At 67.9% G+C, this 53219-nt stretch carries 60 protein-coding genes and 2 pseudogenes (1 of these 62 running past the window's edge); 32 read left to right on the forward strand and 30 right to left on the reverse strand.

Going from position 1 to position 53219, the window contains the following annotated elements; translation table 11 throughout:
- The first annotated feature begins 175 nt into the window (after positions 1–175).
- Together IMW82_RS15715 and IMW82_RS15720 are read left to right on the forward strand one after the other, a co-directional pair.
- Positions 176–445: a hypothetical protein gene (locus IMW82_RS15715; RefSeq protein ID WP_244754380.1), complete on the forward strand. Its 270-nt coding sequence runs from the start codon at positions 176–178 to the stop codon at positions 443–445.
- A gap of 115 nt (positions 446–560) precedes the next feature.
- Complete coding sequence (locus tag IMW82_RS15720; protein ID WP_211005240.1) at positions 561–1658, forward strand: phospholipase A; 1098 nt, start codon at positions 561–563, stop codon at positions 1656–1658.
- A gap of 82 nt (positions 1659–1740) precedes the next feature.
- On the opposite strand, the gene IMW82_RS15725 is transcribed toward IMW82_RS15720, so the two are convergent.
- Both IMW82_RS15725 and IMW82_RS15730 read right to left on the reverse strand, forming a co-directional pair.
- On the reverse strand, positions 1741–2223 hold the full coding sequence (locus IMW82_RS15725; RefSeq protein ID WP_211005241.1) for a peptidylprolyl isomerase: 483 nt from the start codon (positions 2221–2223) through the stop codon (positions 1741–1743).
- Between the two features lie 140 nt (positions 2224–2363).
- A complete protein-coding gene (locus tag IMW82_RS15730) occupies positions 2364–2849 on the reverse strand; it encodes a glutathione peroxidase (RefSeq protein ID WP_211005242.1) in 486 nt (161 codons plus the stop codon).
- Positions 2850–2950: 101 nt separating this feature from the next.
- On the opposite strand from IMW82_RS15730, the pseudogene IMW82_RS15735 reads away from it, so the two are divergent.
- The 3 genes and pseudogenes from IMW82_RS15735 to IMW82_RS15745 all read left to right on the forward strand — a co-directional run bounded on the left by IMW82_RS15735 (position 2951) and on the right by IMW82_RS15745 (position 5655).
- Positions 2951–3959: pseudogene (locus IMW82_RS15735) on the forward strand (methionine ABC transporter ATP-binding protein).
- Positions 3956–4633 carry a methionine ABC transporter permease gene (locus tag IMW82_RS15740; protein WP_211005243.1) on the forward strand — a complete coding sequence of 226 codons (678 nt, stop codon included), beginning with the start codon at positions 3956–3958 and terminating at the stop codon, positions 4631–4633. Before IMW82_RS15735 ends, IMW82_RS15740 begins: the two are co-directional and overlap by 4 nt.
- Positions 4634–4860: 227 nt before the next feature.
- A complete protein-coding gene (locus IMW82_RS15745) occupies positions 4861–5655 on the forward strand; it encodes a MetQ/NlpA family ABC transporter substrate-binding protein (protein ID WP_211005244.1) in 795 nt (264 codons plus the stop codon).
- A 10-nt stretch (positions 5656–5665) separates the two neighbouring features.
- Here IMW82_RS15745 and pncB read toward each other — a convergent pair whose 3' ends face one another.
- The gene (gene pncB, locus IMW82_RS15750) at positions 5666–6850 is read right to left on the reverse strand and encodes a nicotinate phosphoribosyltransferase (RefSeq protein ID WP_211005245.1); all 1185 of its coding nucleotides are present in this window, start codon (positions 6848–6850) and stop codon (positions 5666–5668) included.
- A gap of 331 nt (positions 6851–7181) precedes the next feature.
- On the opposite strand from pncB, the gene IMW82_RS15755 reads away from it, so the two are divergent.
- A complete protein-coding gene (locus tag IMW82_RS15755) occupies positions 7182–7988 on the forward strand; it encodes a cytochrome c (protein ID WP_211005246.1) in 807 nt (268 codons plus the stop codon).
- Between the two features lie 11 nt (positions 7989–7999).
- On the opposite strand, the gene IMW82_RS15760 is transcribed toward IMW82_RS15755, so the two are convergent.
- From IMW82_RS15760 to IMW82_RS15775, 4 genes and pseudogenes are all read right to left on the reverse strand, one after another.
- The gene (locus tag IMW82_RS15760; RefSeq protein WP_211005247.1) at positions 8000–9094 is read right to left on the reverse strand and encodes an aminopeptidase; all 1095 of its coding nucleotides are present in this window, start codon (positions 9092–9094) and stop codon (positions 8000–8002) included.
- Positions 9095–9115: 21 nt separating this feature from the next.
- The gene (locus tag IMW82_RS15765) at positions 9116–9523 is read right to left on the reverse strand and encodes a hypothetical protein (RefSeq protein ID WP_108471159.1); all 408 of its coding nucleotides are present in this window, start codon (positions 9521–9523) and stop codon (positions 9116–9118) included.
- A gap of 269 nt (positions 9524–9792) precedes the next feature.
- Positions 9793–10215: pseudogene (locus IMW82_RS15770) on the reverse strand (histone H1-like repetitive region-containing protein); the annotation flags it as partial.
- A 152-nt stretch (positions 10216–10367) separates the two neighbouring features.
- Positions 10368–10973, reverse strand: a complete 606-nt coding sequence (locus IMW82_RS15775; protein WP_108471157.1) for a rhomboid family intramembrane serine protease — start codon at positions 10971–10973, stop codon at positions 10368–10370.
- A 182-nt stretch (positions 10974–11155) separates the two neighbouring features.
- Here IMW82_RS15775 and IMW82_RS15780 point away from each other — a divergent pair, with 182 nt between their 5' ends.
- Entirely contained in the window at positions 11156–12034 is an 879-nt protein-coding gene (locus IMW82_RS15780) for a PhzF family phenazine biosynthesis protein (protein WP_211005248.1), read from the forward strand.
- Between the two features lie 13 nt (positions 12035–12047).
- Here the strand turns inward: IMW82_RS15780 and IMW82_RS15785 are convergent, their stop codons facing one another.
- Positions 12048–12932, reverse strand: a complete 885-nt coding sequence (locus IMW82_RS15785) for an NAD(P)-dependent oxidoreductase (RefSeq protein ID WP_211005249.1) — start codon at positions 12930–12932, stop codon at positions 12048–12050.
- 72 nt (positions 12933–13004) lie between these two features.
- Positions 13005–14183: an NAD(P)/FAD-dependent oxidoreductase gene (locus IMW82_RS15790; protein WP_211005250.1), complete on the reverse strand. Its 1179-nt coding sequence runs from the start codon at positions 14181–14183 to the stop codon at positions 13005–13007.
- A gap of 89 nt (positions 14184–14272) precedes the next feature.
- Between IMW82_RS15790 and IMW82_RS15795 the strand changes: the two genes are divergently transcribed.
- Positions 14273–14755 carry a YajQ family cyclic di-GMP-binding protein gene (locus tag IMW82_RS15795; RefSeq protein WP_211005251.1) on the forward strand — a complete coding sequence of 161 codons (483 nt, stop codon included), beginning with the start codon at positions 14273–14275 and terminating at the stop codon, positions 14753–14755.
- 66 nt (positions 14756–14821) lie between these two features.
- Here IMW82_RS15795 and IMW82_RS15800 read toward each other — a convergent pair whose 3' ends face one another.
- Together IMW82_RS15800 and IMW82_RS15805 are read right to left on the reverse strand one after the other, a co-directional pair.
- On the reverse strand, positions 14822–15475 hold the full coding sequence (locus tag IMW82_RS15800; protein ID WP_211005381.1) for an NrsF family protein: 654 nt from the start codon (positions 15473–15475) through the stop codon (positions 14822–14824).
- 4 nt (positions 15476–15479) lie between these two features.
- Complete coding sequence (locus IMW82_RS15805) at positions 15480–16067, reverse strand: sigma-70 family RNA polymerase sigma factor (protein ID WP_345777141.1); 588 nt, start codon at positions 16065–16067, stop codon at positions 15480–15482.
- 205 nt (positions 16068–16272) lie between these two features.
- On the opposite strand from IMW82_RS15805, the gene IMW82_RS15810 reads away from it, so the two are divergent.
- The 3 genes from IMW82_RS15810 to IMW82_RS15820 all read left to right on the forward strand — a co-directional run bounded on the left by IMW82_RS15810 (position 16273) and on the right by IMW82_RS15820 (position 19463).
- Positions 16273–17994: a cytochrome c biogenesis protein DipZ gene (locus IMW82_RS15810; RefSeq protein WP_211005252.1), complete on the forward strand. Its 1722-nt coding sequence runs from the start codon at positions 16273–16275 to the stop codon at positions 17992–17994.
- Positions 17995–18021: 27 nt separating this feature from the next.
- Positions 18022–18621, forward strand: a complete 600-nt coding sequence (msrB, locus tag IMW82_RS15815; RefSeq protein WP_211005253.1) for a peptide-methionine (R)-S-oxide reductase MsrB — start codon at positions 18022–18024, stop codon at positions 18619–18621.
- 92 nt (positions 18622–18713) lie between these two features.
- Positions 18714–19463, forward strand: a complete 750-nt coding sequence (locus tag IMW82_RS15820) for an SH3 domain-containing protein (protein WP_211005254.1) — start codon at positions 18714–18716, stop codon at positions 19461–19463.
- 47 nt (positions 19464–19510) lie between these two features.
- Here the strand turns inward: IMW82_RS15820 and IMW82_RS15825 are convergent, their stop codons facing one another.
- On the reverse strand, positions 19511–19966 hold the full coding sequence (locus IMW82_RS15825; RefSeq protein ID WP_211005255.1) for a hypothetical protein: 456 nt from the start codon (positions 19964–19966) through the stop codon (positions 19511–19513).
- Between the two features lie 84 nt (positions 19967–20050).
- On the opposite strand from IMW82_RS15825, the gene trxC reads away from it, so the two are divergent.
- Positions 20051–20494, forward strand: coding sequence for a thioredoxin TrxC (trxC, locus tag IMW82_RS15830; RefSeq protein WP_108471148.1), 444 nt, complete (start codon positions 20051–20053; stop codon positions 20492–20494).
- On the opposite strand, the gene IMW82_RS15835 is transcribed toward trxC, so the two are convergent.
- Positions 20495–21394, reverse strand: a complete 900-nt coding sequence (locus IMW82_RS15835; RefSeq protein ID WP_211005256.1) for a LysR substrate-binding domain-containing protein — start codon at positions 21392–21394, stop codon at positions 20495–20497.
- 91 nt (positions 21395–21485) lie between these two features.
- On the opposite strand from IMW82_RS15835, the gene IMW82_RS15840 reads away from it, so the two are divergent.
- The 3 genes from IMW82_RS15840 (at position 21486) to IMW82_RS15850 (ending at position 24322) form a co-directional block, all read left to right on the forward strand.
- On the forward strand, positions 21486–22082 hold the full coding sequence (locus tag IMW82_RS15840) for a LysE family translocator (RefSeq protein WP_211005257.1): 597 nt from the start codon (positions 21486–21488) through the stop codon (positions 22080–22082).
- 25 nt (positions 22083–22107) lie between these two features.
- On the forward strand, positions 22108–22734 hold the full coding sequence (locus IMW82_RS15845) for an NADPH-dependent FMN reductase (RefSeq protein WP_211005258.1): 627 nt from the start codon (positions 22108–22110) through the stop codon (positions 22732–22734).
- An 82-nt stretch (positions 22735–22816) separates the two neighbouring features.
- Positions 22817–24322, forward strand: coding sequence for a peptidase S10 (locus tag IMW82_RS15850; protein ID WP_211005259.1), 1506 nt, complete (start codon positions 22817–22819; stop codon positions 24320–24322).
- Between the two features lie 116 nt (positions 24323–24438).
- Here the strand turns inward: IMW82_RS15850 and egtD are convergent, their stop codons facing one another.
- Together egtD and egtB are read right to left on the reverse strand one after the other, a co-directional pair.
- Positions 24439–25428, reverse strand: coding sequence for an L-histidine N(alpha)-methyltransferase (gene egtD, locus IMW82_RS15855; RefSeq protein ID WP_211005260.1), 990 nt, complete (start codon positions 25426–25428; stop codon positions 24439–24441).
- Complete coding sequence (gene egtB, locus IMW82_RS15860; protein ID WP_211005261.1) at positions 25425–26675, reverse strand: ergothioneine biosynthesis protein EgtB; 1251 nt, start codon at positions 26673–26675, stop codon at positions 25425–25427. The genes egtD and egtB overlap by 4 nt, the downstream gene beginning before the upstream one ends.
- A 232-nt stretch (positions 26676–26907) precedes the next feature.
- Between egtB and IMW82_RS15865 the strand changes: the two genes are divergently transcribed.
- Positions 26908–27360 carry a DUF6491 family protein gene (locus tag IMW82_RS15865; protein ID WP_211005262.1) on the forward strand — a complete coding sequence of 151 codons (453 nt, stop codon included), beginning with the start codon at positions 26908–26910 and terminating at the stop codon, positions 27358–27360.
- An 81-nt stretch (positions 27361–27441) separates the two neighbouring features.
- On the opposite strand, the gene IMW82_RS15870 is transcribed toward IMW82_RS15865, so the two are convergent.
- From IMW82_RS15870 to IMW82_RS15880, 3 genes are all read right to left on the reverse strand, one after another.
- Entirely contained in the window at positions 27442–27864 is a 423-nt protein-coding gene (locus IMW82_RS15870; RefSeq protein ID WP_108471138.1) for a hypothetical protein, read from the reverse strand.
- 62 nt (positions 27865–27926) lie between these two features.
- On the reverse strand, positions 27927–30113 hold the full coding sequence (rlmKL, locus tag IMW82_RS15875; protein ID WP_211005263.1) for a bifunctional 23S rRNA (guanine(2069)-N(7))-methyltransferase RlmK/23S rRNA (guanine(2445)-N(2))-methyltransferase RlmL: 2187 nt from the start codon (positions 30111–30113) through the stop codon (positions 27927–27929).
- A complete protein-coding gene (locus tag IMW82_RS15880) occupies positions 30110–30637 on the reverse strand; it encodes an alpha/beta hydrolase (RefSeq protein WP_211005264.1) in 528 nt (175 codons plus the stop codon). Before IMW82_RS15880 ends, rlmKL begins: the two co-directional genes overlap by 4 nt.
- 90 nt (positions 30638–30727) lie before the next feature.
- On the opposite strand from IMW82_RS15880, the gene IMW82_RS15885 reads away from it, so the two are divergent.
- The 6 genes from IMW82_RS15885 (at position 30728) to IMW82_RS15910 (ending at position 34517) form a co-directional block, all read left to right on the forward strand.
- Positions 30728–31282, forward strand: a complete 555-nt coding sequence (locus IMW82_RS15885) for an N-acetylmuramoyl-L-alanine amidase (RefSeq protein WP_211005265.1) — start codon at positions 30728–30730, stop codon at positions 31280–31282.
- Positions 31283–31312: 30 nt separating this feature from the next.
- Positions 31313–32149 carry an AraC family transcriptional regulator gene (locus IMW82_RS15890; protein WP_211005266.1) on the forward strand — a complete coding sequence of 279 codons (837 nt, stop codon included), beginning with the start codon at positions 31313–31315 and terminating at the stop codon, positions 32147–32149.
- A gap of 84 nt (positions 32150–32233) precedes the next feature.
- Entirely contained in the window at positions 32234–32371 is a 138-nt protein-coding gene (locus tag IMW82_RS15895) for a hypothetical protein (protein ID WP_199909816.1), read from the forward strand.
- Between the two features lie 122 nt (positions 32372–32493).
- Positions 32494–33360: an acyl-CoA thioesterase II gene (locus tag IMW82_RS15900; RefSeq protein WP_108471134.1), complete on the forward strand. Its 867-nt coding sequence runs from the start codon at positions 32494–32496 to the stop codon at positions 33358–33360.
- A gap of 13 nt (positions 33361–33373) precedes the next feature.
- Entirely contained in the window at positions 33374–33766 is a 393-nt protein-coding gene (locus IMW82_RS15905) for a DUF2007 domain-containing protein (RefSeq protein WP_211005267.1), read from the forward strand.
- A 43-nt stretch (positions 33767–33809) separates the two neighbouring features.
- Positions 33810–34517, forward strand: a complete 708-nt coding sequence (locus tag IMW82_RS15910; RefSeq protein ID WP_211005268.1) for an arginyltransferase — start codon at positions 33810–33812, stop codon at positions 34515–34517.
- Between the two features lie 48 nt (positions 34518–34565).
- On the opposite strand, the gene IMW82_RS15915 is transcribed toward IMW82_RS15910, so the two are convergent.
- Complete coding sequence (locus IMW82_RS15915; protein ID WP_211005269.1) at positions 34566–36089, reverse strand: FMN-binding glutamate synthase family protein; 1524 nt, start codon at positions 36087–36089, stop codon at positions 34566–34568.
- Between the two features lie 92 nt (positions 36090–36181).
- Positions 36182–37363 carry a formate-dependent phosphoribosylglycinamide formyltransferase gene (gene purT, locus IMW82_RS15920; RefSeq protein ID WP_108471130.1) on the reverse strand — a complete coding sequence of 394 codons (1182 nt, stop codon included), beginning with the start codon at positions 37361–37363 and terminating at the stop codon, positions 36182–36184.
- Positions 37364–37488: 125 nt separating this feature from the next.
- Between purT and IMW82_RS15925 the strand changes: the two genes are divergently transcribed.
- The 3 genes from IMW82_RS15925 (at position 37489) to IMW82_RS15935 (ending at position 39415) form a co-directional block, all read left to right on the forward strand.
- Positions 37489–38364, forward strand: coding sequence for an SPFH domain-containing protein (locus tag IMW82_RS15925; RefSeq protein ID WP_211005270.1), 876 nt, complete (start codon positions 37489–37491; stop codon positions 38362–38364).
- Positions 38365–38373: 9 nt separating this feature from the next.
- A complete protein-coding gene (locus IMW82_RS15930) occupies positions 38374–38565 on the forward strand; it encodes an Arc family DNA binding domain-containing protein (RefSeq protein ID WP_108471128.1) in 192 nt (63 codons plus the stop codon).
- A gap of 64 nt (positions 38566–38629) precedes the next feature.
- Positions 38630–39415: a CPBP family glutamic-type intramembrane protease gene (locus IMW82_RS15935; protein WP_211005271.1), complete on the forward strand. Its 786-nt coding sequence runs from the start codon at positions 38630–38632 to the stop codon at positions 39413–39415.
- A gap of 5 nt (positions 39416–39420) precedes the next feature.
- On the opposite strand, the gene IMW82_RS15940 is transcribed toward IMW82_RS15935, so the two are convergent.
- The gene (locus IMW82_RS15940) at positions 39421–39831 is read right to left on the reverse strand and encodes a hypothetical protein (protein ID WP_211005272.1); all 411 of its coding nucleotides are present in this window, start codon (positions 39829–39831) and stop codon (positions 39421–39423) included.
- A 49-nt stretch (positions 39832–39880) separates the two neighbouring features.
- Entirely contained in the window at positions 39881–40258 is a 378-nt protein-coding gene (locus IMW82_RS15945; RefSeq protein WP_211005273.1) for a DUF423 domain-containing protein, read from the reverse strand.
- 82 nt (positions 40259–40340) lie between these two features.
- On the opposite strand from IMW82_RS15945, the gene IMW82_RS15950 reads away from it, so the two are divergent.
- A complete protein-coding gene (locus tag IMW82_RS15950; RefSeq protein ID WP_211005274.1) occupies positions 40341–40958 on the forward strand; it encodes an SCO family protein in 618 nt (205 codons plus the stop codon).
- Positions 40955–41455, forward strand: a complete 501-nt coding sequence (locus IMW82_RS15955) for a copper chaperone PCu(A)C (RefSeq protein WP_211005275.1) — start codon at positions 40955–40957, stop codon at positions 41453–41455. Before IMW82_RS15950 ends, IMW82_RS15955 begins: the two co-directional genes overlap by 4 nt.
- Before the next feature lie 15 nt (positions 41456–41470).
- Here IMW82_RS15955 and IMW82_RS15960 read toward each other — a convergent pair whose 3' ends face one another.
- From IMW82_RS15960 to IMW82_RS15990, 7 genes are all read right to left on the reverse strand, one after another.
- Positions 41471–42352, reverse strand: coding sequence for a cytochrome c oxidase assembly protein (locus IMW82_RS15960; RefSeq protein ID WP_211005276.1), 882 nt, complete (start codon positions 42350–42352; stop codon positions 41471–41473).
- A gap of 101 nt (positions 42353–42453) precedes the next feature.
- Complete coding sequence (locus IMW82_RS15965; RefSeq protein ID WP_211005277.1) at positions 42454–44370, reverse strand: Gldg family protein; 1917 nt, start codon at positions 44368–44370, stop codon at positions 42454–42456.
- Positions 44371–44374: 4 nt separating this feature from the next.
- Positions 44375–45109 carry an ABC transporter permease subunit gene (locus tag IMW82_RS15970; protein ID WP_211005278.1) on the reverse strand — a complete coding sequence of 245 codons (735 nt, stop codon included), beginning with the start codon at positions 45107–45109 and terminating at the stop codon, positions 44375–44377.
- Positions 45106–46050, reverse strand: coding sequence for an ABC transporter ATP-binding protein (locus tag IMW82_RS15975; protein WP_211005279.1), 945 nt, complete (start codon positions 46048–46050; stop codon positions 45106–45108). The genes IMW82_RS15970 and IMW82_RS15975 overlap by 4 nt, the downstream gene beginning before the upstream one ends.
- 163 nt (positions 46051–46213) lie before the next feature.
- Complete coding sequence (locus IMW82_RS15980) at positions 46214–47578, reverse strand: polyketide cyclase (RefSeq protein WP_108471119.1); 1365 nt, start codon at positions 47576–47578, stop codon at positions 46214–46216.
- A 237-nt stretch (positions 47579–47815) separates the two neighbouring features.
- Positions 47816–48457 carry a response regulator transcription factor gene (locus IMW82_RS15985; protein WP_108471118.1) on the reverse strand — a complete coding sequence of 214 codons (642 nt, stop codon included), beginning with the start codon at positions 48455–48457 and terminating at the stop codon, positions 47816–47818.
- A gap of 107 nt (positions 48458–48564) precedes the next feature.
- Positions 48565–49788, reverse strand: coding sequence for a sensor histidine kinase (locus tag IMW82_RS15990; RefSeq protein WP_211005280.1), 1224 nt, complete (start codon positions 49786–49788; stop codon positions 48565–48567).
- A gap of 195 nt (positions 49789–49983) precedes the next feature.
- Here IMW82_RS15990 and IMW82_RS15995 point away from each other — a divergent pair, with 195 nt between their 5' ends.
- The 5 genes from IMW82_RS15995 (at position 49984) to IMW82_RS16015 (ending at position 53108) form a co-directional block, all read left to right on the forward strand.
- Positions 49984–50604 (forward strand): GNAT family N-acetyltransferase, encoded by a 621-nt coding sequence (locus IMW82_RS15995; RefSeq protein ID WP_211005281.1) that lies wholly within the window; start codon positions 49984–49986, stop codon positions 50602–50604.
- Positions 50601–51371 (forward strand): septum site-determining protein MinC, encoded by a 771-nt coding sequence (gene minC / locus IMW82_RS16000; protein WP_211005282.1) that lies wholly within the window; start codon positions 50601–50603, stop codon positions 51369–51371. Before IMW82_RS15995 ends, minC begins: the two co-directional genes overlap by 4 nt.
- A 37-nt stretch (positions 51372–51408) precedes the next feature.
- Positions 51409–52224, forward strand: a complete 816-nt coding sequence (gene minD, locus IMW82_RS16005; protein WP_108471114.1) for a septum site-determining protein MinD — start codon at positions 51409–51411, stop codon at positions 52222–52224.
- A 5-nt stretch (positions 52225–52229) separates the two neighbouring features.
- Positions 52230–52514 carry a cell division topological specificity factor MinE gene (gene minE / locus IMW82_RS16010; protein WP_211005283.1) on the forward strand — a complete coding sequence of 95 codons (285 nt, stop codon included), beginning with the start codon at positions 52230–52232 and terminating at the stop codon, positions 52512–52514.
- A 99-nt stretch (positions 52515–52613) separates the two neighbouring features.
- The gene (locus IMW82_RS16015; RefSeq protein ID WP_211005284.1) at positions 52614–53108 is read left to right on the forward strand and encodes a hypothetical protein; all 495 of its coding nucleotides are present in this window, start codon (positions 52614–52616) and stop codon (positions 53106–53108) included.
- Between the two features lie 13 nt (positions 53109–53121).
- On the opposite strand, the gene chaB is transcribed toward IMW82_RS16015, so the two are convergent.
- Positions 53122–53219, reverse strand: the final stretch of a protein-coding gene (gene chaB, locus IMW82_RS16020; protein ID WP_108471111.1) for a putative cation transport regulator ChaB. Its footprint extends 130 nt past the window's final position; only the last 98 of its 228 coding nucleotides appear in the window; its start codon lies off the right edge, out of view; the stop codon is at positions 53122–53124.

Genomic DNA, 53219 nt, shown 5'->3' on the forward strand with positions numbered 1-53219 from the left:
CTCCGTCGTGGCGTCGAAGAAGTACAGAAGAGAAAGTCCCGCACGCCCTGGGGGGCCGGCCCAGCCGCCCCAACGCTCCGATCAGCCGGGAAGGCAGTAGCAATGATGGACGCGCGCGTGCGAGGGGTGACGGCCACCGACGCCACCGACGCCAGCGACGCCGACTACACCGGGCATGCCGGCGACAGCATCACCCACCGGCCAGTCCGACACCGCCACCATGAACACGCCGGCCGGCGAACTGGTCGTGCATTCGAGCATGCCGCCACCTCCGCCGGCCGGCCCGGCACCCGCTTTCGAGCAGTTGTCCGGCGGCGGGAAGTACATCAGCGAAGAGCAGGCTTCGGCCTATCCACTGCTCGCCAATGACTTCCTCTACGCCGACCACAACCGTGACGGCCACATCAGCAAGAGCGAGTACGAACGCTGGGTCGCCGGCAAATAAGTCCGTGTGCCGCAGACGTCGGCCGCACACGCGGCCGGCGTTTTCATGTGCAGGTCATCGTGGTCCATCGCCACTCCGCTAGACTGCTCCGCTGATCTGCCAGGAACTTTCCTTCATGAAACGTTCGACCGCGGCTGTCCTTCTGGCCTTGTTCGCCGGCACCCTGACCGCCGCCGCGCATGCACAGAACCCTGACCCCACCGACATCCGCGCCTGTACCGCGATCGAAAGCGACGCCCAGCGGCTGGCCTGCTACGACCATGCGACCGGCCGGGTCAACCTGCCGATCGCGCAGAAACGGGTGGACCAGGCCACCGCGACGCCGGGCATCTTCAGCCGCGACCGCCAGAAGGCGTCCGGCACCGGCGCGGAAACCAACCGCGAGGTGGCCGCCCCGCTGTCCCTGCTCGACAGCCGCTGGGAGCTGTCGCCGGAAAGCAAGCTCGGCACCTTCAACATCCGCGGCTACAAGCCGGTGTTCGTGCTGCCGATATTCGCTACCAGCAACCAGAACAACCGGCCACACAGCCCGAACCCGGACAACACCGTGCCGGGCCCGGGGGAGCAACTGGACAATGCCGAGATGAAGTTCCAGCTCAGCCTGAAGTCCAAGCTGTGGCAGGGCGTATTCGGCGACGCCGGCGACCTGTGGGTGGGCTATACCCAGTCCTCGCGCTGGCAGGTGTACAACGCCAAGGCGTCACGGCCGTTCCGCGAAACCAATTACGAACCCGAGGCGATGCTGGTGTTCGACACCCACTACCAGTTGCTGGGCTGGGACGGGCGGATGCTCGGCATCGGCTTCAACCACCAGTCCAACGGCCGCAGCAATCCGCTGTCGCGCAGCTGGAACCGGGTGATCGCCAACATCGGCTTCGAGCGCGACGGCTGGACCGTGATGCTGCGCCCGTGGTGGCGCGTCCCGGAGGCGCGCCGCGACGACAACAACCCCGACATCAGCAACTACATGGGCCGCGGCGAGATGCAGATCGTGCATGAATGGCGCGGCCAGGAATTCGGCATGCTGCTGCGCCATTCCCTGCGTGGCGGCAGCGACAGCCACGGCTCGGCGCGCTTCAGCTGGAGCTTCCCGGTGGCCGGCAACCTGCGCGGCTACATGGAGGTATTCAAAGGCTACGGCGAAAGCCTGATCGACTACAACCACAACGCCACCTATCTGGGGCTGGGCGTGTCGCTGCTCGACTGGTACTAGGCGGGACCGCAAAACGACGAAGGCCCGGTGCAAGCACCGGGCCTTCGCGTATCAGCGGATCGCGGCCTGGCCGCGCCGGCGCTCAGTGGTGATGACCGCCGGCACCGTGCACGTGGCCGTGCTCCAGCTCTTCCTCGGTGGCGCCGCGCACGTCGGTCACCTCGATGGCGAAGTGCAGGGTCTTGCCGGCCAGCGGGTGGTTGGCGTCGATGAAGACCACGTCGTTCTCGATCTTGGTCACGGTGACGTTGATCTGGCCTTCCGGGCCGTGGCCCTGGAACTGCATGCCGGGCTGGATGTCGTCGACGCCCTGAAACGCCGCGCGCGGCACTTCCTGCATAAGTTCGGCGTGATGGACGCCATAGCCCTCCTCCGGTGCCACGTCGGCGGTGAACTTGTCGCCGACCACGCGGCCTTCCATCTGCTTTTCCAGGCCCGGCACGATATGGCCGCTGCCATGCAGGTAGGTCAACGGCTCGCGGCCCTCGGAGCTGTCGATGACCTGGCCCGCGTCGTCGGTCAGCGTGTAATGGAAGGCGGCAACGGAGTTCTGGGCAATCTGCATGAGGTTCTCGCGAATAGGTTCAAGTCCGCCGGCCAGGTGCCGACACGAACCGCGTAGGTTACCAGAAGCGCGCAAACCGCCGGCAGGCTGCGTCGGGATTGCCGCGCCAGGCGCTGCCAGTTGCCGGCGTGGACGGCAGCTCAGCCGCCCAGCCGCGCCTGCGTGTCCTTGCCGATCTTCTCCGGCGTGTCGGTGGAGGCATAGCGCTTCACCACCTGGCCGTCCGCATCGACCAGGAACTTGGTGAAGTTCCACTTGATCGACTCGCTGCCGAGGATGCCCTTGCCTTCGCTCTTCAGCCACTTGTACAGCGGATCGGCGTGCTCGCCGTTCACCTCGAGCTTGGCGAACATCGGAAAGGTCACGTCGTACTGGGTGCTGCAGAAGGTCCGGATCTCGGCCTCGTCGCCGGGTTCCTGGTGGCCGAACTGGTCGCACGGAAAGCCCAGCACCACCAGGCCCTTGTCGCGCTGGTCCTGCCACAGTGTTTCCAGCCCCTGGTATTGCGGCGTGAAGCCGCATTTGGAGGCGACGTTGACGATCAGCAGGGTCTTGCCGCGCCATTCGGCGAGCGAACGCGGGTTGCCGTCGATATCGCGGACGGTGAAATCGTAGACGCTGGACATGGACGGGCTCCGTCTTGATGGATCAATCCAGCAGCATACGCCATCGCCGCCCCTGCCCGTGGCATAGAATGGCCCACCCGTCCGCAGGCCACTTCCCCACCGTGATCCGCTTCGTCGATGTGCACAAGTCCTACCGCGTCGACGGCAGGGACATTCCCGCGCTGCAGCCGTTCAGCCTCGACATCGCCGACGGCGAGGTGTTCGGCATCATCGGCCTGTCCGGCGCCGGCAAATCGACGCTTATACGGCTGATCAACCTGCTCGAACGACCCAGCGGCGGACGCATCTTCGTGGGCGACACCGAGATGACCGCGCTGGCCGAACCGGCGCTGCGCGCACAGCGGCGCCGGATCGGCATGATCTTCCAGCACTTCAACCTGCTCGCCTCGCAGACGGTGGCGGACAACGTGGCGTTTCCGCTGCGGCTGGCCGGCGAACGCGACGCCGGCGTGCTGCGCGCGCGTCGACGAGCTGCTGGCGCGGGTCGGCCTGACCGCGCACGCCGACAAGTACCCGTCGCAGCTTTCCGGCGGCCAGAAGCAGCGCGTCGGCATCGCCCGCGCGCTGGCCAACCGGCCGTCCCTCCTGCTGTGCGACGAGGCCACCAGCGCGCTCGACCCGCAGACCACCGCCTCGGTGCTGGAGCTGCTGGCGGAGATCAACCGCGAGCTTAAACTCACCATCGTGCTGATCACCCACGAGATGGACGTGGTGCGCCGCGTGTGCGATCGCGTGGCCGTGCTTGATGCCGGCGTAATCGTGGAGCGCGGCGCGGTAGCCGACGTGTTCCTGCATCCGCAGCACCCCACCACCAAGCGTTTCGTCAACGAGGCCTTGCCCGAGGAAGCGGCCAGTGAACTGGCGCCATTCGCCCGGGTGCCCGGGCGCATCCTGCGCCTGAGCTTCCGCGGTGATGCGACGCTGACGCCGTCGCTGAGCCAGGTGGCGCGCGAGACCGGCGTGGAGTTCAACATCCTCGCCGGCCGCATCGACCGCATCAAGGACCTGCCCTACGGCCAGCTCACCCTGGCGATGCAGGGCGAACGGGTGGACGCCGCGCTGGCCATGTTGCGCAAGGCCGGCATCGAGATCGAGGAGCTGCACCGATGAACCCGCTGCCAAGACTCTTTCCGAACATCGACGACTGGGCCGAGATCGGCCGCGCCTGCATCGACACCCTGCTGATGCTGGGCGGCTCGCTCGCCCTCACCGTGCTGATCGGCCTGCCGCTGGGCGTGCTGCTGTACCTCACCGGCAAGGGCCAGCTGCGGCCGATGCCGAAGCTCTATGCGGTGACCTCGCTGCTGGTGAACATCCTGCGCTCGGTGCCGTTCATCATCCTGATGATCGTGCTGATGCCGGTCACCTACGCCCTGGTCGGCACCAAACTGGGCATCCGCGGCGCGATCCCGCCACTGGTGATCGGCGCCGCGCCGTTCTTCGCGCGGCTGGTGGAGACCGCGCTGCGCGAGGTGCAGCAGGGCGTGATCGAGGCCAGCCAGGCGATGGGCGCCAGCCTGTGGCAGATCGTTCGCCACGTATTGCTGCCCGAAGCCCGCGGCGGCCTGTTCGCCGGCATCACGGTCACCGCGATCGCGCTGGTCGGCTACACCGCGATGGGCGGCGCGATCGGCTCCGGCGGCCTGGGCGACCTGGCCTACCGCTACGGCTACCTCAGCTACAAGTCCGATTACATGCTGGTCACCGTGGTGCTGCTGATCGTGCTGGTGCAGCTGTTGCAGATGATCGGCGACCACATCGTGATGCGTTATAAGCAACGCTGATCTGGTCATTTGCGTCTGGCGGCATCGGCGGCCTACTTTCATTGGCCACCCACGAGAGTCGCCGCCATGAATCTGCTACTCGCCGCCGTCGCCGCGATACTGGCCCTGCTCCTGCTGGCCGGCTATGCCGCACCGAAGTCGTGACGCGCCGGAAGCCTCGCGTGCCACGCGTTTGTATTTGGCAGTATAGACGGCTTATCATGGTGCATTGCACAAGTGAATCTGCCATGAGACTGCTGCTTGCTTCGCTCACCCTGACCCTGCTGTTGCTGGCCGGCTGCTCCAGCCCCGGCAAGCAGGACGACAACGTCCTCACCGTGGCCGCCACCGCCGTGCCGCACGCGGAAATCCTCAAGCAGGCCAAGCCGCTGCTGGCGAAGCAAGGCGTGGAGCTGCAGGTCAAGGTGTTCGCCGACTACGTGCAGCCGAATACCCAGGTGGCCGAGAAGGCCATCGACCTGAACTACTTCCAGACCAAGCCTTACCTGGACACGTTCAACCGCGAGCGCGGCACCCGGCTCACCATCATCACCGGCGTGCACATCGAGCCGTTCGGTGCGTACTCGCACAAATACAAGAGCATCGACCAGCTGCCCGACGGTGCCAGCGTGACGCTGCCGAACGATCCCAGCAACAACAGCCGCGCGCTGTTGCTGCTGGCGAAACACGGCCTGATCACGCTGAAGGACCCGACCGACCAGATGGCCACGCTGAAGGACATCACCGCGAACCCGAAACACCTGAAGTTCCGCGAGCTGGAAGCAGCGATGCTGCCGCGCACGCTGGACGAGGTGGACCTGGCGCTGATCAACACCAACTACGCGCTGGCCGCCGGGCTGAACCCCACCAAAGACGCGCTGCTGATCGAGGACAAGGACTCGCCCTACGTGAACTACCTGGTCGGCCGCCCCGACAACCAGAACGACCCGCGCGTGCAGAAACTGGCCAGGGTTCTGAACAGTCCCGAGATCAAGGCGTTCATCGAGCAGAAGTACCACGGCGCCGTGCTGCCGGCGTTCTGAGGATGCACGCTTACCCCTGCGTGGCAGGGATGTCGAACACCTTCCGCAGATACGCCACGTAGGCCTCGTCCTCGCACATGTTCTTGCCCGGCGAATCGCTGAGCTTGGCCACCGGCTGGTCGTTGCAGCGGATCATCTTGATCACGATGTTGAGAGGCGCGGGCCCCACATCGTTGGTGAGGTTGGTGCCCACGCCGAACGCGAGCTGGCAGCGGCCGCGGAAGTGCGCATACAGCTGCATCACCCGCGGGATGTCCAGACCGTCGCTGAACACCAGTACCTTGCTGCGCGGATCGACGCGGTTCGCGCCGTAATGTGCCAGCACCTTCTCGCCCCAGGCGAACGGGTCGCCGGAATCGTGGCGGGTGCCGTCGAACAGCTTGCAGAAGTACATGTCGAAATCGCGCAGGAACGCCTCCAGCCCGTACACGTCCGACAGCGCGATGCCGAGGTCGCCGCGATATTCCTTCGCCCACGCCTCCAGCGCGGCCACCTGCGAGTCGCGCAGGCGCGGTCCCAGCGCCTGGTGCGCCTGCAGGTATTCGTGCGCCAGCGTACCCAGTGGGGTCAGGTCGAGCTTGCGCGCCAGCCACACGTTGCTGGTGCCGGCCAGTTGCTCGCCCAGCCCCTCGCGCAGCAGGGTCACCACCTTTTCCTGCCATACCCGCGAGTAGCGCCGGCGCGTGCCGTAGTCGGCGATCTTGCAGCCGGCGTAGTCCGGCGTGTCACGCAGCAGTTCGATCTTCGCCAGCAGCCGCCGGCGCCCCTCGGCAAGGTCGAGGCCACCGCTGGTGTTGCGGAAGTACACCTCGTTGATGATCGCCAGCAGCGGCACCTCGAACAGGATGGTGTGCAGCCACGGCCCGCAGATGCGGATCTCGATCTCGCCGTTGCCTGCCGCGGCCGGTGCGATCTCCACGTACTTCTCGTTGAGCTGGAACAGCCCCAGGAAATCCACGAAATCGCTCTTGATGAAGCGCCACGTGCGCAGGTAGTCGAGCTCGTCCGGCGCGAAGCGCAGCTGGCACAGGGCTTTCAGCTCGGTGCGGATCTCGTCGATGTACGGCACCAGGTCGATGCCGGGCGTGCGGCACTTGAAGCGGTACTCGACCTGGGCGGCCGGGTACTGATGCAGCACCACCTGCATCATCGAGAACTTGTACAGGTCGGTGTCGAGCAGCGAATCGATGATCATCGGGAGCCGGGGAATGGAGCGGTATGGCCATTATCCACGCGAACCGCGCCGCTTGTTCCGCACAAAAAAAACCCCATCAGCCAGGGGAGGACTGATGGGGTTTGTCAGGCAGCATCCAGGGGAGGAAATGCCGGCCCCTCAGTGACGCGATGCATTGCGCCACTTCCTGTCGCCATCACGGCGATACACGTGCTTAGTGTGGCCGGCAGCAGATGAGTTCAACCTGTATGACGATGTTTGTTCAGCTTTCCGACAGGCTGGCCGCCACGGACGGACGCGACGATTCACGCATCCGCCGTCTACAATTTCTTTACCTCAGCAGGGATCGACCATGAAGCTGCTCGCCGCGTACCTGCTTGCACTGTGTCTGACCCTGCCCGCGACGGCCGCCGAGCTGAAGGTGGATCTCGGTCACGGCGTCGTCACCTACCACAGCGAAACCCTGCTCAAGCGTGGCGACGCGCGAACCATCAGCGTGCCCGGCGACGTGGCGTTCCGGCGCACGATGCACTTCCGCGCGGTGCCGCTGGCCGCGCTGCTCGAAGGCATCCATCCCGGCGATCACCTGCAGTTCGTCGCCGGCGATGGCTTTGCCGCCGAGATACCCGCCGCGCTGCTGCTGAACACGCAAGGCAGCGAAGCCTGGCTGGCGATCGAGGAGGCAGCGCGGCCGTGGCCTGCCTTGCCCGGGCATGGCCGCGCCGGGCCGTTCTATGTGGTGTGGACGCGGCCGCAGGCCGCCGGCGTCGGCCCGGAACAGTGGCCGTACCAGCTGGCCAGCATCCGCAAGCTGGCCGACGTGGCCGAACGCTTCCCGGCGATCCTGCCCGCTTCCTCGCTGCCGCCGGACAGCGAAGTGCGGCGGGGTTTCGCGGTATTCCAGCGCACCTGCTTCGCCTGCCACACGCTCAACGGCCAGGGCGACGCACGGCTCGGCCCCGACCTGAACCTCCCGCACAATCCCACCGAATACCTGCGCGCCGACCTGCTGCGCGCGTTCATCCGCAACCCGCAGTCGTTGCGGCGATGGCCGCAGGCGAAGATGCAGGGGTTCGACACGCACGCGCTGTCCGACGCCGACCTCGACGCCGTGCTGGCCTACCTGCGGCACATGGCGGGGCGCAAGAGCGGCGGTTGAGGGTAGCCCGCTCACGGCCCAGCCGGCGCTTCGGCCTGCCGTGCACCGGCCAACGCCTGCAGCGCCTGCTCGCGCTGCGCCTCCGGCTCGCGCGCCAGTTCGCGCACGCTGGCATAGAACGCCGGCCAGTGGCGCCCAGCTCGCTGGAACAGCACGGCGAATGCCGGCGTCCACCGCTCGTACAGGCCGAACGGCAGCAGCCGCGCATTGTTGATCGGCTGTGCCACCCAGGCGTCGTGGCGGTGGTCGCCCGGCCAGTCGCGCTCGCGCCACTGCGCATAGCGGACGCGGAACGCCGCGATCTCGCCCTGCTTGCCCGCCTCCATCGCCGCTGCGTCGGCGCCGCTGGCATACAGGCTCGCCAGGCGCGTACGCAGGTCCAGCACCAGGCGGGTGAAGCCCTCGTCCATTGCCCGCGCACGCCCGTCCGGCGGCGGCAGGCCACGCGACTGGCGCCATTCGCGCAGGCCCTCGGTCTGCACGAAGGTCGCGAAGGATTCATTGAACGCGGTGTCGCCCTTCACGTATATCCGCTGGTGCGCCAGCTCGTGGAAGATCGTGCCGTCCAGTTCGTCGTCATCCCAGCGCAGCATGCTCGACAGGATCGGATCGGCGAACCAGCCCAGCGTGGAATACGCCGGCACGCCGCCGATCCAGACATCATCGCCACGCGCGCGCAGCCGCGCCGCATCGGCCTCCGCATCGGCTTCCCTGAACCAGCCGCGATAGGCGACGCAGCCGCTGACCGGGAAGCACTGCGGCACGGCCTGCACCGAGTAGCGCGGCGTGGCGAATACGTTCCACACCACGTAGGGCCGATCCAGCGCGACATAACCGGTGTAGCTGCGGTTGTCCGGCAGGGCCAGCTGCTGCGAGGCGAAGCGGCGTGCCCGCTGCGCCTGCTGCAGCCGCGCGGCGAGTTGCGGGTCGGTGGCCGGATCGCGCAGCAGCTGGCTTATCGCACGCCGGTGCACGACCAGCTCGCCCTGCCCGTGCACTGCCTGCGCGTAGTAGCGCAGGCTGCCGCAGGCACCCAGCAAAAGGCCCACCGCCGCGACGGCGATGAGCCTAGGAATGCGTATGCGTGGCGGCACGAATCCGGGCATCCCCCGATGGTGCCTCAAGCCTCAGCGGCGATCGTCGCGATCATCACGGTCGCGGTGGCCACCACGCCGCTGCCGGTTGCCGTCACGATAATCACCGTGGCCGTCGCGATGGCCCTGCCACTGGCCGGCATGGCCGCGATAATCGCGATGGTCGCGGTAGCGATAGTCGTCGTGCCGGTAGCGCGAGCCGCCGTACCACGTGCTGCTGACGCCCACGCTCACGCCAGGTGCATAGCAGCAGCCGTAGTAACCGCCGTAATAGCCGTCGTAGTAACCCGGCGCCACGTAGTAGGCGTTGCCGCCGTCGCCATAGTAGGCATCGCCGCTGTAGCCGGAGCCACGTACATAGCTGTAGCCCGGATCGTAATAACAGCCTGACAGCATCGCGGCAGCGACGATCAGGACAACAATGGCCAGCAGGCGTTTCATGATCCGTCCCCGAGTGGGAGTAGCAGTTTCACGTTAGGCCGGGTTGCTTGAACACGCACTGAGTTTCGCCGCGCCGCCTACCGGCGTTTAGCCGCCAGCCATGTATTGCCGTCCTGCCTGGCTTCGCATCGTGGAAGCGGCCACTGGAGCGGCGGCGATCAGCCCTTGCGTCGGCCCTGCTCGCTTCGCTGGATGCCGGTACGCATGCCGCCGGCGTTGCCCGATCCCGACCGAGTCAGGCTGGGCATCCGGCCGACCTGATTTCCGCCTCACCCGCCCCGCTTGGCTTCCAGCAGGGCCTGGATCTTCGCCACGGCGTCTTCCTGGCTGAGGTACCGGGTCGGCACCGGCTCCGGTGGACGTTCGCGTGAGGCCGGTTTTTTCGCAGCAACGACGGAGGGGGCCACGGACCGGACCGCCGGCTGCTTGGTGACCGGCTTTCCCGCTGCGACCTGCCTGACCGGGGCCTGTTTCGCCACCGGTTTTTTCGCGATCACCTTCTTCGCGGCAACCTTACCCGTCGCAGCCTTCTTCGCCACCGGCTTCTTCGTTGCCTTCTTCACCGTCAGCTTGCCGGCCGCGGGTTTCCGCATCGCCGTTTTCCTTGTCGCGACCTTCTTCGCGGCAACCTTCTTCACCGCCGCCTTGCGCGGGGTGGACTTCTTCGCAGCCGTTTTCGCGGCGGGCGTCTTGCTGGCGGTGGCTTTCTTTGCCGCGGATGTCCTCGCGGCCGACTTGCGGGGCATGGCCATGCGTGCTTTCTCCTGCGGTGAGCGGTGAAACCATGACCAGTATGCACGCCCCGGCCGTGGCAGGCATTACACAGCGCAGGAAACGTGCATCATCAGAAGCTGGGCCGCATCAGCGCATCGAGGAAATGCGGCAGCACCCGCGGCTCCACCAGCAGGGTGAAGACCACGCCATATGCCGCACCCCACAGGTGCGCGCTGTGGTTGACGTTGCCCTGCCCGCGCCGGTCCATGTAGATCGAATAACCGGTGTACAGCACCGCGTAGACAATCGCCGGCATCGGGATTACCAGCACGATGATGCGCGACCATGGCGCCAGCAGGATGAAGGCGAACAGCACCGCCGACACCGCGCCAGACGCGCCAAGGCTGCGGTAGTTCGGGTTGTTGCGGTTCTTCAGGTAGGTCGGCAGGATCGAGACCACCAGGCCGCCGATGTAGAACAGCGCGAAGCCGAACGGACCCAGCCGCGAGGCGAAGAAGCCTTCCATCACCCGGCCGAAGAAGAATAGCGTGACCATGTTGAACAGCAGGTGGCCGAAGTCCGCATGCACCAGGCCATAGGTCACCAGGCGATGGTATTCGCGCTGGCGGGCGATCGCCGGCGGCCACAGGATCAGGTCGTTCAGCAGGCGGCCATTCTTGAGCGCCATGAACGAGACAATACAAGTGATGGCGATGATGGCCAGGGTGATCAGCATGGGCGGTTCCACGTCCGGCAACAAAAGCACACATCTTGGGGCCGCTGCCGCGACTTGTCGACTTTCTTTCCGGCTCATGCACCTTCCGTCACGCCATATTCCGAAAGATCACTGCCGGCAGCCGTGGCAGGCAGCTATCATTCGCCGCCTTACGCGGCCACGACGGTCGCCCGACGCATGCCATGACTTCGCTTCGCTACCTGCACCTGGACGTCTTCCCCGCCACTCAGGGCGGTGGCAACCACCTCGGCGTGGTGCTCGGCGCGGATGACTGGGACACCGAGGCGATGCAGCGCTTCGCGCGCTGGACGGCGCTGGTCGAGACCACCTTCCTGCTGCCGCCAACCGACCCGAAAGCCAGTTACCGCGTGCGCATCTTCACCCCGCACAAGGAAATCCCGTTCGCCGGCCACCCCAGCATCGGCAGCGCGCATGCGGTGCTCGAATGCGGCCTGGCGAAACCGCGTGACGGCCTGCTGTGGCAGGAATGCGGCGCCGGCGTGCTGCCGATCCGCGTCGAGGGCAGCGGCGCCGGGCGCGAGCTGCTGCTGCAATCACCCGGTGAACGCGTACTGGACACCGGTCGCGACGCCCACCCGCTGTTGGCGGCCACGCTGGCCGGCATCGAGTTGGGCGTGCTGCCGCCGGCGCTGGTCGACGGCGGCCGCCGCTGGTGGCTGGCCGAAGTGGCGGACGAAGCCAGCCTGCGTGCGTGGCAGCCCGACCACGCGGCGATCGCCGCATTGGCCAGGGCCAGCGACAGCATGGGGCTGTGCGCGTTCGCGAGAAGCAGCCACCCCGACTACCGGCTGGTGGTGCGCGCGTTTCCGTCCGGTGTCGGCATCGTCGAGGACCCCGCTTCCGGCGCCGCCAACGGACTGATCGCCGCGTATATCGTGCACGCCGAACCGCACGGCGCGCTGGCCCGCGGCTACAAGGTCAGCCAGGGTCGCGAGATCTGCCACGACGCGCAACTGATCGTGCACATCGACGGCAACGCGATCTGGGTCGGCGGACGCAGCCACACGGTGATCGACGGCGCACTGGCGTGGACGCCGTAACGCGCCGCACCGGCTAGCCACGCTCGTCCAGATGCGCCCGGCGCGCGGCGACCAGCGCCAGCGCCGACCAGTCCAGCTCCGCATCGCCGGCGGCCAGCGCCTCCAGCATGGCGTCGCGCAGCACGCCGGCGAACGGCAGCGGCACGCACTGCGCCTCCCCCGCGGCCAGCGCCAGCCCCACGTCCTTGCAGCCTAGCGGCAAGGCGAACCCGGCCGGCTTGAAGCGCTGCTCGGCGATCAACTTGCCGTAGCCCTGATAGGCGGGCGCGGCGAACAGGGTATTGGTCATCACGTCGAGAAAGTCCGCCGCGCTGACGCCGTGGGCGCGGGTCAGCGCGGTGGCTTCAGCCATGCTTTCGATCGCCGCCGCCAGCATGAAGTTGCCGGCGATCTTCGCCACGTTCGCGCGCTCCGGCGCCTCGCCCAACGGCCACAGCCTGCTGCCCATCGCCTCCAGCAGCGGCCACACGCGTTCGATGGCAGCGGGCTTGCCGGCCACCAGGATGTTGAGCTTCGCCGCGGCGGCCATGTCCGGACGGCCAAACACCGGCGCGGCGACGTACTCCAGCCCGCGCTTCGCGTGTTCCGCGGCCAGCTCCCGCGCCAGCGCCACCGAGATGGTGGCATGGTTGACGTGCACGGTGCCGCGATCCATCGCATCGAGCAGGCCGCCGTCGAGGAACACCTCGCGCACCGCCTGGTCGTTCGCCAGCATGCTGCACAGCACCTCACCCTGCGCGGCGCGGTCGGCGCTGCGCGCGACCCGGGCGCCCAGCGAGGCCAGCGGCTCGGTGGCCGCGACGGAACGGTTCCACACCGTCAGCGTTTGGCCGGCCGCCAGCAGGTTGCTGGCCATCGCGCTGCCCATCGCACCGAGACCGATGAATCCGACTTTCATGCAGGTGTCCTCATGCCGAAACCGGCACCCAGTGAAACACGCGCAATATTCAATCCGCGCGAAATCCGCCTGTCACGCCACTTCCCCCGCCGCCTGCCCCGAAGCCCACGCCCACTGGAAGTTGTAGCCGCCGAGCCAGCCGGTGACGTCGACCACCTCGCCGATGAAGTACAGGCCGGGCACGAGTTTCGATTGCATGGTGCTGGAGGAGAGTCCGTCGGTATCGACACCGCCCAGGGTGACTTCGGCGGTACGGTAGCCTTCGGTACCGCTGGCGGTGATCGGCCAGGTGTTGAGTTGCACGCCGATCTGCACCAGCTCCGCATCGCGGTACTGGCGCATCGGGCGGTTGCCGAGCCACTGCTCGCACAGCCGCTGCGCGAGGCGCTTCGGCAGCACCTCGCCGAGCACGGTCTTCAGTTCCGCCAGCGGTCGCGCCGCGCGTTGTTCGACCAGGTACGCACCGATGTCGAGGTCCGGCAGCAGGTCGATGCGCAGGTCGTCGCCCGGCTGCCAGTATGAGGAAATCTGCAGGATCGCCGGGCCGCTGATCCCGCGATGGGTGAACAGCAGGCCGGCGCGAAAACCCTGCTTGCCGACCCGCGTCTCCACCACGGGCAGCGCCACGCCGGCGAGGTCCTGGTAGTGCTCCTGGTGCTTGCCGCTCAGGGTCAGCGGCACCAGGCCCGCGCGCGTGGGCAGCACGGCGTGGCCGAACTGCCGCGCCAGTTCGTAGCCGAAGCCGCTGGCGCCCATGCTGGGAATCGACAGGCCGCCGCTGGCGACCACCAGCGATTCAGCGTGCACTTCGCCGCGCGCGGTGTGCACGGTGAAGCCTTCCGGCGTCTTGCGCGCGCGCTGCACGCCACAGCTCGCCTCCACCGTGACGCCGGCGGCGGCACATTCGTCCAGCAGCATGCGCACGATCTGCTTCGAGGAGTCGTCACAGAACAGCTGGCCCAGTTCCTTCTCGTGGTAGGCGATGCGGTGCTTCTCGACCAGCGCGATGAAATCCCACGGCGTGTAGCGCGCCAGCGCGGACTTGGCAAAATGCGGGTTGGCCGAGAGGTAGTTCGCCGGCGTCGCGCCCATGTTGGTGAAATTGCAACGCCCGCCGCCGGACATCAGGATCTTCTTGCCGACCTTGTTGGCGTGGTCGACCACCAGCACGCGGCGGCCACGCTGGCCGGCGGCGATCGCGCACATCAGGCCCGCGGCGCCGGCGCCGATGATCAACACGTCCACTTTCACGAACCGGCATCCTCGCGCCGCCACAGGTCGCGCATTATCGCCTAGCCGCATCGCTTACACTTTGCCCCTGTTCCCAGCGAGCCGCCGCCATGCCTTCCTTTGACGTGATCTCCGAAGTCGACAAGCACGAACTGACCAATGCGATCGACCAGGCCAACCGCGAACTGGCCACGCGCTTCGACTTCAAGGGCGTGGACGCGAAATACGTGCTGGACGATGGCGTGATCACCCAGAGCGCACCCAGCGAATTCCAGCTGCAGCAAATGCTGGACATCCTGCGCGGCCGGCTGACCGCGCGGAAGATCGACATCCGCGCGCTCGATGCGGGCGATCCGGAAAGTAACCTGGGCGGCTCGCGCCAGAAGATCACCGTGAAGCAGGGCATCGAGCAGCCGATCGCCAAGAAACTGGTGGCCGAACTGAAGGCGGCCAAGCTCAAGGTCGAGGCGCAGATCAACGGCGACAAGCTACGCGTCAGCGGCAAGAAGCGCGACGACCTGCAGGCGGCAATGGCGGTGTTGCGCAAGTCGGACGTCGAACTGCCGCTGCAGTTCGACAACTTCCGCGACTGAGCCGCGTTTCACCCCGCCACGGCAACTGCGTGGCGACCTCTCACCGGAACGACGTAGGGCGCGACCTCAGGCTTTCGACAACAGCCGCCCGCCCATCGCGGCATTGACACCCACCACCGCGACGACGGCCAGCGCATGCGTCAGTAGATCGGTGGCGGCCGAATCGTAGGCGTGGCAGATCTCCAGCAGGCTGGCCGAGGCGGCCGCGCTGGCCAGCCCGATCAGCACGGCGGTAAGCACCGGCCGCAGCGGGCAGGCGCGGCGCAGCAGCAGGATCAGCAGCGCGGACAGCGGCACCGAGAAGCCGATGATGAAGAGCAGGCAGTCGGCGGTCTGATGCATGCCGGCAAGCTGCGTCCCCGGCGCGATCCACGTGCGCAGGCAGCCGAGGCCACTGGCACCGATCCACAGCAAGGCGCCGGGCAACGGCAGCCATGCCCACGCCGCCCGCCGCCCCGGTACGCCCAGCGCGAACGCGGCCCACGCCGCGCTGATCGTGGTGATCACTGCGCCGATGCCGGCCCAGGCCAGGTCCGGCGTGGCGGCCCAGCGCCGCAGCATCGGGTCCGCGCCGTAATGCAGCAGCAGCCCGACCGCCAGCGCCAGCACCAGCAGCAGCCAGCCGGCGGTGCGCAGCCATGGCGGCAGCAGACGCCGCACCGGCACCAGATCGGTGCCCAGGCGGTCGATCAAGGCCTCATGGGATTGCGGGTCGGACATCACGTCAGGGTTCTCCATGGAAACGTTCGCGCAGCGCCTTCAACGCGCGGTGCAGGTTCACTTTCAGCGCGCCGGTGTTGCGCCCGGTCAGCTCGGCTGCCTCGCTGAGCGAACGCTCGCGCAGGCCCAGCTGTTCCACCGCTTCGCGCTGGCCCGGTGGCAGTTCGGCGATCGCCTCGTGCAGCCGTTGCGCGCGCTGCCCGCTCTCGGTGGCGGCACTGGCGTCGTCGGCATCCGGGTGCCGGTCGAGTGCGTAGTCGTCGTGCAGCTCGCGGCTGTCGCGACGGCCGCGGCTGCGCAGCGCGTCGATCGCGCGGCGGCTGGCGATCGCGGTCAGCCAGGCATCGTACGAGCGGGTCGGGTCGTAGGTATGGCGCACCCGGTGCACGGTGATCAGGGTCTCCTGCACCACGTCGTCCAGGCCGTCCGGCGCCACGCCCTGACGCCGCGCGGTGGCACGGATCAGCGCCACCGAATCGGCCAGCAGCCTCTCGTAGGCGCGGCGGTCGCCGGCCTGCGCAGCCGCCATCCACGCCGCCCGGCGCCGCTCGGGCGTTTCGCTGTCGTTCGCGGTGGCGACGTCGGCTGACACGGTCGGGGCGGGACTCCTCCGCAGGGAAAGTCCACTATCTAGACCCATGCAGACGGTGGCGGTCAAGGCTTGCGACATGCTTCGCTCCACGGCGGAACGCCTGTGGGGTATTCGCCGCATCCGGCCCCAGCGTTACCCCGTACCTGCAGGTAACCGCCGCCGGCACGCCGGCGAATAACCAGACAACCTTCCACGGATACCCACCATGCTCGTGTTGATCCTCGCCTACCTCGGCGGCGTACTGACCATCCTCAGCCCGTGCATCCTGCCAGTGCTGCCGTTCGTGTTCGCCCGTTCCGACCGGCCGTTCATGCGCAACGGCTTCCCGATGCTGCTGGGCATGGCGATCACCTTCGCCGCGGTCGCCACGCTGGCCGCGCTGGGTGGCGGCTGGGCGGTGCACGCGAACCAGTACGGCCGCTGGGTGGCAATGGCGGTGCTGGCCTTCCTCGGCCTGACCCTGCTGTCGACCCACCTGGCCGAATGGATCACCCGCCCGTTCGTGGCGCTGGGCAATCGCCTGTCGCAGCGTTCGGCCGGCGACGGCGATTCGGTCTGGGGCGCGGCCGGCCTCGGCGTGGCCACCGGCCTGCTGTGGGCGCCGTGCGCAGGGCCGATCCTGGGCCTGCTGCTGACCGGCGCGGCGCTGAACGGCGCCAGCGTGCAGACCACCCTGCTGCTGCTCACCTACGCCGCCGGCGCGGCCACCTCGCTAGGCCTGGCGCTGCTGATCGGCGGCAAGGTGTTCGCCCTGATGAAGCGCTCGCTCGGCGCCGGCGAATGGGTGCGCCGCACGCTCGGCGTGCTGGTGCTGTGCGGCGTAGCCGCTATCGCGCTGGGCCTGGATACCGGCCCGCTCACCCGCGTCTCGCTGGCCAGCACCGGCGGCATCGAGCAGAAGCTGATCAACGCGGTGCGTCCGGCACCGGCACCGCAGCCGGCGCCGAAGGCCGGCGAGCCGCTGCCGGTGGAAGGCACGTTCCCGTCGCTGGCCGGCGCCACGCAATGGCTGAACAGCCCGCCGCTGACCACCGAGTCGCTGCGCGGCAAGGTGGTGCTGGTCGACTTCTGGACCTACTCCTGCATCAACTGCATCCGCACGCTGCCGTACGTGCGAGGCTGGGCCGACAAGTACAAGGACCATGGCCTGGTGGTGATCGGCGTGCACGCACCGGAGTTCGCATTCGAGAAGGACCCGGCCAACGTCGCCAAGGCGATCAAGGATCTTGGCGTCGACTATCCCGTCGCGCTCGACAACGACTACGCAATCTGGAAAGGCTTCAACAACGAGTACTGGCCGGCACACTACTTCATCGACGCGCAGGGGCAGATCCGCCACCACCACTTCGGCGAAGGCGAGTACCGGGAAAGCGAGGACGTGATCCGCCAGCTGCTGGCCGATGCCGGCCAGAAGAACCTGCCCGGCGGCTACGTCAGCGACGACCATCGCGGCGTCGAGGCGGCCGCGTCGAACGATCCCACCCGTTCGCCGGAAACCTACGTCGGCTATGCCCGCGCGATGAACTTCGTCGGCGGCCGGGTGGCGCACGACGACGCACACGACTATCACGCACCCTCCTCGCTCGCCGCGGACCAATGGTCGCTCGATGGCCGCTGGACCGTGCACGACGAGAACGCGCAGCTGGACCGGGCCGGCGGCGCCATCGTCTACCGCTTCCGCGGCCGCGACCTGCACCTGGTGCTCGGCCCCGCCAGCGACGGCAAGCCGATCCGCTACCGCGTCACCATCGACGGCAAGCCGCCCGGCGCCGACCACGGCATGGACGCCGATGCCGACGGCAACGGCACGATCACCGGCCAGCGGCTGTACCAGCTGATACGCCAGGCCCACGGCAGCGGCGAGCGGCTGTTCGAGATCGAATTCCTGGACCCGGGCGTGCAGGCGTACGCGTTCACGTTCGGCTGAACCACCCACCGTTCCACGGAGGTTGCCATGTCCCGCATTGATGAAACCCTCGCGATGGATCGCCGCCGCTTCCTGCGCGCCGCAATCGGCGGCGGCGCACTGCTGGCCGTCGGCGGCGGCCTGCTGCTGCCGCGCCTGCACGCCGCGGCAAACACGCCGGTCGGCCGACCCGGCGAGGTGCTGCTGGAGATCTTCGACGACGCCGGCCACGATCTCGGCGCGCGCAAGGTGGCGCAGCTGGTGCTGAGCGACGCGCAATGGCGGCAGCGGCTGGCGCCGGCGTCGTACGAGATCATGCGTCACGACGGCACCGAACGCGCGTTCAGCGGCGAGCACGAACGGCCCGCCGTGCCCGGCCTGTTCCGCTGCATAGCCTGCGGTACGGCGTTGTACGACGCTGCTACCGAATTCGACTCCGGCACTGGCTGGCCCAGCTTCTGGCAGCCCATTGCGAAGCGCAACGTGATCGAGCGCCACGACGCCATGTTCGGCATGGATCGTATCGCGATCAGCTGCGCCGGCTGCGACAGCCACCTCGGCCACGTCTTCGATGACGGCCCGCAACCGACCGGCTTGCGCTACTGCATGAACTCGGTGGCGCTGCGCTTCGTGGCGCGGACAAGCTGAATCCAGCCCGGCCGGATAACGCCCCGACGACGGCACCCTCACTTTTGCGCGCGCATACAGACAGGCAACGGCCTCATCTGGAGATCGCCAGCATGAAACGTCCTGTCCTGTTCGCGATCGCGTCCCTGGCGGCGGCATCGGCGGCGCTGCTGGTACCGGCGCCCGCCCACGCGGCGGATGCCTACGTCACTGGCAACGTCAACCTGCGAGCCGGGCCCGACCCGGATTATCCGCTGATCGACCAGATCCCGGCTGGCACGGAAGTCGACGTGCAGGGCTGCACCGAGGGCTGGGAATGGTGCGACGTGATCGTCTACGGCGATCGCGGCTGGGTCGCCGGCAATTTCATCGAATACGAATACCAGGACGGGCCCGTGCTGCTGCCCGCCTACGGCGCACAGATCGGCATTCCCATCGTCACCTTCGTGATCGGCAACTACTGGGACCACTACTATCGCGACCGGCCGTTCTACCGCGAGCGCGACCGCTGGTACGGCCGGCCCTTCGTACGCCGGCCACCGCCGCCGCCCCTCAGCCGCCCGTATCGGGGACGGCCCGAGATGACCGACAGCTACCGCCGGAACCAGCGGCACGACTCCCGCGAGGACCACCCCGCACCGGGATACCAGGATAGCGACCGGCAGGGACCGGCAAACCGGGGGCATGCCGTGCACGTCGAGCAGGCCGGCGGCCCGCCGCAGCGCGTCAACGAACCTGGCGCCCATCCGGGCAACCAGCGCGGCCCTGTCCACGGCCAGCCGCCGGCGCACGGACGATCGCAAGGCAAGCCGGCTCAACATCGGGACGATCGGGACAAGCGCGACGACAACGACGGCCATTGATGGCTGCCGGCGTGCGCACCGCCGGTGATGTCATCCGCCGTTCGCCGTCACGGCCACCAGCCACGCCCCGTGCGGGCATAGCGGTCGGCCGCGCGCTCGAACGGATTGCGCACGCTGATCCCGCCGCACAGCAGGTACAGCGGCAGAAACAGCGGACCGAGCAGCATGTACTGGTAGACGTGGGCGCGCTCGTGGTCGGCCAGCGACACCGGCGGCTCGATGCAGCGGCCGGCGCGATGCGCGTAGGTGAGGCACGGCACGTCCAGCCGCTCGCCGGTGTGCACGATCACGTTGCCCAGGGTCAACGCCCCGCCGCCCCACGGCCAGCGCCGCGCCACCATCGCCCGTTCGCGCGGCTGCCAGCGCAACCGCGCGCCGAAGGCCACGCCGGCCAAACCCAGCAGCAGGCCAGCCAGGCTGTTTGGCAAGGTCCACAACATGCCCAACGCAAGCAGGCTTCGCTGCGGCCAGCGTGAAGCGGATGAGTCGGAACGTCGCGGCATGTCGGCTCGGCTTGGTTTCGGCAACGGGCGCCGCCATCTTGTCGGCGTTGGCGCCTGGCGCCTGCCCCGTTACCGGAGTCTGCCATGAGTACACCGCTGGCCATCCCCTGCCCGCATTGCGGCGCGCTGAACCGCGTGCCGGCCGAACGCCTCGGCGAACACCCGAACTGCGGCCGCTGCAAGCAGGCGTTGTTCGAGGGACACCCAGTGGAGCTGACCGCGGCGAATTTCGACGCGATCGCCGGCCGCGGCGACCTGCCGGTGCTGGTGGATTTCTGGGCGCCGTGGTGCGGGCCGTGCGTCGGCTTCGCGCCGGTGTTCGTGCAGGCCGCGGGCAAGTTCGAACCACGCCTGCGGCTGGCCAAGCTGGATACCGAGGCGCAGCCGCAACTGGCCGGGCGCTTCGGCATCCGCAGCATCCCCACCCTGATCATGTTCAGGCAGGGCCGCGAGATCGCGCGGCAATCCGGTGCGCTCAATGCGGCGCAGCTGCAGCAGTTCGTCGAGGGTGCGCTGGCGCGCGGCTGATCAGCGCGTGCCGGCGCCGGCCGCCTGCCAGCGCAGCCAGTCGATCACCGCAGCCACCGCGGCGCGCGGTTTTGCCGGCGGCCGCACGATCCAGTACGACGGCCCCAGCGGTACGTCGAGCTCGCCGAACGGGCGCAGCAGGCTGCCGTTCGCCACATCGTCCGCGGCCAGCCGGTGCCGCGCCAGCGCCACGCCCTGGCCCTGCATCGCCGCGCGCAGCACCAGGTCGGACGAGGTGTAGCGCGCGCCGCCCTGCAGCGAAAGTTTGGCCGGCCCGTGCGCCTGCCGCCACAGTTCCCACGCCGCCTGCGGGTCGCGGTCGTGCAGCAAGCGCAGGTCGGCCAGTTGCGCCGGTTTCGACGGACGCCCGGACGCCTGCCACAACGCCGGACTCATCACCGGGTACAGCGCGTCGTCCATCAGCGGCTCGGCATACAGCCCCGGCCATGGTCCGTTGCCCATGCGGATCGCCAGGTCGATGCGGCCATCGTCCAACGCGTCCAGCCGCTGTTCCACCTGCACCGACAGCTCGACCTTCGGGTGTGCCTTTTCCAGCGCTGGCAACCGCGGCAGCAGCCAGCGGATCGCGAACGACGGCGAGGCGGACAGGGTCACCGCGTGCGCCGGGCGGGTCTCGCGCAACGCCGCCACCGCCTGTTCGATCTCGCGCAGGCCGGACAGCATGGCGCGACCCAGCGCCTCGCCTTGCGGGGTGAACACCAGCGGACCGCGCCCGGCCGCCGCGCGCAGCAACGGCACGCCCAGCCAGCGATCCAGCTCGCCCAGGTGCCGGCTCACCGAGGAGTGCGCCATGCCCAGCTCGCGCGCGGCGGCACGCACGCCGCCATGCGCGTAGACCATGGCGAACGCGCGCAGGGCATTCAACGGCAATTCGTTCATGGTCGGAATTTTAGACCATAAACCTTGCGACACGGACCACCGATGCGCTCGAAAATGCACTTCATTCGACCATTGCCGATGAGGGAACCCCATGGATCCGTTGCTCGCCGCGTGCGGCCTGCTCTACGTGGCCGCGATCACGCCCGGCCCGAACAACCTGGTGGTGCTGCGCACGGCAGGGCATGCCGGCCTGCGCGGCGCGATGCCGGCGATCGTCGGCATCGTGTGCGGCGGCCTGCTGCTGCTCGCCGTGGTGGCGCTGGGTGCGGGGGCGGCTTTCGCCACGCACCCGCCACTGCGGCGGTGGACCGGCGCGATCGGCGCCCTGTACCTGGTCTGGCTCGGCGTATCGCTGTGCGCCGCCGGCGTCGCGCCACGACACGCCGCCGCGACGTCGGCGGCCTTGCCGGCCGGCCCCCTGGGTCTGATCGGCTTCCAGTTCCTCAACCCGAAAAGCTGGGTGATCGTGCTGACCGTGCTGGCGGCGATGCCGGCCGCCGGCCTGCGCGATTACCTGCCGCTGGCCGCACTGTTCGTGCTGATCCCCACCCTGTGCCTGCTGCTGTGGGCCGCGCTGGGCGCATGGCTGGCCCGGTGGCTGGTGCGCCCTGCGGTGCGCCGCGGCGTCGACATCGTGATGGGCGTCCTGCTGGTCGCCTGCGCCTTCCTGCTGCTGATCGAACCCTGACCCTTTGCTCACCGGAGATACCGAGATGACCACCTTCCACACCACTCCCGTCCGCCGCGTGCTGTGCCTTGCCGGCAGCCTGCGCCGCGATTCCTGGAACCGCCGCCTGTTGCAGGCGGCCGTGGCCCAGGCGCCGGCCACGCTGCAACTAGACGTGTACGGCGCACTGTCCGCCGTACCGCTGTTCGACGAGGACCTGGAGCAGCGCGACCCGGCCGGCCCCGCCGGCGTGCAGGCGCTGCGCGCGGCGATCGCCGCCGCGGACGGCCTGGTCATCGCCACGCCCGAGTACAACCATGCCATCCCCGGCGTGCTGAAGAACGCGCTGGACTGGCTGTCGCGCGAGAGCCCCGCCGGCGACGTGCTGGCGGAGAAACCCGTCGGCGTACTCGGCGCCAGCAGCGGCCCGTGGGGTACGCGCCTGGCGCAGGCCTCGCTGCGCCAGGTGCTGCATACCTGCGGCGCCCTGGTGATGCCCACGCCGACCCTGTTCGTGGCGAACGCAGCCAGCCGCTTCGATGCAGATGGCGCGCTGACGGACCTGGCCACCATGCAGTCGCTGCAGAACTTCATGCTGGCGTTCGAGCGGTGGATGGAGCGCATGGCGCCATCGTTCGGCAGGCTGGAGCCCGCGGCGACGGCGCGGCGCTGACCGCGATCACCCATGCCTTTACGCACACCCCCGCCACGGCGCCGCCGGTTAAGCTGGCCGCTTTCGCCCGCGAGGAAAAACCGTGCACCAGTCCCTGCGATCTGTCCTGCTGGCGGCCTTAGTGCTGGCCGTCTCCAGCGCCGCCCCGGCCTTCGCCGCCGACACCCACAAGCCGGCAGCACCGGAGTCGGCCGGCAGCGATGGCTTCCATCTGCCGCCGCTGCCGGCCGATGCACACGTGACGCAATCGGCCACGGTGGACGGCAGGACGCTCAAGTACACGGTCACCGTCGGCGCGCTGCCGGTGCGCGACGAGAAGGGCAAGACCACCGGCGAAGTGGTGTTCACCGCCTACACCATGGCCGGCAAGGATCGCCCGGTGACGTTCGCGCTGAACGGCGGTCCGGGCGCCTCGTCGGTGTACCTGAACCTCGGCGCGATCGGGCCGAAGAAGGTGAACTTCGGCGTCGAGGGCGACAACCCGTCCGACCCGGCCACGCTGCACGACAACCCCGGCACCTGGCTGGGCTTCACCGACCTTGTGTTCATCGATCCGGTCGGCACCGGCTACAGCCGCGCGCTGGTCGACGACAAGGAAGCGACCAAGCAGTTCTACAGTACCGACAGCGACATCAAGTACCTGTCGCGCATCGTCTACGACTGGCTGGTCAAGAACGGCCGCATGGGCTCGCGCAAGTACCTGGTCGGTGAAAGCTACGGCGGCTTTCGCGGCCCGCGCATCACCGAATACCTGCAGACCCGGCTCGGCGTGGCGATGAAGGGCGTAGTGCTGCTGTCGCCCTACCTCGACCCGGCGGCGTACTACGACGAGAACGTGTCGCCGCTGCCGTGGATGCTCACCCTGCCCTCGATCGCCGCCGCGCACCTGGAACGCGAACACAAGCTCAGCGCCGCGGCAATGGCGCCGATCGTCGAATACACCCGCGGCGAATACGCCAGCGACCTGATGCGCGGCCGCTCCGACCCGCAGGCCACCGAGCGCGTGGTGAAGAAGGTCACCGAGCTGACAGGACTCGACCCACTGTTCGTGAAGCGCTCCGGCGGCCGCATCGAGACTCAGGCCTACCTGCGCGAGGTGTACCGCGCCGAGGGCAAGCTGGGCAGCCGCTACGACTCCAACGTCACCGCCTGGGACCCGTTCCCTTACGCGCCGCACCAGCAGACCGGCGACCCGATCCTCAATGGCATCATCGCGCCCACCACCACGGCGATGGTCAACTTCGTCACCCAGACGGTCGGCTGGAAGTACGACGGCCGCTACAACGCGCTCAGCTACGAGGTGAACAAGCTGTGGCATGAAGACGAGGACGCGAACAAGGGTTCGGTATCGCAACTGCGCGAAGCGGTCGCAAACGACCCGGGCCTGCGCGTGCTGATCGCGCACGGCTGGGACGACCTGTCCTGCCCGTTCATGGCTTCGGTGCTGATCGTCGACCAGATGCCGGCGATGGGCGACCCCACGCGCGTGCAGGTGAAGAACTATCCCGGCGGCCACATGTTCTACGCACGGGCGGACAGCCAGGCCGCGCTGACCCGCGACGTGAAGGCGTTGTACGGCATCCACTGATGACGCGCGTCTCGCCGGCTCCGTAGGGCGGACGCTGTCCGCCGCTGTGCGTCACGGGATCAAAAGCCGGCGGCCGTGCCCGCGCTGCGAAGAACCGGCAACAAGCGGTCGCTGCATCAGCGCGCCGCGGCGCTGGCGCGCACCAGATACTGCACGCTGAACATCCGTTGCGGATCGGTCCACACGTGCTTCACGGCCAGCCCGGCGCGGGCGGCCAGCGCGGCGAAATCCTCCAGCGAATACTTGCAGCTGTATTCGACCTGGATCGCCTCCTCGGCGCGGAACGGCACGTTCGCGCGGCCGACCTTGACCTGCTGCTCGCGGCGGCTGACCAGGTGTGTCTCGATGCGCCCGGCCATCGGGTTGTAGTGCGACCGGTGCGCGAACGCCGGCAGCTCGAAGTTGCTGCCGATCTCGCGATTGAGCCGGGCCAGCATGTTCAGGGTGAACTCGGCGGTGACGCCGGCGCGGTCATTGTAGGCCGCCTCGATCACTGCCGGATCCTTTTTCAGATCCACTCCGATCAGGATTCCGCCGGCGTCGCCCATCTCGTTGCGCATCTTGCGCAGCAGCACGGCGGCTTCGCGGTTCTCGAAATTGCCGATGGTGGAGCCGGGGAAATACAGCACGGTACGCCGCGGCGCACGCGGCGGAATCGGCAGCCGCAGCGGCTTGCTGAAATCCGCGCACAGCGGCTGCAGCGGCAGCTGCGGGAACGCCGCCGCGAGCCGCTCGACACTTTGCCTGAGCGGCTCCGGCGAAATCTCCACCGGCACGTAGGCCACCGGCGCATGCAGGTGTTCGAGCAACATGTGGGTCTTGTGTGCGTTGCCGCTGCCGTACTCGACCAGGCGCACGTCGCTGCCCAGTGCATCGGCGATGTCGGCCGCGTGCTCATCCATCAGCGCGATCTCGCAGCGCGTGAGGTAATACTCCGGCTGCTCGCAGATCCGTTCGAACAGCATCGAGCCGCGCTCGTCGTAAAACAGCCACGACGGCAGCCGCTTGGGCCGGGCGCCGAGGCCGCGCTGGACGACTTCAAGGAGATCGCTCGATGGCGGGCGACGGTCGTCGTCGCTGATGCCAAAGGGTTGCACGCTGCTCATCGGTCCTGTCCCAGTCTCAGCCCGGCGAATTGCCAGCGGGCATGGGGTGGAAAGAAATTGCGGTAGGTGACGCGAAGGTGATCGCGCGGGGTGGCGCAGGAACCGCCACGCAACACCCACTGGCCGCACATGAATTTGCCGTTGTACTCGCCCAGCGAACCAGGCAGCGGACGGAAGCCCGGGTAGTTGACGTAGGGCGAAGCGGTCCACTCCCACACGTCGCCGTAAAGCTGCTGCAGGCCGGTGTCGCCAACTGCAGCCGCGCGCGGCTGGAAGCGCTGCGCGTCCTGCAGGTTGCCGTCGATCGTGACGCCCTGCGCCGCCGATTCCCACTCGGCCTCGGTGGGCAGCCGCGCGCCGGCCCAGCGCGCGAACGCCTCGGCCTCGTAATAGCTGAGATGACAGACCGGCTCGTGCGGATCGAGCGCGCGCACGCCGGCCAGGGTGAATTCGCTGGCCAGGTCATCCTGCCAGTAGAGCGGATGCCGCCAACCCTCGCGCTGCACCGTGGCCCAGCCGTCGGACAGCCACAGCCCGGATTCGCGGTAGCCACCCTCGCGCACGAAGGCCAGATACTCGGCATTGGTCACCAGGCGGTTGGCCAGCGCGTGCGGCTGCAGCAGGGTGCGGTGGCGCGGAGTCTCGTTGTCGAACGCAAAGCCCTCGCCGCGGTGGCCGATCTCGACGATGCCCTCACGGCCCGCGACGAAACGCAGTGGCATCGCTTTCGCATCCGCTGCGACGATCGGTGCGCGATACGCCGGCTGCAACGGGTTGCACCAGAACGCGTGCTTGATGTCGGTCAGCAGCAATTCCTGGTGTTGCTGTTCGTGCTGCAGGCCCAGCTCGACCAGCCCGGGCAGTTCCGCGTCATCGGCACGGCCGAGCAGTTCGCCCACCGCGTCGTCGATGCGGCGACGGTAATCCCACACCTCGTCCAGCGACGGCCGCGACAGCAGCCCGCGCTGCGGCCGTGCGTGCATCGGCCCGACCGACTGGTAGTAGGAATTGAACAGGTAATGCCAGGCCGGATCGCGCGGCCGGTACGCCGGGTCGCGGCCCAGCACGAACTGCTCGAAGAACCAGCTGGTATGCGCCAGATGCCACTTGCCGGGACTGGCGTCGGGCATCGACTGCAGTTGCAGATCCTCGGCGCTGAGGCTGGCGCACAGCGCCATCGTCCGTTGCCGCACCTGCGTGAATCGCAAGGCAACGCTTGCTGGCGTGGGCGACGGCAAGGTCGTCACGACCAGCTCCCTGACACGGTCGCCCGCGGGATCGCGACAAGCAGGTTCACGCAGCGCGAATCGTTCAAAAGCATATTCACCAGCATGCCGGGTCAACCGTTCACTTCTTGTGATACGAAGATGGCAGATACTTTGCAGCGGCCTTCCCCATGCCGCTGCCCGTGCGGGCCGACATACGGCCCCGTGGCCGAATCACGGTATGCGTATTACCCGAACGGACGAGGTAACGCCCATGAAAACGATCCTCCCCCCCCTGCTGCTCGCTCTCGTCGTCGGTACCGGTACCGGTGCCGCGCAGGCCGCCGAGACAGCGCCGGTCCGCTCGCCGCTGCCGGCGGCGGACTGCATCGACACCACGCAGATCAACGAGTGGTACATCGTCGACGCACGCACCGCCATCGTGCGCACCGGTCCGAAACATTACCTGGTGACGCTGCAGAACGACTGCCCGCGACTGGGCACGCCGCCGCCCGGGCTTATATTCCGGCCCAACCCGTCCAACGCCATCGTCAACCGGGGCCGCATCTGCGGCGAGGTCGGTGAAACGGTGCGCTCGCGCTACCAGCCGCCATGCGCGATCGAGTCGGTGAGCAAGATCGACAAGGCCCGCTTCAAACAGCTCGGCGAACACGCGGCACGGCACGGCAGCGGCGCCGAGCTGCCGACGGCCCTGCCTGCACACTGAGATGCTGTCGACCCTCAACACGCGAAGAGCCCGGACATGCCGGGCTCTTCGTTCTGTGCAGCGATGATCCGGCGCGCCGGATCAATCGTCATCGTCGTCATATCCGCGGACATACCGCGTCTGGTACGGGTCGCCGTACACCACGGTGCGGGTCTCGACCACGCGGCGACGCACGACCGGGGCGTCCTCGTAAATCACCGTCCGCGGCGGGCCGTATACCACCGGTGCCTCGTAATACACCGGTGCGGGACGCAACGCGTCGCTGACCAGGCCGGCCACGGCACCGGTGACGATGGCGCCGGCGATCCAGCGTCCGCCGCTCCAGTAGCCGCCGTGATGGTAACGACCACCGTCGTAGCCGTGGTAACCGCCGTGGTAGCCGCCACGCCATCCACGATAGCCATCATGATCGTGCGCGGAAGCGCTCAACGGCATCGCCACCGCCGCCGCGACCGCCAGACCGATGGCTGCCAGCTTGCCTGCACCACTGAAACGTTGGGTCATGATCGTTCTCCGTTGTACGGGACGGATGCTCGTCCGATCACGCTTAATATGCACTGAAGGGTTCATTTTTTAATGTGTGCTGTATCCCAGGGGTTGATCCCCGTCACAGCCGGGCGCCGGCGCAGCAGCCAGCAGCCGTGGATGTCGGCGCGGCGGGCGAAGTCGAACGGGATGCTGGGCGCGCTCCAGTCCTCGATCGCGAAGTGCGGTTCCAGCGCCTCGCGATCCAGCTTGAAGCGGCGGAAGTTGTTGGAGAACACGATCACGCCGTCACGGGTCAGCCGTGCGTTGCAGGCTTCCAGCAGCTTCACGTGGTCTCGCTGCACATCGAAATCCTCGGCGCGCTTGGAATTGGAGAAAGTCGGCGGGTCGACGAAGATCAGCCCGTAATGGCCGCGGTCGCGCTGCAGGAATTCCAGCGCGTCGAACTGCATCAGCCGATGATCGGTGCCGGTAAAGCCGTTCAGCGCCAGGTTGCGCGACGCCCACTCCAGATAGGTGGCCGACAGGTCCACGCTGGTGGTTTCCAGCGCGCCGCCGGCCGCGGCGTGCACGCTGGCGGTGGCAGTGTAGGCGAACAGGTTGAGGAAGCACTTGCCATCGGCCAGCTCGCGCACTTTCGCACGCACCAGTCGGTGATCGAGGAACAGGCCGGTGTCGAGGTAGTCGGTGAGGTTGACCAGGAACTTCAGGCCGCCCTCTTCCACCTCGATGAACTCGTTGCGCTGGTCGAGCTGACCGTACTTGGAGCCGCCCTTGCCGCGTTCGCGGGTCTTGATCGCGATGCGCTCGCGCGGCACGCCGAGCACCTCGCCGGCCACGCGGGCGATCTCGCGCAAGCGCAATCGCGCCACGTCGGCGGGAACGTCGGCCGGCGCGCGGTATTCCTGGATGTGCAGGTGGTCATCGCCGTTGGTGTCGCCGTAGACGTCGATCGCCGCGGCGTACTCGGGCAGGTCCTGGTCATAGGCACGCCAGCAATGGATGCCCTCGCGCGCCAGCCGCTTGCGCAGGTGCCTGACGTTCTTTTCCAGCCGGTTCTTCAGCATCTGCGCACCGGCCGACAGCGGCTTCGGCTCGCGCGGTTTCTCGTCGCGCGGCTTCAGGTCGAAGGTCAGCAGCACGGTTTCCAGCGCGCCGTTGTACAGCGTGTAACGCTTGTCCGCGTGCAGCTGCATCATCCGGCCCAGTTCCGCCTCGCCGGCCAGCACCGCGGCACGCCAGCCGGTGAAGCGGTTGCGCAAGGTGTCGCCCAGCGCGCGGTACAACTTCGGCATCTCGGCGCGATCACCGAGTCGCTCGCCGTACGGCGGGTTGGTGATGACCAGGCCGTAGTCGACGCCCGGCGGTGGTGCGGCATGCGCCACGTCCTGCTTTTCCAGGGTGAAGAAACCGGCCACGCCGGCGGCCTGCGCATTGCGCTTGGCCACCTGCACCATGCGCGGATCGGCGTCGCTGCCGAAGAACACGCTGCGCAGGCCGCGCAACCCGGTCTCGGCGCGCTGCTTCGCCTCATCCAGCAGGCCACGCCACAACGCGATGTCGTGCTGCTGCCAGCCGAGGAAGCCGAAGTATTCGCGGCGCAGGCCGGGCGCCACGTCGGCCGCCATCAGCGCGCCTTCGATCAGCAAGGTGCCCGAGCCGCACATCGGGTCGAGCAGCGCGCCGCCGGCGGCGTAGACCTCGGGCCAGTGCGCGCGCAACAGCATCGCGGCGGCGAGGTTTTCCTTCAGCGGTGCCTCGCCCTGCTCCTCGCGCCAGCCGCGCCGGTGCAGCGGCGAGCCAGCCAGGTCCAGCGACAGCGTGGCGCGGTCGCGGCGCACACGGACGTTGATGCGGATGTCCGGCTCGTCGGTGTCGATGCCGGGGCGCGAACCGTCGCGCTGGCGGAACTGGTCGACCACCGCGTCCTTGGTGCGCAGGCCGATGAACTGGCTGTGGGTCAGCTTGCTCAGCGCAGTGCCGGCGTCCACCGCGAAGGTGGCGTGTGCGGCCAGATGCCGGCTCCAGTCGATGTCCTGCACGCCGCGGTACAGCGCGTCGTCGTCGGCCGCCTCGAACTCGGCCAGCGGCAGCAGGATGCGGCTGGCCAGGCGCGACCACAGGCAGGCCTTGTACGCGGTTCCCAGCGTGCCGGAGAAATGTGCGCCGGCCAGCGCCTCGCGCACGTCACTGGCGCCGAGCGCGACCAGTTCGTCGCGCAGCAGGTATTCCATGCCCTTGGGGCAGGTGGCGAAATAGTGGTTCATGCGGCGGTCGCCAGCTGGTCGAGCAGATGGCGGAACTGCGCGTCGATCATCGCCATGCTGGCACCCAGTCGATGGTCGTCGTCCAGCACCAGCAACGGCAGCCGGCGCTTCGCGGCGAACGCATGCACGCCGGCGAGCGGACAGACCTCATCACGCCAGCCATGGATCAGCATCGTGGGCACGCCGGCACGCAGGTCGAACGAGCGTGCGTAGCCGGGGATTTCGCTGGGCGTGGCCAGCAACAGCAAGCCGGCCACCGGCACGTCCAGCGAGACCAGGCCGGAAACGAATGCACCCATGCTGGAACCGACCAGCAGCGGCGGCGCGCCCAGCGCCTCGATGGTGGCGCGCAGGCGGGCGATCCGCGGCGCCACCGATCCGGCAAAGCCGCGTGCATCGTCGGCGCGGTAGTCCGGTCGCTGCGTGCGCCAGCCCAGCGATTCGGCCAGTGCGGCCAGCGCGCTGACCTTGGTGGCGTCCGGACTGGAGTCCGAGCCGTGCGAAAGAATGATCTGGCCGCGCATGGCGCGTCTCCATGAAACTGCTGGAAGCAAGGCGCGCATGGTAACAGGCGGCGTTTCCGCGGGGCCTTGGCGCATGCGAAACTGCCGCGCATGAGCCTGAGCATCCACGAGCAGCCGCTGCCCTACGTCGACCTCCTGCCCGAGCGCCCGGCCGACGCGGTCGAACTGGTGGTGATCCACTGCACCGAGCTGCCGGACCTGGCGCTGGCGCGCGAGTACGGCGAGAAGGTGCTGCACGCCAGTGGCGCCGGCAACAGCGGCCACTACTACGTCGACCGCGACGGTGCGGTGTATCGCTACGTGCCCGGCACCCGCGTGGCGAACCACGTGCGCGGCCACAACCCGAACTCGATCGGCATCGAGCTGGTCAACCGGGGCCGCTATCCGCACTGGTGGGATTCGCGCCACCAGCAGATGGACGAGCCATACGCCGATGCGCAGATCGCCGCACTGCGCGCCCTGCTGGCGCAGTTGCGTGTCGAATTTCCGAACCTGCGCCAGATCGCCGGGCACGAGGATCTGGACACCGCGTTGATGCCGGCCAGCGACGATTCCGCGCTCGAAGTTCATCGCAAGCTCGATCCCGGCCCGATGTTTCCATGGGACGCCATCGTCCCGGCCTGCGGCCTGCAGCGCCTGCGCTAGACTGCGTCGAGCTTCCCTCGACCCACCGCCATGCCGGAGTTCGACGCCCAGCCGCTGCTGCAATCGTCCACCGTCGCGGTGCACGACGTGTGCTGCCGCGGCGCCTGCCGCCATCGCGGCGCCGAGGAATGCGCCGCCGCCACCCAGTTGGTGTTCCCGTATCGCGGGCTGTTCCTGCGCCACGTCGGTAGCACGCAATCGGTGGCTGACGCCAACCACGTGCTGTTCTTCAACGCCGGCGAGAGTTATCAGGTCAGCCACCCGGCGGCCGGCGGCGATGCCTGCCTGTCGCTGTCGGTGTCGCAGCCGCTGCTGCGCGAGCTTGCGCCGGTCGCGATGCTGCAGCGGCGCGACCAGCCCGTGTTCCGCCACCAGGCGCTGCGCATCGACGAGCGCGCACAGGTGCTGGTGGCGCTGCTGCGCCACAGCCTGCGCAACGGCGGCATCGAGCCGCTGGAGGCCGAGAGCCTGGCGCTGACCCTGGTGTGCCGCAGCCTCGGCCCGCGCACCACCCATGCGCCCGGCGCGACCCGTGCGCGGCAACGACTGGTGGACCGGGCCAAACTGCTGCTCGCCAGCGACCTCACCCGGCGCTGGGCGCTGGCGGATATCGCCGCGGAAGTCGGCGGCTCGCCGGTCTACCTCACCCAGGCCTTCCAGCAGGTCGAAGGCATGCCGCTGTACCGCTACCACCTACGCCTGCGCCTGGCCCGCGCGCTGGACCGTGTGGCCGACTGCGAGGACGTCGCCGCGCTGGCGCAGGACCTGGGCTTCTCCAACCACAGCCATTTCAGTGCCGCCTTCCGCCAGGCCTACGGCCGCACGCCCACGGCATTCCGCCAGGCCGCGCTGTCGCGCTCGTCGTGAATCACTAAAGATCCTGACAGCCGCCGTCGGCGGCCGGTGGTCTTCTGTGCCTGCCCGATCCCGGGCATCTACCGGAGACCAAGCATGAACGAGACCACCTGCGCCGCCTGCGACTACCCGCTCGATGGCAACGCCATCAAGGTCACCATCGGCGGCCGCACCGTCGAAGTCTGCTGCGAGGAGTGCGCGCAGAAGCTGCGCGAGGCGGAAGCGCAATCGTAAGCGGCCAGGCCTGCACCTGCCGCACGGTGGCGGCGCCGGGCATGACCCGGCGTCGCCTCCTCGCCTGTCCACGGGTTCGGGCGCCGCCACCGCTATACTGGCGCCCCCTGCAAGGACACGCCATGAGCGAAGACCACGTTGCCGAACTTGTCGAGCTGCTGCAGCTGGAACGGCTGGAGGACAACCTGTTCCGCGGCCAGAGCCGCGACATCGGCACCCGCTTCGTGTTCGGCGGCCAGGTGCTGGGGCAGGCGCTGGCGGCGGCGCAGCAGACCGTCGACCCGTCGCGCGAAGCGCATTCGCTGCACGCCTATTTCCTGCGCGCCGGCGACATCGAGGCGCCGATCGTGTACAGCGTGGAGCGCACCCGCGATGGCGGCACGTTTTCCTCGCGGCGGGTGGTGGCGATCCAGCATGGCCAGCCGATCCTGAACGGCTCGATCTCGTTCCAGCTGCCCGAGCCGGGTGTGGAACACCAGACCAGCATGCCGAAAGTGCCGGCGCCAGAAGACATCGAACCGCTGCATCCGCTGCCGCCGGACGAACTGGCGCGACTGCCGGTGAAGCTGCAGCGCTGGCTCGGCATCGATGGCCCGTTCGAGTTCCGCCAGGTGTGGCCGCGCGACGAGCTGCATCCGGTCAAGCGCCCGCCGATCCAGCACATCTGGTTCCGGCTCACCGCGCCGATCGACGACGCGGCGATCCTGCATCGCGCGCTGCTCGCGTACGCTTCGGATTTCCACCTGATCGGCACCGCCACACTGCCACACGGCATCTCGTACATGACCCACAACGTGCAGATGGCCAGCCTCGACCATGCGCTGTGGTTCCACCGCTCGTTCCGCGTCGACGAATGGCTGCTGTATTCGTTCGACAGCCCCACCGCACAGGGCGGTCGCGGCCTGGCGCGCGGGCAGATCTTCAGTCGCGATGGCCGGCTGGTCGCCTCTTCCGCCCAGGAAGGCCTGATCCGCGTGCGCGGCGACTGAGTAAACTGCAGCCATGCGCCAGATCTATACCTCACCCCGCCAGGAAAACATCGATACCGTGGTCGCCTTGATGGCCGAACACGGCATCGAGGCCACCGTGGCCAATCGGTCCAACTACAACCGGCCGACCTGGCAGCGTTTCAGCTATTCGCAGCGGCAGGACGACCGCAGCAGCTGGGCGCAGGTGTGGATCACCCACGCCGACGACTACACCAAGGCGCGCACCCTGCTGCGCGAGATCGGCATCGAGCCGGTGATCCGCCATGGCGAGGAGCTGGCCGCCGCACGCAATCCCACCCCGGCCGACCGGCGCGCGCATACGGTGGCCCGCGCCCGCCGCATCGTGCTGCTGGCGGTGCTGGCCGTACTCGCCATGGCGATGCTGCGCTATTTGCGGGTGCTCTGAACCCGATGGTGCGACGCCCGCCGCGTGGGCATAGAATCGGGAGATGCGCCGTTCCGACCAAGTCCGTCTGTTCCAGACCCTGCCCCACGCGTGCGGCTATTATGCCGATCGCACGGCGCAGAACCTGGTGCTGGATCCAGCCGCGCCGAACCTCGACAAACTGTACGGCCCGGCGCTCGAACGCGGCTTCCGTCGCGCCGGTGGCCACCTGTACTTCCCGCACTGCGCGCAGTGCCACGCCTGCACGCCGTGCCGCATCGACGTGGCGAACTTCCGGCCGGACCGCACCCAGCGCCGCTGCCTGAAGCGCAACGCCGACCTCGTGCTCAGCGAGTCGCTCCCCGGCTACAACCGCGAGCGCCACACGCTGTACGAACGCTACCTGCAGAGCCGCCATGCCGGCGGCGGCATGGACGATGCCGAGGCCAGCGACTTCCGCCGCTTCCTCACCGCACCGTGGAGCCCCACCCTGTTCATGGAGTTGCGCCTGGGCGAACGCCTGCTCGCGGTGGCGGTCACCGATATCTGCCCCAACGGCGTGTCAGCGGTCTACACCTTCTACGACCCCGACGAAACCACACGCAGCCTGGGCACCTACGCGATCCTGCAGCAGGTGGCACTGACCCGCCGCCGCAACCTGCCATGGCTGTACCTGGGCTTCTGGATCGACGGCCATCCGAAGATGGATTACAAGCGGCGATTCAGGCCACTGCAGATCCGCACGGCCGAGGGCTGGGTCGCGATGCCGTAGGGCAGGCCGTGCCTGCCGCCCCATGCGAAACCAGCGGCGGGCAGTGCCCTACCGGGTCTCCAGCCCCGACGCCTGCGGCTGCGGGTACGGAAACAGTTTCTCCAGCGGGATCGACAGGCCGTCGTCACCCACCACACGGCAGTGGCCGCGATTGAGCTGGCGTGGCTCGCTGACGCCGCAGCTGTGCGCGATGATGCCGACTTCGTGCATCAGGTTCTTCGCGTAGTGGTACACCCGCTCGCTCTTGTCGCTGACCACCAGGCCGCGCTGCAGTTTCGGGTTCTGCGTGGTGATGCCGGTGGGACAGGTGTTGCGGTTGCACTGCAGCGACTGGATGCAGCCCAGCGCCAGCATGAAACCACGCGCGGAGTTGACGAAGTCCGCGCCGATCGACAGCGCCCACGCCACGTCGTAGGCGGTGATGCACTTGCCCGAGCAGACTACCTTGATGCGCTCGCGCAGGCCCTTGACGATCAGCATGTCGAGGAGCGCCGGCAGTGCCTCGTGCAGCGGCAGGCCGACGCCTTCCATCAGGGTCTGCGGCGCGGCGCCGGTACCACCCTCGGAGCCGTCGACGATGATGAAGTCCGGCGCACTCTCGATGCCGCGCTTGCGCACTTCGTCACACAGCTCGCCGATCCACTCCACCCCGCCGAGCACCGCCTTGAAACCGACCGGCTTGCCGGTGAGCTCGCGGATGTGCGCGATGGCATCCATCAGCTGCGTGACGTTGCCGATATCGAGATGGCGGTTCGGGCTCTGCGAATCCTCCCCGACCGGAATGCCGCGGATCGCGGCGATCTCGGCGGTGACCTTGGCGCCGGGCAGCAGGCCGCCCATGCCCGGCTTGGCGCCCTGGCCGAGCTTGATGCTGACCATCTTCACCTGCGGGTGCGCGCAGATCGCCAGCAGCTTGTCGTCGTCGAGTTTGCCGTCGCTCGTGCGCACGCCGTACTTGGCGGTGCCGATCTCGAAGATGATGTCGCAGCCGCCTTCGAGGTGATACGGCGCCAGGCCGCCCTCGCCGGTGTCCATCCAGATGCCGGCCTTGGCCGCGCCGCGCGACAGCGCACGCACCGCCGGCGCCGACAGCGCGCCGAAGCTCATCGCCGAGATGTTGAAGAACGCCGCATGGCTGTACGGTTCACGCGCGTACGGACCAATCGTCACCGGCACCGGCTCGACGTGATCCACGCCCAGGTCGGGAAACGGCGCGTTGACGAAGAACGGCACGCCCTCGCCACGCAGGTCGCGGCTGGAACCGAAGGCGTTGGTGTTGTCGACGTTTTTCGCGGCGCGATAGACCCAGGTGCGCTGGGCGCGGTTGAATGGCATTTCCTCACGGTCACTGGAATACAGGTACTGGCGGAAGAACTCGCCCAGGTGCAGGAACCAGTAGCGGAAGTGGCCGATCACCGGGAAATTGCGCAGCACCGCGTTGCCGGTCTGGTTGCGGTCGACCACCCAGGTCACCGCCAGCACCACCACCGCCAGCGCCAGCATCAGCATGGCAAACGTCGTGACCAGTTCGACCAGCACGATCAGCCAGTGCGCAAAGCCGGTGGATTCCATCCGTCCTCTCCTTTCGTCAATCGAATGCCGGTGACGACGACCGTGACCGCCACCGCCAAGCCTATCGCATCAGGCTGCCCGGACGCCCGCGCTCACAACTCGATGCGCAGATGGCCCGCCGCGCGCACCGCCTTGCCCACCGCCGCCTCCAGCGTGCCGGCGCGCGCCAGCGTCACCGCCATGCGCCGGCGGCCCTTCACCTCGGGCTTGCCGAAGATGCGCAGCTGCGTGTCCGGCTCGGCCAGCGCTGCGGCCACGCCGTGGTAGCGCGGCCCCGCGCCGTCGCCTTCCACCAGCACCGCGCACGAGGCCGAGGGCCCGTACTGGTGGATCACCGGAATCGGCAGGCCGAGGATCGCCCGCGCATGCAGCGCGAACTCGGAGAACTCCTGCGAGATCAGGGTGACCAGGCCGGTGTCGTGCGGCCGCGGGCTGACCTCGGAGAAGATCACCGCATCACCCTTCACGAAGAACTCCACGCCGAACACGCCCCAGCCGCCCAGCGCGCCGGTGACCGCGGCCGCCTGCCGCTGCGCCTCGGCCAGCGCGGCGTCGCTCATCGGCTGCGGCTGCCACGACTCGCGATAGTCGCCCTCTTCCTGGCGGTGGCCGATCGGCGCGCAGAAGCTGACGCCATCGACGTGCCGCACGGTCAGCATGGTGATCTCGTAGTCGAAGTCGACGAAGCCCTCGACGATCACCCGCCCCTTGCCGGCGCGCCCGCCGGACTGCGCGTAATCCCACGCCTGCTGCAGCGCGTCGGCGCCGCGCACCACGCTCTGGCCCTTGCCGGAGGAGCTCATCACCGGCTTGATCACGAACGGGTAGCCGATCGCGGCCGCCGCCTCGCGGTACTGTGCCTCGTCGTCGCAGAAGCGGTACGGCGACGTCGGCAATGCCAGTTCCTCGGCGGCCAGCTTGCGGATGCCTTCGCGGTCCATGGTCAGCCACGCCGCGCGGGCGGTCGGGATCACCCGCTGCCCTTCCTTTTCCAGTTCGATCAGGGTCGGCGTGTGGATCGCCTCGATCTCCGGCACCACCAGGTCGGGCTGTTCCTGTTCGATCACCGCGCGCAGCGCCTTGCCGTCCAGCATGTCGATCACGTGGCTGCGATGGGCCAGCTGCATCGCCGGCGCGTTCGCGTAGCGGTCCACCGCGATCACTTCCACCGCGTAACGCTGCAGCTCGATCGCCACCTCCTTGCCCAGCTCGCCGGCGCCAAGCAGCAGCACGCGCAGCGCGTGGTCGGAACGGGGGGTGCCAAAGGGCTTCATCGGGTTCTCCGGGGTGGCAAACCTGCATTGTAAGCGGCTACCCGCATAGCCCGTGCCGGCAGAACGACCCCCTTGTGTTAGATATCATTTTGATATCTAATTATCCTGCCTTTGGGAGACCACTCATGAACGAACATCAAGGTTTTTCCGTCGCCGGCATTCCCTTCGTCGGCTTCTGCCTGGTCCTGGCCGCCATCGGCGTGTGGCTGGTGGTCGGCGCCATCCACGGCCAGCCGGACGCACCGCCCGTCGTGCCGTTGTTCGGCGGCGTGCTGCTGATCGCCATCGACGCCTTCCTGCTCAAGGGCTTCTTCCAGGTCGCGCCGAACGAAGGCCAGGTGCTGCAGCTGTTCGGCAAGTACGCCGGCAGCGTGCGCACGGAAGGCCTGCGCTGGACCAACCCGTTCTGCAGCCGCCGTCGCATCTCGCTGCGCGTGCGCAACTTCGAGAGCGGCAAGCTGAAGGTCAATGACAGCGACGGCAATCCGATCGAGATCGCCGCGGTGGTGGTGTGGCAGGTGATCGACACCGCCGAGGCCGTGTTCTGCGTGGACGACTACGAAAACTTCGTGCATATCCAGAGCGAGTCGGCGCTGCGCCAGATGGCACAGAGCTACCCGTACGACGCCCACGACGACGGCAAGCCGTCGCTGCGCAGCCACGGCGAGGTGATCAACTCGCACTTGCGCGACGAGATCCAGGCCCGCCTCGGCAAGGCCGGCGTGCAGGTGGTCGAGGCGCGCATCAGCCACCTCGCCTACGCCCAGGAAATCGCCCAGGCAATGCTGCAGCGGCAGCAGGCTGGCGCGATCATCGCCGCCCGCACACGCATCGTCGAAGGTGCGGTCAGCATGGTCGGCATGGCGCTGGAGCAACTGCGCGCGCAGGGCGTCGTCGAACTCGACCAGGAGCGCAAGGCCACGATGGTCAGCAATCTGCTGGTGGTGCTGTGCGGCGAGCGCGGCACCCAGCCGGTATTGAACACCGGCACGTTGTACTGACGCGTCACGATGGCCGCCGAGAAAAAAGCCTACCCGCTGCGCATCAGCGCCGCCGTGCTGGATGCGATGCAGCGCTGGTCGGACGACGAGTTGCGCAGCGTCAACGCACAGATCGAATACGTGTTGCGCGAGGCGCTGCGCAAGGCCGGCCGCCTGAAACCCGGCAAGCCGGACCCCGTGACGGATGACGACCACGACTGATTTGATCGAAGGGGAAAAGTCATGCTGAAGCTTGCCGTTTCCATCGGCGTCGCTGGATTGAGCCATGAACATGACGCCGCCTGAACTGCCAGTGCGCGAGCCACACCTGAAACTGGCGCTGCTGCTTGGCGTGGCGGGAGTTCTCGCCACGCTCGCGCTGAGCCCGTATCTGATGGCGCTGATGCCGCTGAAGTTTGCGCTGCTGCCCGTTCCACTGTGGGTGGTACTGGGCGCGCAGGCGCTGCAAGCCGGCGTGCTGTGCTGGCTGCTCGGCTGGCTGGGCCTGTTCCTCGGTGCCCGCCATCGACTGGACGCACCATGGCTGCGCGCATGGGTCTATCGCCAACCGCGCGAGCCAGGCCGGCAGTCGCACTGGTGGCTGGCTGTGGTGCTCGGCGCAGTGAGTGCGCTGGTGGTGATTGGCATCGACCTGATCGGATCACCCTGGCATGCCACTGATGCCCACGCGGCGCTCGACTCGGCCTGGCGGGGTGGCTTGGCTTCGTTCTACGGCAGCATCGTCGAGGAGACCGAGTGCCGCCTGTTCCTGGTCAGCCTGTTCGTCTGGCTGCTGGCATGGACGTCCCGGCGGCAGGCAAGGTCGTGGATGTTCGTGGTCGCCATCGTGCTGGCCGCCCTGCTGTTCGGCGCCGGCCATCTGCCGGCGGCATTCGCCACCGGCATGGCGCACACGCCGCTGTTGATCGGCAGAATCGTGTTGTTGAATGCCGTGGTAGGCGTTGTCAGCGGCACACTGTTCTGGAAGTACGGCCTGGAGCACGCGATGCTGGCGCACTTCTGCGCCGACCTGGTACTGCACGTGGCCATGCCGCTGGCCGGCATGGCCTGATTCGCTCAACGGGCGTTGAAGGCCACTTCCTGCAATTGGGGCAGCTTCAGCAGGTGCACTTGCTCCGGCTGCCTGCCCGTCACGAACAGCAGCGACCCCCGTTGCGCGATCGACTGCACGTCAGGCAGGCCATCGTCCGCGCCCAGACGCTCCAGCGGGCGACCATTGTTGGCGTCGTAAACGACAAGTTCGCGGGTTGCCGGATCGACCACCAGCAACCAGTCATGACCGGCGTCCTGCCAGTGCACCAGTTGACTGATTGAACGGGTCTCTGTCGTTCCGGCAGGAGCCGCAGACCACGACCACACCAGACATGCCAACAACGCGGCGAGCAGAACCAGGCCGAGCCCGCGCAAGAGATGGCTGCGCGACCATGTCGCATGGGAGCGATGCCAAAGGGCAGCCTGCGTTTCCATGCGGACACCATCGCAGCCGGTCATGACTGCCGGATGACACCTTCAGGAATTATTCGTTGCGGGTGCGCAATGTCCAGCCGAGCGCGAGCCAGCCGATGACGAAGGCGAGCCCGCCGAATGGCGTGATGATGCCGACCCAGCGCGGCGCACCCAGTGCCAATGCATACAGGCTGCCGCTGAACAGCACGATGCCAGCGGCGAATGCTCCCATCGCGATCCGCCCGCTGCGGCCGCGCCCCAGCCCGGCCGCCATGGCCAGCGCCAGCGCATGCCACACGTGGTAGTCCACCGCCGTGTGCCACAGCTCGCTGCCGCGGGCATCGAGCACACCGCGCAATGCATGCGCGCCGAACGCGCCCAGCAGCACCGCACTGGCACCGGCCACACCGACCAGCAGGGCGATACGGGTACCGATAGTTTGTCGCATCGTGTTCGTACCCCTCGGTCGGCGAACCCGGCAACCCGGCCGGTGTCGTATGCTTGAACGGATGAAGACCCAGGATTCTCGCATGAAGCCCCGCCACTGGCTGCGCCCCACCCTGTTGTTGCTGCTGCTTGCCGCCGGCCTGCTGCTGGGCGGCTGTCACCGCGGCGAGCCACTGCCGTTCCGGCTGACCAACATCAGCGGGCACATGCCCGACCTCGACTTCAAGCTCACCGACGACAACGGCAAGGCCGTCACCGGCGCCGACTATCGCGGCAAGGTGGCGCTGCTGTACTTCGGCTACACCCACTGCCCCGACGTCTGCCCGCTGACCCTGGCGCAGCTGCACGTGGTGATGCAGCGGCTGGGGCCCCTGGCCGACGGCGCGCGGATCCTGTTCGTCAGCGTCGACCCGGCGCGCGATACGCCGGCGATCATGCATGCCTACGTCAACGCGTTCGACCCGCGCGCGGTCGGCCTGGTCGGCGATGCACGCGCGGTGGAGGCCTTGAGCAAGCGCTATCGCTCGGCGTTCACCCGCGAGCCGAGTTCGGCCGACGGCACCTACGAAGTCAGTCACAGCTCGGCGATCTACGTGTTCGATCGCGACGGCCACGCGCGCGTGCTGGCCACCCCGTCCGCCTCGCAGGACGACCTGGTGCACGACCTGCACCTGCTGCTCGACACCGGAGCCACGCCATGAAGACATCCACGCTGTCGTTGCTGCTGTCCGGCCTGCTGCTGGCCGGCGGTGTCCACGCCACCGACGCCGGGCACATCCGCGCCAGCCACGCCTGGATCCGCGTGCTGCCCGGCACGCTGCCGGCCGGCGCCTATGTCACGCTGGAGAACGACGGCGACCAGCCGGTCGCGCTGAGCGGCGCCAGCAGCAGCGTGTATGCCGAGGTGATGCTGCATCACAGTTCGACCGAAGGTGGCATGAGCCGGATGACCATGGTCGACGCGTTGAACGTGCCGGCGCATGGCAAGGCCGTGCTGGCCCCGGCCGGTTACCACCTGATGCTGATGCGGGCACACACGCCGGTGAAACCCGGCGACACGGTGCGACTGACACTGAAGTTCGCTGACGGCAGCACGCTGGCCACCGACTTCGTCGCGCGGCCGGCCAATGCCATGGATGCGGGCGACGATCACGCGATGCCGGCGATGGATCACGGCGCGATGCCACACGGCCACTGAGCCGCGGCGTAACGCTCAGTCCGACACGACCGTGTCGACCACCGCTGCACGACGGCCGGCCGGCCGATGCGGCGGCTTGCGCGGCAACCGCCCGTTGCGCGACAGCCGCAGCCACAGGCGCAGCGCCATCAGGCCGCCGATCGACTCCACCAGCGCCGACGGTACCCAGATGATCACGCCGCCGATCAGCTGCCCGGTCAGCACGTTGAAGGTGAACGCGCGACCGCAGATCTCGAAGATCGGGTAGAGGTCGGTCTTGGAGAACGTGATGATCGCGCCGGCCACGATCTGCGGCGTCATGGTGATCGCTGGCGACAGCACGCGCAGTCCGGCGGTCATCCGCCCCGGCGGATGCGGCCGGTGGTCCAGCACCAGCGACCAGTAGGCGAAGCCGCTGACCAGCATGCTCCAGTTCATGAAGCGGTAGATGCGCCAGTCCAGCATCGCCAGCGTCTGCATGGACGGGATCAGCCAGACCAGGATGAAGGCGATGAACAGCAGCGTCGCCACGGTGGGATTCAACAGCACGCCGCTGACCAGCCGCCACGGCCATGAACGCTGCAGCGGCCGCAGCAGGCGCAGCCGCCAGGCCAGCGGCAGGCCGGCGCGCAACACCGTGGCCGGGTAGGCGGTGACGATCAGCAGCGGCGCGATGTGGTGCAGCAGCAACTGCTGGATGCGGTGCATGAAGAACTCATGCTCGGCGTAGTAGTCCAGGTAGGTGTGCAGCGACAGGTAGATGATCGCCATGCCGCACCAGAACGCCAGCTTGCGGCCGAAACCGACCGGCCGCCGGCGACTGCCGCGCAGGTACAGCACGGCGGCCGTCACGAAGCACGCGAGCAGCACCCACGAGAACTCCCACGGCACGATCCATTTCAGCAAGGTAGCGGTCACTGCAACGGCACTTCAGTCTGCACCGGCGACGGCCGGCGACCGCCCAGCATAATGCCGCGCGCCGGCGGAGTCAGCCGCGGGCTTGCGGCAGATCGCCGCCTTCACCGGCGCCGGCGGCTGTAGCGGGTACGCCGCCAGCCGTACAACAGGCCGAGCAGCACCACCAGCGCCGGCACCAGCACGATGTTGATGAACTTCAGGCGCAGGCCCAGCGCGTCGATCTCCGCGTTGAGCTGATGCTGCACGTCGCGCAATTCCTTGTTGATCGCCAGCTGGCGCTGGCGGAACTGCTCGATCTCGCGGCGCTGCTCGGCGCTGGCGGTGCCGCCGCGGCTGCCCTTGGCCGGCTGCAGCTCGTCCAGCCGGCGCCGGGTATCGGCCAGTTCCTGCTCCAGCTCCCGCTCCTTCTGCAGGAATTTCTGGTCGGCCACGTTGCGCAGGGCCTGCACCCGCGTGAACGGCCGCTGCGAAGTGGAGCGGCCGCGGATCGACAGCAGCGCCGAGGAGCCGCTGAGGTTGTCCACCAGGTTGGTGACGAAGTCCCCGTTGTTGGCGAAGATCCGCATCATGGTCTGGCCCAGGATGGTCTGCGGCTCCACCCACAGCCGGTCGCTGAGCAGGTCGGTGTCGGCGACCAGGATCACCTCGGCATCCGGCGCCGAGCGGGCGCGGTGGCCCGCCACGCCGGTCCGTTCGGGGAACGCGCTGTCGAAGGTGCCGCGCAGGCGTGCCGCCAGCACGTAGTGCGCGTTGTCGGGCTTGTAATCCTGCAGCAGCGTGGTCGGGTCGCTGCTCGCGTCCAGCACCCGCTGGGTCGGCACCACCTCGGCCTCCGCACTGCTTTGCAGTAGTGGTACCAGCCGTGTCCGCGCATCCGCGGCCAGGTCGAAGTAACCCGCGGTGGACACGTTGATGCGCTGCAAACTGGCGGTGACCACGTCGTTGCGGTTCAGTTCCTGCGCGCCCAGGTCGAGCATCGCCGGATGGTTGAGGCTGCTGCCGGCCAGTTCGATCTGCAGCGCACGGGCGCGGTCCAGCACCACCTTGTGCGGGTCGTAGCTCACGCCCCAGGCCTTGAACAGCCGCGGCAGGTCGGAGCCGTGGTCGGGGAAAGTGGTGCTGTCCGGCGCGTATGGCGAGGTGTCGAGCTCCGCATCGGGATCGACGAACACCACCAGATGGCCGCCACGCAGCACGTACTGGTCGATCGCGTACTGCGCATCGGCCGGCAGTCGCTTGGGATGGATCAGCAGCAGCACCTTGATGCTGTCGTCGACCTTCTGCAGCGTCGATGCCTCCAGCGTCCTCACGTCGAACAGCTGGCCGAGCTGCTGCAGCACCGTCCACGGCTGCTCGCTGAGCATTGGGTTGCCTTCGACCGGCAGCGAGCTGATCACCCCGATCGGCGGCTTGCTGGTCTGGTTCAACTCGTACAGCAGCTTGGCGATGTCGTATTCCAGGAAGGCCTCGCGGGCCGGGTCGAAGAAGGCGATCGCCAGCGTCTTCTCCGGCACGCGGTCGTCGCTGCCTTCGTTCTCGACACCGCCGGACATGGCGCTGCCAGCCAGGCCGAAGAACACCCGCTCGCCGTTGCTGCCGCCGTTCGCCGCGGTCAGGCCGTTGCCCTCGGCGCTGGCTTCGTCGTCGGAATACGGTACCGGGTCGATGATCTGCAGGCGGATATGGCCATGCGAGCGCGCCACCATCTCCTGCAGCATCTCGCGCACGCGCTGTTCGTAACTGCGCAGCTGCGGCAGGTCGCGGGTGGCGTGTTCGGAAAAGTACAGGGTCAGTCGCAGTGGCCGCTGCAGCGTATCGACGATATGCAGCGTACCCGGCGTCAACGTGTACAGCTTGTCGGTGGTGAGGTCGACCCGCGAGGCGTGCAGCCAGCGGCTGCTGGCCACGATCAATGGCACGAACAACAGCACCAGCAGCACCAGCGCGCCATACAGCACGCCGCGCCGGGTCAGCTGCAGCGGGGTGGTGAACAGGCGATACAGGCGCGAGCGTGGCATGGCGTCAGCGCGTCCGCTTCAGGTCGAGCAACAGCACGCCGGCGATCAGCCAGCCGACCGTGCTGAGCAGGAAGTACACCAGGTCGCGGACATCCAGCACGCCGCGCGCGATCGCCTCGAAGTGCCGCAGCATGGACAGGTGCGCCACCGCATTGATCAGCTTGCGCGGCAGCGCGCCGGAGAAGAAATCCTGCACCTGCGGCTGGCCGGCCAAGATCAGCAGCACGCACACCAGCGCAGTAAGGATGAACGCCACCACCTGGCTGCGGGTCAGCGCGGACAGGCAGGCACCGATCGCGATGAAGCTGCCGGCCATCAGCCAGCTGCCCAGGTAACCGGCCAGGATCACGCCGTTGTCCGGCGAGCCGAGGTAGTTGACGGTGATCCAGATCGGAAAGGTCAGCAGCAAGGCCAGCCCGATGAACAGCCACGCGGCGAGGAACTTCCCCAGCATCGCCTGCCACAGCGTCAACGGCAGGGTCAGCAGCAGTTCCAGCGTGCCGCCCTTGACCTCCTCCGCCCACATGCGCATGGTGATCGCCGGCACCAGGATCAGGTACAGCCACGGCTGCATCGTGAAGAACGGCTGCAGGTCGGCCTGGCCGCGCTCGTAGAAGTCGCCCACGTAGAAGGTGAGGATGCCGGCCAGCACCAGGAAGATCACCAGGAACACGTACGCCACCGGCGTCACGAAATAGCTGCGCAGTTCGCGCCGCAGCACCGCGTTGACCGGGTTCACGCGCGGCCTCCGGCGCCATCGCCGTCACCCGTGGTGATCTGGCGGAACACCTCGTCCAGCCGGCCGCGTTCGAGCTGGATCTCCGACACTTCCAGCCCCTGCTCGCGCAGCAGCGTCTCGACCGGTTCCAGGATCCGCGCGCCCGGCTTCGGGAACACCGTGATGCGGCCGTCCAGCGGGTCTACCTCGATCGCCGCCACCTGCGGCAGGCGGCCCAGCATTTCCTGCGACATGCCGCTGCCCGGCGCGCTGAACGACACCGCACCGTGGTAGCGCGAGCGCGCCTCCAGCTCGGCCGGCGTGGCATCGGCCAGCAGCTTGCCGCGCGCGATAATCACCACCCGGTTGCACAGCGCATGCACCTCCTCCAGCAGGTGGGTGGAGACCAGGATGGTGCGGTCGCGCGCCATCACGTCGATCAGCTGGCGCACCGCATGCTTCTGGTTCGGATCGAGGCCGTCGGTGGGTTCGTCCAGCATCAGCACCGGCGGATCGTGCAGGATCGCCTGGGCCAGCCCGACGCGCCGGCGCAGGCCCTTCGACAGCGTGTCGATGCACAGCCCGAGCACTTCCTCCAGTTGCAGCTGCTGCACCACTGCGTCGAACCGGCGGTAGGCGGCCTCGGCCTTGAGCCCGCGCATGCGCGCGATGAACTGCAGGAATTCGCGCGCGGTCATCTCGCCGTAGCTCGGCGCGCCTTCCGGCAAATAGCCAAGCGCGCGCTTGGCCTGCAGCGGCTCGCGGACGACGTCATGGCCGCACACCCGCGCGGTACCCGAGCTGGGCACCAGGAACCCGGCGATCATGCGCATCGCGGTGGACTTGCCGGCGCCGTTGGGTCCAAGCAGGCCGAGCACCTGGCCCGGCTCGACACGAATGCTCAGCGCGTCCACTGCGGTCAGGTTGCCATAGCGTCGGGTGAGCTGGTCGGTCTCGATCATGTCCGGTGGAAGGCTGTGGCGGCATACCGCGCCGGGCGCGGGCGAACCCGCCGACCATCGTCGCGGATCGCCCCGCAATGTACCGCAAGACACCGGCCTGTGGCCCGAAAAGAAAAGGCCCCTCCGAACGGAGGGGCCTCTGGAGGCACTGCGGCGATCCGGCTTACTTGCCGGCGCTGGCCGCTGCGGCCGGTGCGGCAGCGCTGCCGGCCGGGGCCGGTGCCGTGCCCGACGCGGCCGGCGCCCCTTCGAGCGTCGGCGGCTGCAGGCCCGCTTCCTGTTCGGGGGTCTGCTCCGGTGCGTTGCTGATCGGCAGGAACACGTTGTATTTCGCGTAGGTGGTGATGTTGCCGCCGGCGTCCTTCACTTCCGGCGTGGCGATCACGTCGTAGGCGCGGTTGACCACGTCGTCGTACTTGTAGCCGTGGGTCTGCGCATAAGCCTTGAGCATGTCGCGGGTCTGCGGCACGCCGGCGAAGGTGCCGTTCCACACGCCCTTCAGCGCCGCACCGCCGAAGGCCAGCGTGGCGCGCACGTTGCCGTCCACCACCACGCGGCCGTAGCGGTCGCGGCTGCCGACGGCGACGCTGGCGTCCGCGGCGGCGGCCGCGCTGCTGGCCTCGGCCGGTGCGCCGGAAGCGTCCAGCGCCGGCGGGGTCGCCGCGGTCAGCTGCTCGCTCTGGCCGTTGATGGTCAGCGTGCTGGAGTCGATCGGGAACGCCACGTCGAAGCTGTAGGTCTGGTCGCCGTAGTTGGTGGTGATCAGGATGCGCGAGCCGGTGACATTCACGCCAAGCTTCTTGGCGGCTGCCTGGACTTCGGCTTTGGCCTTGGTGATGGCGTCTTCCACCGCCTCCATGCCGTCCTTGCGCTGGATCGAGGTGGACACCAGCAGCACCGGGGTCGGCTGGGTCTGCTGAATGGAGGGGATCAGCTGGCTGTAGTCGATGTTCGGCACACCAGCCAGTACGTTCTGCAGGTTGTTCAGGCTGAACTGGATGAACGAGTCGGGATCGCCGTGGATGTACAGGTTGGCGAAGCGGTTGACCAGGTTCCAGCCATAGGAGACGTCATACGACCAGGTGACCTGGGTCAGCTGCCCGCGGCTGCCCTGGCGTTCCAGGTCCAGCGTGAAATGCTTGTCCAGGCCGCGCCAGCTGTTGTCCAGGTTCCAGACGATGCTGGCGGTCTTGGTGTTGCTGTCGATCTTGTCGAACTCGGGCGTGGCGCTGGCGATGGTCAGGCCGCCGTTGCCGACCTTCGGGTCGGTGCTGGCCCAGCTGACCTCGGCACCCGGGCCGTACGACTTGCCGGAGAATTTGAACTGGATGTTCGGGTCGAACGAGCGCAATACCGAGTAGTCGGGCAGGCGGCGGTAGTTGTCGAGCACGTCGTAGACCTGCCGCATGTCCTTGCCGATGACCAGTTGGCGCTCCACGTGGCCACTGCCGGGCATGACCACAGCTGCCAGGACACCGATGACCGCCACGATGACCAAGGCAACAAGAAATTCAAAGACACGCATCATTCCAGAGTTCTCCGAAGCGTCTTTACGCCGTACCTAGATAGTGTTGTCCCAGCCGTCCGCGCGGGCCCGCCCGAGGGTTCATCCCGAGGGCCATGGCAGGGGGTCGGCAAACGCCGAAGCTACGGATGTTACTTGCTCACGGGCCGGAACGCTATCGCCGGCATCACCCCATCCGGAAGGCCAAAAACGGGCTGAGGCGGACCGCCGGCACCGGCGCCGGGCAGCGCCCGGCCCGCGTCAGACGATGCCCATTTCCAGCGCCTTCAGCACGGCCCGGGTGCGGTCGCGCACGCCAAGTTTGGACAGGATGTTGGAAACGTGGTTCTTCACCGTGCCCTCGGCCACCTTCAGCGAATTGGCGATTTCCTTGTTGCTGTAGCCCCCGGACAGCAGCCGCAGGATCTCGGTCTCGCGCTCGGTCAGCGGGTCCGGCTGCTCCAGACTGGTGAAACTGTTCTGCATCCGCGCCACCCCGGCCATCAGGCGCTGGGTGACCATCGGCGCCACCAGCGAGCCACCGCTGGCCACGGTGCGCACCGCCTCGACCAGTTGCTCCAGCGAGACGTCCTTCAGCAGGTAGCCGCGCGCGCCGGCCTTGAGGCCCTGCAGCACCAGCTGGTCGTCGTCGAAGGTGGTGAGGATGATGGTCGGCGGCAATTCGTTGCGGGCGGACAGCGCCTGCAGCACCTCCAGCCCGCTCATGTTCGGCATGCGCAGGTCCAGCAGCACCACATCCGGCTTGACCCGCGGGATGTCCTGCACCGCCTGGGCGCCGTCGGCGCACTCGGCTACCACGCGGATATCTTCAGCCAGGTCCAGCAGCGATCGAACGCCCTGGCGCACCAGATTCTGGTCGTCGACGAGACAAACGGAAATCATCGCGGATCCTCGGACAAACTGACTTGAGAAAGTGATACTGGCGGCTGGCAGTTCGGGCCGCTGCCAACGCCGGCGCACTTTGCGCCCCCGGCGCGGGCCGCCAAAGATTACGACACATTCAGCGCGGGCGGTTCAAACCGCGTCGGTGCGTGCGCCAGCGCGGTGTGCTCGCCCAGCGGCAGCCGCACGGTCAGCGCAAAACCCCGGCTCAGGCCGGTGTCCAGCACTACGCTGCCACCGAATTCGGCCAGCCGCTCGCGCATGCCGGACAGGCCATTGCCCGGCTCGACGTTCTCGGCGCCGCGCCCGTCGTCGCGCGCGTGCAGGCCGAGCAGGTTGTCCCCTGCATAGGCGAAATTCAGCCACAGATTGCGTGCGCCGGCGTGCTTGGCGGTATTGGTGATGATCTCCTGGGCGCAGCGCAGCAGCACCTGCGCGCGGCGCGGGTCCTCCACGCTGAAACGCGGCGGCATGACCACGTGCACGCTCAGGCCGGGCACGCCCTCGGTGAGGCTGCGCAACGCCTGGGTCAGGTCGATCGCGTCGTCCTGGCGCAGCTCGCTGACCACCTCGCGCACGTCGGCCAGCAGCAGCTTGGCCGTGCTCTGCGCCTTGCGCACGTGCGCGCCGGCCGCTTCGTTGCTGAGATGGCTGGCCACTTCGAGGTTCAGGCTCAGCGCGGTCAGGTGGTGGCCGATCAGGTCGTGCAGGTCGCGCGCGATGCGCATGCGCTCGGCGATCCGGCTGGACTCGGCCAGCAAGGCGCGGGTAGCGCGCAGCTCGGAGTTCAGGCGACGCTGCACTTCGCGCTGTTCAGCCTGCTGGCTGGCCACCGTCGAGGTCACGAACACCAGCACCGAGATGCCCAGGTAGATGCTGGCCTGGATGAAGCCCACAGCAATGCTGTGGTCGTATTCGGGGAAGGTGGCGAAGATCGCCACCAGGCTCAGGTGCTGCAGCACCAGCCAGAACACCGCCAGCCAGAACGGCAGCAGCCACGGCAGCACCAGCGAGGCGACCACCATCAACATCGCCGACAGGCCGCTGTGGCTGTACCAGCCCACCGCCACCGCGGCTGCCGTCATCAGGGCCAGGCCCAGCAGCTTCAGGCCCGGGTAGCGGCGCGAGCCGAGGTTGCTGGTCAACAGCCAGTACATCAGGCCGAAGACCAGGTAGCACAGCGTCCACAACAGCAGCGAGAAATTCGGGCGATGCAGCTGGTCGAGTCTTTCGGTGGCCCAGTTGGTGACCAGCGGCGTGCCCGCCGACAGGTAGGTGAAGAAGCCCGCATAGCGAAGCAGACGGATGTGATTGATGAATGGCCAGCGCATCCCCGCATCATTGGCCGTGGCTGCGTTTCGCGCAATGCGCGAGAAGTCATGGCCGGCCGGGGCGTCCCGCTCGTTTTACGAAGCTTTTACATGTGCCCTTGCGAGATGTAAGGGCTGCGGCCGCATGGCATAATGGGCCATTGCGCGAGGCTGCTGCCCGACCTCGTCCCCGATTCCATCATTGCGGAGCAACGAATGGCCCTTGCCATCCGCGACGTGCGCGAGCACGACCTGGATGCCGTACTGGCGCTCAACAACGCCGCCGGTCGCTCCATCCTCGCCCTCGATACAGCCCAGTTGCGCTACTTCCACGAGCACGCCGAGTATTTCCGCGTGGCCGAGATCGACGGTCATCTGGCCGGGTTCCTGATCGCGCTGCGCGAAGGCAGCGACTACGACAGCCCGAATTACCGCTGGTTTGCCGAGCACTACCCGCAGTTCGTCTACATCGACCGCATCGTTATCGCGAACGCCTACCGCCGCCACGGCCTGGGCCGCATCTTCTACTGCGACGTGCACAGCTACGCCGAGGTGCGCGTGCCGCTGCTCACCTGCGAGGTGTTCCTGGAGCCGCGCGACGACGTGGTGGTGCTGTTCCACGGCACCTACGGCTTCCAGGAAGTCGGCCAGCAGCGCATGGGCGAACACGGCCCGCAGGTCAGCCTGCTGGCCCGCGACCTGCCCAGCTACGCCTACGTGCGCGACACCTGGCTCGAACACGGCGGCCTGCCCGACGTGCCATGGCTGGCCGAACGCGAACGCCCCGCCCTGCACGGCGCCACCCCGCGCCGCCACGCCGGGGAGCGGCGCCCGTGAGTGTAAAAACCGAGACCAACGATGCCTGCGACCTGCGCTTCGGCCAGGTCGGCATTGCCTGCGTGCGCGTGCGCCGGGTCGACGCCGCCGCACTGTGCGACGAACTCGAGCGCCGCGTGCGCGCCGCGCCGCAGATGTTTGCCCGCACCGCCGTGGTGCTGGACCTGAGCCACCTGCTCAACCTGCCCGACGACGGCGCCGTCGATGCCCTGCTCGAGGCGGTGCGCAGCGCCGGCATGCTGCCGGTCGGCTTGGCCTACGGCACCAGCGAGACCGAGGCATTGGCCCGGCGCATGGGCCTGCCGCTGATCGCCAAGTTCCGCGCCGCCTACGAGCCCGCCCAGGGCAGCGCACCTGCTGCCGAACCGGCCACGCGCAGCGAGCCCGCCCCGGCGGTGCAGCGCGAGCCAATCCTGTCGGCACCGCCGCCCGGCAGCATGCAGGGCGCCCAGCACCACAACGGTTCGGTACGCTCGGGCCAGCAGATCTATGCACGCGACCGCGACCTGATCGTCACCGGCGCCGTCGCCAACGGCGCCGAGGTGATTGCCGACGGCAACATCCACATCTACGGTGGCCTGCGCGGTCGCGCCATGGCCGGCGCGCAAGGCGACGAAAAGGCACGTATCTTCGTCTCGGACTTCCGCGCCGAACTGGTGGCGATCGCCGGCCAGTACCGGGTGTTCGAACAGATTCCTGACGACCTCGAGGGCCAGTCCGTGCAATGCTGGCTCGAAGGCGACAAGCTGATGATCGCCAGGCTGTAATCACCTACAACAAGAACAATCATGCGGAGATGGGCCCTTGACTGCTGAGATTATCGTTGTCACCTCCGGCAAAGGCGGCGTCGGCAAGACGACGACCAGCGCCTCGCTCGCCACCGGCCTGGCCATGGCCGGCAAGAAAGTCGCCGTGATCGACTTCGACGTCGGCCTGCGCAACCTCGACCTGATCATGGGCTGCGAACGGCGCGTGGTGTACGACTTCGTCAACGTCGTGCACGGCGAAGCGACGCTGAAGCAGTCGCTGATCAAGGACAAGCGCTACGAGAACCTGTACGTGCTGGCCGCCAGCCAGACCCGCGACAAGGACGCGCTGACCCAGGAAGGCGTCGAGAAGGTGCTCGACGGCCTGTCCGAAATGGATTTTGACTACGTCGTGTGCGACTCCCCGGCCGGCATCGAGAAAGGTGCACACCTGGCGATGTACTTCGCCGACCACGCGGTGGTGGTGGTCAACCCGGAAGTCTCCTCGGTGCGTGATTCGGACCGCATCCTCGGCCTGCTCGCCAGCAAGACCCGGCGCGCCGAGAAAGGCGAGTCGCCGATCACCCAGCACCTGCTGCTGACCCGCTACAACCCGGCCCGCGTCGCCATCGGCGAGATGCTCAGCGTGAAGGACGTCGAGGAGATCCTCGGCATCGAAGTGGTCGGCGTGATCCCCGAATCGGAGAACGTGCTGACCGCCTCCAACAACGGCATCCCGGTGATCGTCGATGCCGCATCACTGGCCGGCCAGGCGTACAGCGACACGGTGGCCCGCATCCTCGGCGAAGAGCGCCCGTTGCGCTTCATCGACGTGCCCAAAAAGGGCTTTCTCCAGCGCGTGTTCGGAGGTTGATCACGATGGGTATTCTCGATTTCCTCAAGCGCAAGCCCGAAGCCACCGCCACGGTGGCACGCGAACGCCTGCGCATCATCGTGGCCCAGGAGCGCTCCACCCGCGGCGCACCCGACTACCTGCCGATGATGCGCAACGAGCTGCTCGAAGTGATCAAGAAATACGTCCACGTCGACCTCGATGCGATCAACATCAATTTCGAACGCGACAGCGGCCACGAGATCCTCGAACTCTCGGTCACCCTCCCGGAAGGCAAGCAGGCGGCCGGGAGCGAGGCCAAGACTGGCTGAGACCGGGCGAGCCACCGCCGTTGCGCTCTTCTGCCGGGCGACCCCGCCTCGCCCGGCACTCCCCGCCACTGAAGTCATCCGCGCCCACTGCGCACGCCCATGTATCCCGACCTCCCTCCTGTCCCCGCCGACCCGGCCAGCACCGTGCTGCGCGTGGGCCAGATCGGCTTTGACGCGCCCACGGCCCTGCTCGACCGCTTCGGCCTGCAATTGCGGTGGGTGGCGCCGGGCGAGCCGATTCCCGGCAGCTTCTGGGGCGGCGAGGAGGCCGGCATCATCGGCAGCACCGTCTATGCCCGCGACGACACCCCCGTGCATTCGCTGCTGCATGAAGCCGGCCACCTGATCGTGCTGCCGCCGGAAAGACGTCCAGACGTCCATACCGATGCCACCGACTCGATCGAGGAAGAGGACGCCACCTGCTACCTGCAGATCGTGCTGGCCGACGAATTGCCCGGCGTAGGGCGCGCACGCCTGATGGCCGACATGGACGCCTGGGGCTACACCTACCGACTCGGCTCGACCCGCGCCTGGTTCGAGCAGGATGCGGACAACGCCCGCGATTTCCTCCAGGCGCGCGGCCTGCCCTGCTGACCTGCTGCAGCGGCTACTTCGGGTGCCAGTCGCCGTCGTCGCCCTTGCGGTACTTCTTCTTCACCGCCGCCCAGGCCACCTTGTGCGCGGCTTCCTCGCGCGACTCGCTGC

The sequence above is a fragment of the Rhodanobacter sp. B2A1Ga4 genome (assembly GCF_018101315.1).
GTDB classification, from domain to species: domain Bacteria; phylum Pseudomonadota; class Gammaproteobacteria; order Xanthomonadales; family Rhodanobacteraceae; genus Rhodanobacter; species Rhodanobacter thiooxydans_A.

What these genes read in the sequence shown, in the direction of transcription:
- IMW82_RS15715 (WP_244754380.1), top strand. Translation starts at nt 176, where the DNA reads ATGCCGGCGACAGCATCACCCACCGGCCAGTCCGACACCGCCACCATG.
- IMW82_RS15720 (WP_211005240.1), top strand. Translation starts at nt 561, where the DNA reads ATGAAACGTTCGACCGCGGCTGTCCTTCTGGCCTTGTTCGCCGGCACC.
- IMW82_RS15725 (WP_211005241.1), bottom strand. Translation starts at nt 2,223, where the DNA reads ATGCAGATTGCCCAGAACTCCGTTGCCGCCTTCCATTACACGCTGACC.
- IMW82_RS15730 (WP_211005242.1), bottom strand. Translation starts at nt 2,849, where the DNA reads ATGTCCAGCGTCTACGATTTCACCGTCCGCGATATCGACGGCAACCCG.
- IMW82_RS15740 (WP_211005243.1), top strand. Translation starts at nt 3,956, where the DNA reads ATGAACCCGCTGCCAAGACTCTTTCCGAACATCGACGACTGGGCCGAG.
- IMW82_RS15745 (WP_211005244.1), top strand. Translation starts at nt 4,861, where the DNA reads ATGAGACTGCTGCTTGCTTCGCTCACCCTGACCCTGCTGTTGCTGGCC.
- pncB (WP_211005245.1), bottom strand. Translation starts at nt 6,850, where the DNA reads ATGATCATCGATTCGCTGCTCGACACCGACCTGTACAAGTTCTCGATG.
- IMW82_RS15755 (WP_211005246.1), top strand. Translation starts at nt 7,182, where the DNA reads ATGAAGCTGCTCGCCGCGTACCTGCTTGCACTGTGTCTGACCCTGCCC.
- IMW82_RS15760 (WP_211005247.1), bottom strand. Translation starts at nt 9,094, where the DNA reads ATGCCCGGATTCGTGCCGCCACGCATACGCATTCCTAGGCTCATCGCC.
- IMW82_RS15765 (WP_108471159.1), bottom strand. Translation starts at nt 9,523, where the DNA reads ATGAAACGCCTGCTGGCCATTGTTGTCCTGATCGTCGCTGCCGCGATG.
- IMW82_RS15775 (WP_108471157.1), bottom strand. Translation starts at nt 10,973, where the DNA reads ATGCTGATCACCCTGGCCATCATCGCCATCACTTGTATTGTCTCGTTC.
- IMW82_RS15780 (WP_211005248.1), top strand. Translation starts at nt 11,156, where the DNA reads ATGACTTCGCTTCGCTACCTGCACCTGGACGTCTTCCCCGCCACTCAG.
- IMW82_RS15785 (WP_211005249.1), bottom strand. Translation starts at nt 12,932, where the DNA reads ATGAAAGTCGGATTCATCGGTCTCGGTGCGATGGGCAGCGCGATGGCC.
- IMW82_RS15795 (WP_211005251.1), top strand. Translation starts at nt 14,273, where the DNA reads ATGCCTTCCTTTGACGTGATCTCCGAAGTCGACAAGCACGAACTGACC.
- IMW82_RS15800 (WP_211005381.1), bottom strand. Translation starts at nt 15,475, where the DNA reads ATGTCCGACCCGCAATCCCATGAGGCCTTGATCGACCGCCTGGGCACC.
- IMW82_RS15810 (WP_211005252.1), top strand. Translation starts at nt 16,273, where the DNA reads ATGCTCGTGTTGATCCTCGCCTACCTCGGCGGCGTACTGACCATCCTC.
- msrB (WP_211005253.1), top strand. Translation starts at nt 18,022, where the DNA reads ATGTCCCGCATTGATGAAACCCTCGCGATGGATCGCCGCCGCTTCCTG.
- IMW82_RS15820 (WP_211005254.1), top strand. Translation starts at nt 18,714, where the DNA reads ATGAAACGTCCTGTCCTGTTCGCGATCGCGTCCCTGGCGGCGGCATCG.
- IMW82_RS15825 (WP_211005255.1), bottom strand. Translation starts at nt 19,966, where the DNA reads ATGCCGCGACGTTCCGACTCATCCGCTTCACGCTGGCCGCAGCGAAGC.
- trxC (WP_108471148.1), top strand. Translation starts at nt 20,051, where the DNA reads ATGAGTACACCGCTGGCCATCCCCTGCCCGCATTGCGGCGCGCTGAAC.
- IMW82_RS15835 (WP_211005256.1), bottom strand. Translation starts at nt 21,394, where the DNA reads ATGAACGAATTGCCGTTGAATGCCCTGCGCGCGTTCGCCATGGTCTAC.
- IMW82_RS15840 (WP_211005257.1), top strand. Translation starts at nt 21,486, where the DNA reads ATGGATCCGTTGCTCGCCGCGTGCGGCCTGCTCTACGTGGCCGCGATC.
- IMW82_RS15845 (WP_211005258.1), top strand. Translation starts at nt 22,108, where the DNA reads ATGACCACCTTCCACACCACTCCCGTCCGCCGCGTGCTGTGCCTTGCC.
- egtD (WP_211005260.1), bottom strand. Translation starts at nt 25,428, where the DNA reads ATGAGCAGCGTGCAACCCTTTGGCATCAGCGACGACGACCGTCGCCCG.
- IMW82_RS15865 (WP_211005262.1), top strand. Translation starts at nt 26,908, where the DNA reads ATGAAAACGATCCTCCCCCCCCTGCTGCTCGCTCTCGTCGTCGGTACC.
- IMW82_RS15870 (WP_108471138.1), bottom strand. Translation starts at nt 27,864, where the DNA reads ATGACCCAACGTTTCAGTGGTGCAGGCAAGCTGGCAGCCATCGGTCTG.
- rlmKL (WP_211005263.1), bottom strand. Translation starts at nt 30,113, where the DNA reads ATGAACCACTATTTCGCCACCTGCCCCAAGGGCATGGAATACCTGCTG.
- IMW82_RS15880 (WP_211005264.1), bottom strand. Translation starts at nt 30,637, where the DNA reads ATGCGCGGCCAGATCATTCTTTCGCACGGCTCGGACTCCAGTCCGGAC.
- IMW82_RS15885 (WP_211005265.1), top strand. Translation starts at nt 30,728, where the DNA reads ATGAGCCTGAGCATCCACGAGCAGCCGCTGCCCTACGTCGACCTCCTG.
- IMW82_RS15890 (WP_211005266.1), top strand. Translation starts at nt 31,313, where the DNA reads ATGCCGGAGTTCGACGCCCAGCCGCTGCTGCAATCGTCCACCGTCGCG.
- IMW82_RS15895 (WP_199909816.1), top strand. Translation starts at nt 32,234, where the DNA reads ATGAACGAGACCACCTGCGCCGCCTGCGACTACCCGCTCGATGGCAAC.
- IMW82_RS15900 (WP_108471134.1), top strand. Translation starts at nt 32,494, where the DNA reads ATGAGCGAAGACCACGTTGCCGAACTTGTCGAGCTGCTGCAGCTGGAA.
- IMW82_RS15905 (WP_211005267.1), top strand. Translation starts at nt 33,374, where the DNA reads ATGCGCCAGATCTATACCTCACCCCGCCAGGAAAACATCGATACCGTG.
- IMW82_RS15910 (WP_211005268.1), top strand. Translation starts at nt 33,810, where the DNA reads ATGCGCCGTTCCGACCAAGTCCGTCTGTTCCAGACCCTGCCCCACGCG.
- IMW82_RS15915 (WP_211005269.1), bottom strand. Translation starts at nt 36,089, where the DNA reads ATGGAATCCACCGGCTTTGCGCACTGGCTGATCGTGCTGGTCGAACTG.
- purT (WP_108471130.1), bottom strand. Translation starts at nt 37,363, where the DNA reads ATGAAGCCCTTTGGCACCCCCCGTTCCGACCACGCGCTGCGCGTGCTG.
- IMW82_RS15925 (WP_211005270.1), top strand. Translation starts at nt 37,489, where the DNA reads ATGAACGAACATCAAGGTTTTTCCGTCGCCGGCATTCCCTTCGTCGGC.
- IMW82_RS15930 (WP_108471128.1), top strand. Translation starts at nt 38,374, where the DNA reads ATGGCCGCCGAGAAAAAAGCCTACCCGCTGCGCATCAGCGCCGCCGTG.
- IMW82_RS15935 (WP_211005271.1), top strand. Translation starts at nt 38,630, where the DNA reads ATGAACATGACGCCGCCTGAACTGCCAGTGCGCGAGCCACACCTGAAA.
- IMW82_RS15940 (WP_211005272.1), bottom strand. Translation starts at nt 39,831, where the DNA reads ATGGAAACGCAGGCTGCCCTTTGGCATCGCTCCCATGCGACATGGTCG.
- IMW82_RS15945 (WP_211005273.1), bottom strand. Translation starts at nt 40,258, where the DNA reads ATGCGACAAACTATCGGTACCCGTATCGCCCTGCTGGTCGGTGTGGCC.
- IMW82_RS15950 (WP_211005274.1), top strand. Translation starts at nt 40,341, where the DNA reads ATGAAGCCCCGCCACTGGCTGCGCCCCACCCTGTTGTTGCTGCTGCTT.
- IMW82_RS15955 (WP_211005275.1), top strand. Translation starts at nt 40,955, where the DNA reads ATGAAGACATCCACGCTGTCGTTGCTGCTGTCCGGCCTGCTGCTGGCC.
- IMW82_RS15965 (WP_211005277.1), bottom strand. Translation starts at nt 44,370, where the DNA reads ATGCCACGCTCGCGCCTGTATCGCCTGTTCACCACCCCGCTGCAGCTG.
- IMW82_RS15975 (WP_211005279.1), bottom strand. Translation starts at nt 46,050, where the DNA reads ATGATCGAGACCGACCAGCTCACCCGACGCTATGGCAACCTGACCGCA.
- IMW82_RS15980 (WP_108471119.1), bottom strand. Translation starts at nt 47,578, where the DNA reads ATGATGCGTGTCTTTGAATTTCTTGTTGCCTTGGTCATCGTGGCGGTC.
- IMW82_RS15985 (WP_108471118.1), bottom strand. Translation starts at nt 48,457, where the DNA reads ATGATTTCCGTTTGTCTCGTCGACGACCAGAATCTGGTGCGCCAGGGC.
- IMW82_RS15990 (WP_211005280.1), bottom strand. Translation starts at nt 49,788, where the DNA reads ATGCGCTGGCCATTCATCAATCACATCCGTCTGCTTCGCTATGCGGGC.
- IMW82_RS15995 (WP_211005281.1), top strand. Translation starts at nt 49,984, where the DNA reads ATGGCCCTTGCCATCCGCGACGTGCGCGAGCACGACCTGGATGCCGTA.
- minE (WP_211005283.1), top strand. Translation starts at nt 52,230, where the DNA reads ATGGGTATTCTCGATTTCCTCAAGCGCAAGCCCGAAGCCACCGCCACG.
- IMW82_RS16015 (WP_211005284.1), top strand. Translation starts at nt 52,614, where the DNA reads ATGTATCCCGACCTCCCTCCTGTCCCCGCCGACCCGGCCAGCACCGTG.